Below are 56,433 nucleotides of genomic sequence, written 5' to 3' on the forward strand. Positions count from 1 at the left end.
ATGTATGCAGCGGTGGACCTGGGGTCCAACAGTTTTCGTTTACACGTCGGCAAGCATGATGGCGACACGATCCGCGTGGTCAAGAGCGTGCGCGACCCGATACGCCTGGCTGCCGGCCTGGATGCCAATGGCGACCTGACCGAGGCGGCCATGCAGGGCGCGCTGGCCTGCCTGCAGCGCTTTCGCGCCATTCTCGCCGGCTTCGAACTCGATGCCGTGCGCGTGGTGGCCACGTCGGCCATGCGCGTGGCGCGCAACGGCGCCGTCTTCCTGCCGCTGGCCGAGCAAGCCATCGGCCATCCGATCGAGATCATCTCGGGCGAGGAAGAAGGGCGCTTGATCTACATGGGCGTGGCCAATGCGCTGGCCATTCCCGGCGAACGCCGGCTGGTGATGGATATCGGCGGCGGCTCGACCGAACTGATACTGGGACGCGGCAACGATATCGAGCGCGTCGAGTCCTTCAGCCTGGGCACTGTCAAGCAAAGTCTGTCGTTCTTCATCGGCGGGCGCATCGACGCGCCGTCGTTCGAGGCGGCCATCCTGTCGGCGCGCAGCCATTTCGAGGATGCCGCGCCGCCGTACCGCCCGCAGCACTGGAAGACGGCCTACGGCTCTTCCGGCACCATCCGCACCATCGCCGACATCATCGCCCGCAACAAGCTGGGCGACGGCTTGCTCACGAGCGCCAGCCTCGATGCACTGGCGCGCCGCTTCATCGAGCTCGGTCACACCAGCCGCATCGACATGCCCGGCTTGCGCCCCGACCGCGCCAGCACCATCGTCGGCGGCCTGGCCATCTTGATCGGCCTGTTCCGCGAACTGGCCATTCCCGCCATGACGCCGATCGAGGCGGGTCTGCGCATGGGCGTGATGTGGGATTTGTACCTGCGCTCGACCAAGCGCGACCGCCGCGAACAGTCGGTGCAGGGCTGCATGGAGAAATTCCATATCGACCAGCAGCGCGCCGGCCGGGTGGCCGAGCAGGCGCTGGCCATGTATGCGCAGCTCAAGCCCACGTCCGACGCCCTGGTGAAATCCCTGCGCTGGAGCAGCCTGCTGCACGAGGTGGGCCTGGCCGTGTCGCAGACGGGCTACCACAAGCATGCATCGTATATCGTGGAGAACGCGGATTTGCCCGGTTTTACCACGCGCGAACAGAAGACCATGAGCCGGCTGATCCTGGCGCAGAAGGGCAACTTGCGCAAGATCGGCGAAGTGCTGTCCGACCCCGATTTTGCCAAGGCCGTGCTGGCGCTGCGCCTGTCGATCCTGCTCATGCATGCACGTATCGAAGCCGATTTCAGCGAACTGCGCCTGCGCATGAAGAGCCGCATCGAACTCGATATCAAGCGTGGCTGGGTGGCGCACCATCCCACCGTGTCGTTCTGGATCGAGAAGGAGCAGGAATTCTGGGATGAGGTCGGGGTCGATTTCACCATCCGCGCCAGCGCCTAGGAGGTCATGTCGTGCACATGACTTGATGTGCAGCAAGCAAGATTTCAAAAAACAGTATATATTGTTTATATTAATTACTAGATTGGAAAATCCATGACTAAAACCGTCCCAGCGAAAAAAGCCGACAGCGCGCCCGTATCGATGTTCCCTACCAGCGCTTCGATCAATGCGGCAGCGGCCAAGGCCGCCCCGGCTGCCAAGCCCGCCGCTAAACCAGCTGCGAAACCAGCCGCCAAGCCTGTGGCAAAAGCCGCCGTCAAGCCGGCAGTCGCCAAGCCGGCGGCAGCCAAACCAGCGGCGGCCAAGCCAGCCGCGGCGAAGGCGCCAGCCGCCAAGCCGGTAGCGAAGGCCGCCGTTGCCAAGCCTGCAGCCAAAGCCGTCGTCAAAGCCGCCGTCAAGCCGGCAGCCAAGCCAGCCGTGAAAGCTGTCGCCAAGCCTGCGGTGAAGACCGTCGTCAAGCCGGCCGCGAAAGCCGCCGCCAAACCGGTAGCCAAGGCGGCCGCCAAGCCTGCGCCAGCGAAAAAAGCGCCGGTCGCCAAGGTCGCCGCCGTCAAGGAAAAAGCCCGCAAGCCGAAACTGGTGCGCGACAGCTTCACCATGCCGGAAGCGGAATACGAAGTCCTGGGCCAGGTCAAGAAAGCCTGCTTGAAGGCCGGTTTCGAGATCAAGAAAAGCGAATTGCTGCGCATCGGCGTGGCGCTGATCAGCCAGATCGACCTGGCGACCCTGCAAAACGTGCTGGCTGGCCTGCCGCAGCTGAAAACGGGCCGCCCGAAGAAGGATTGATGGCGCGGGCAGGGGCCGCCCCTGCCTGTCCATTCTGGTTTACCATGGGGCCTGTGATAGTTCCCCCATGGTTGCCATGTCAGAAGATACAGATATCGAACGCGCCGGCTTCGTCGAGCGCGCCATCGTCCGCCACCAGGCGGGCGTCTCTACCCCAGCCATCGACCGCGTCGCCGAGGAAGTCCCCGTCGCGCTGGTCTTCAATGGCATTTCCCACGTCGTCATGATGGCCACCCCGCGCGACCTGGAAGCGTTTGCCTATGGCTTCGCGCTGACGGAAGGCGTGGTCGCTTCCGCCGGCGCCATCTTCGATTGCGAAGTGTTCCTGCGTCCCGACTCCGCCGAAGTGGCTTTGAGCATCGCCCAGGAGGATTTCGTGCGCCTGAAGGACCGGCGCCGCCAGCTGACGGGCCGCACGGGCTGCGGCGTGTGCGGCATCGACAGCATCGAGATGCTGGACTTGCAGCCGCAGGCGCTGCCGCCGGCCCTGATCCATGTCGACCTGCCGGCCGCCCTGGCGCGTGCCTCCAGCGGCTTGCGCGCGCACCAGGCGCTGATGCGCGAAACGGGCGGCGTGCATGCGGCCGCGTGGTGCACGCCCGACGGCGATATCGTGCACGTCTTCGAGGATGTCGGCCGCCACAATGGCCTGGATAAACTGATCGGCCATTTGGCACTGAGCGGGGCGGACATGCGGCGCGGCTTCGTCTTCCTGTCCAGCCGCGGCAGCTACGAGCTGGCGCGCAAGGCGGCGCGCATGCAGATTCCGCTGCTGGCGACGATTTCCGCCCCCAGCTCGCTGGCCATTTCCATCGCCACGCAGGCGGGTATGAAGCTGGTGGGTTTCTGCCGCCAGGATGCGTACGTCGATTACACGCCCGGCATCACCTTGTAGCTTCCACTGCGCTCCAGCAAAACTGGCACGGACTTTGACGTGGGCGTGCCGGCGCCGTCCGCCGTGCTGGCCAGCGGCACCAGCGCATTCGTTTCCGGGTAATACGCGCCCAGGCAGCCGCGCGGGATGTCGTAGGAGACGAGACGGAAGCCGTCGGCGCGGCGCGCCACGCCATCGTCCCAGGCGCCGATCAGGTCCACCAGCTCGCCATCGGCAAATCCCAGCATGGCGATATCTTCCTCGTTGGCGAAGACCACCTTGCGCGTGCCGTACACGCCGCGGTAGCGGTCATCCATGCCGTAGATGGTGGTGTTGTACTGGTCGTGCGAGCGGGTGCTCATCAACACCATCAGGCGCGCGCCATGGCGCTGTTTCGCGCGGTGCAGCGGCGTATCGAGGTCCAGCGGGGCGACGAGGAAGCTGGCCTTGCCGCTGGCCGTCTTCCACACGCGCCCGCGCGACGCCACCGTCAGGTGAAAGCCGCCCGGTTGCGCCACCCTGGCGTTGTAGTCGTGGAAATCGTCGAATACCTTTTCGATGTCGTCGCGGATGCGCGCATAGTCGGCCGCATAGGCGCGCCAGTCCACCAGGGCGCTGCCCACCGTCGCTTCGGCCATGCCGGCCACGATGGCCACTTCCGAGCGCAGCTGCGGCGAAGCGGGCGCATTGCGGCCGTACGAGATATGCACCATGCTCATCGAGTCTTCCACCGTCACGCCCTGCGCCACGCCGCCCTGCAAGTCGATTTCCGTACGTCCCAAGGTGGGCAGCAGCAAGGCTTCCTTGCCGATGACCAGGTGGCTGCGATTGAGCTTGGTGGCCACCTGGACCGTCAGCGCGCACTGGCGCAGGGCGGCAAAGGTCAGCGGCGTGTCCGGCGTGGCGGCGGCGAAATTGCCGCCCAGCGCGATGAATACCTTGACGTCGCCGCGCTGCATGGCTTCGATGGTGGCCACCACGTCGTGGCCATGCGCGCGCGGCGGCTCGAATCCATACACCTGGCCCAGGCGGTCGAGGAAGGCCCTGGTCGGCTTTTCCTCGATGCCCACCGTGCGGTCGCCTTGCACGTTCGAGTGGCCGCGCACGGGGCACAGGCCGGCGCCCGGCTTGCCGATCTGCCCGCGCAACATCATCAGGTTCGACAGCATGCGGATGGCCGCCACGCTGTGCTTGTGCTGCGTCAAGCCCATGCCCCAGGTGGCGATGATGCGCTGGCCCTTGACGAAGATGTCCGTCAATGCCTCGATCTGCGCGCGCGCCACGCCCGACTCCCGCAGCAGCAGTTCCCAGCTTTCCATGCGCAAGTCGTCGCGGAAGGCGTCGAAGCCGCTGCAGTGTTCAGCGATGAAGGCGTGGTCGATGACGGCAGGGAAGCCTGCCGCCAGCGCCGCATCGTCATGTTCGACGACGCGCTTGGCGACGGCCTTGATCAGGGCGAAGTCGCCGCCCAGGGTCGGCTGGACGAACAGGCCGGCCAGGCGCGTGCTGCCCAGGGTCGCCATTTCCAGCGCGCTTTGCGGGTCCATGAAGCGCTGCAAACCCCGCTCGCGCAGGGGATTGATGGAAACGATGCTGCCGCCGCGGCGCGCGCAGTCGCGTAATTCACCCAGCATGCGCGGGTGGTTGGTGGCGGGATTCTGGCCGAAGATGAGGATGGTGTCGGCCAGCTCGAAGTCGGCCAGGGTCACCGTGCCCTTGCCGATGCCCACGGTGGCCGGCAAGCCGCGGCTGGTCGCCTCGTGGCACATGTTGGAGCAGTCGGGGAAGTTGTTGGTGCCGTACAGGCGCGCCATCAGCTGGTACAGGAAGGCCGCCTCGTTGCTGGCGCGGCCCGACGTATAGAACGCGGCCTGGTTCGGGGCGGGCAGGGCGCGCAGGTGGCGCCCCACGAGGGCGCAGGCGTCATCCCAGGAGATCGGCACGTAGCGGTCGCTGGCCGCGTCGTACACCATCGGCTCCGTCAGACGGCCGTACTGTTCGAGCGCGTAGTCCGACTGTGCCAGCAACTGCGTGACGGTATGGCTGGCGAACAGTTCCGGGCCGGCGCGGCGGCTGGTCGCTTCGGCGGCGACGGCCTTGGCGCCGTTTTCGCAAAAGGCAAACGTGGACGCGTGGTCGCGGTCGGGCCAGGCGCAGCCGGGGCAATCGAAGCCGTCCGGCTGGTTTTGCGCCAGCAGCGCCTTCAGGTTGCCGGGCGCGACGCGCTCCTGGCGCAGGCTGATGGCCACGTGTTTCAAGGCGTCCCAGCCGGCGGCCGGCCTGGTGTAGGGCGTGATGTGCGGTGCGTCCTGGTCTTTCATGGGCTCTTTCGGCTGGGCGAGTGTGGTAATTATGCACGATCCCCGGATGACATTGACTTGCGTCATGGAAATGACATTCGGCTGTCATTTTCCTGACATATTAGACAAGTACGCTGGAGTCGTCTTGATCACAGGGGATGAAACCATGCAGAACATAGTCGCATCAAACGAAGCCAAGGCCCGGCCGGTCCAACTGGTGCTGAGCCAGGCCACGACCGCTGCAGAGTTGCGCGAAGTCCAGCGTTTGCGTTACAAGGTGTTTATCGAGACCATGGGTTTGACGTCGCTGGCCAACGCCGATGGTCTCGACAGCGACGAATTCGACGCGCACTGCGATCATTTGATCGTGCGCGACGCCGATACCCTGAAAGTGGTGGGCACCTACCGCGTGCTGAGCGCGGCAAAGGCAGCCAAGATCGGCCGCCTGTATTCGGAAAACGAGTTCGACCTGAGCCGCCTGAAGAACCTGCGCGGACGCATGGTCGAAGCGGGCCGCGCCTGCATTCACCCGAAATACCGGGGCGGCAGCGTGATCATGCTGCTGTGGTCCGGCCTGGCCGAGTACATGCGCCGCGAGCGCTGCGACTACCTGGTCGGCTGCGCCAGCATCAGCCTGGCCGATGGCGGCCATAACGCCGTCGCCGTGTACCAGGCGCTGGCCGAAAAGCACATGGCCCCAAGCGAATACCGCGTCACGCCGCACCTGCCTTTCCCCATCCACCAGGTGGAAGCGGCGCACAAGCCGCAGGTGCCGCCGCTGATCAAGGGCTATCTGCGTTCGGGCGCCTGGATTTGCGGCGAACCGGCCTGGGACCCTGATTTCGAAAGCGCCGACATGTTCATGATGATGCCGCTGGCGAATTTGGACGAGCGCTATGCGCGCCATTATGGCGTGGTGCCTGGCTAAGAGCGGGAAGTGAGGACTGCAGCTGGCTGGCCAGCGCCTGCACGGCGCTGCGCAAGCCGGTTTCCGCGCCGTCGGGCGGCAGCAGTTCGAGCAGGAAGCGCAGCGGCGCCGTGATCGCCTCGGGTTCGCCGATGCTGCCGTGGCGCCGCACGGCGTCGTGGTACAGGGCCAGGAAGGCGGTGCGCGCGGAGGCGTCGAAAGGCTGGCCGTCCGGCGCCTGCCACAGGGCCGCCAGCAGGGCGGCGCGCACGGGGGCGCCGGCGTCGATGGCGCGGTGTTCATCCGCGTGGCGCTGGCGCGCATAGGCGATGGCGTCGTGCAGCAGGTCGCCCAGCTGCGGATCGAGCGCGCGCCAGGCGCCGCTGTCGCCATGGGCTTTCAACAGCAGGGCGCCCGCCAGCACCTGGAAAATCAGGTCGCAGTCGGCCACGCCGCTGCGCCGCCGCGCTTCTTCCAGCGCGGCCAGGCAGGCGTCCGTCATGGCGCGCAGGGCGGGCGCGCCGGAGCTTCCTGCGCGGCAGGCCAGGCGCGCCTGCAAGGCCCAGTAGCGGCCCAGCAGGGCCAGGCGCTGCGCCGTGGGCGCCAGCGCCACCAGCAGGTCGATATGCTGTTTTCCATCCTGCAGCAACTGCCGTCCCTGTGGCATATCCGGCACGGCCGGCACCTCGATGCCGGCGCCCGCATCGAGGCCGCACAGGGCCGCGCCCTGGCGTATTTCCAGTTCCGCCCAGTGCGCCAGCGCGCGCAAGCCCACCTTGCCGTCGGCCGCGCTGTGCGCCGCCCGGTAGTGTTCGATGGCGCGCAGGGTGTTCTCCAGGCCGCCGAGGCCGGCCCGCGTGGCGGCCATGTTTTCGCGGATGTCGGCGCAGCCGAAGAAGCGGGCGCGCACGGCTTCCTCGATGCTGCCCAGCTTTTCCTCGATGGCCGCGCGGCGCGCCGCATCGGTGCCCGCCAGGCGCGCGTGCAGGGTTTCCAGGTCGGCCAGCAGGTGGCCGTGGTAGTGGTAGTCGGGCGCTTGCCAGGGCCGGCTCTGCGTGTTCGGGAAGCGGTAGCGGTCGTCGCCATACGCCTGGTAGGCGCCCCAGGTGTTCGACGCCGGGAACTGCAGGTACGCCGCCTCGCGCGCCAGGCGCACGGCGTCGCCGAAATATTCGCCGCTCAGCATGGCGTGATAAAAGCTGTGCGCGAAGATGCTGGCCGCCTGGTCGTCGATGCGCCAGCCGGCCGCGATCACCGCCTGCGAGCCCATTTCGATGAAGGCCGTGGCCAGGCTGGCGGCCAGTTTCGACCACGGTGCGATGGCGTCCGGGCGCATGTCGCCCAGGTGGCAGCAATTGATGAAGACGAATTGCGGCACGCGCTTCAATTTGCCCACCTGCGCCGCCGTCAGCCGCGTCTTCGGCCCCAGCACCAGGCCCGTATGGGCGATGCCGGGGCCCGCCACTTCGCCATGGCCGGCCAGGTGGATGGCGAAATAGCGCTCGTCGAACAGGTGCACCAGCACGCGCTGCGCCTGCGGGCGCAGCAGCTCGCGCACCTGGTAGCCGTACGCGCCGAACATGCGCGCCACGTCCTGCGCCTCGGCCTGCGCGGCGGGCAGCTCGGGCAGGCCGGAATCGGTGTCGCCGATCACCAGCACGCTGTTGCTGGGCGGGCTGACGGCCGATGGCTGCTCGCGCAGGCTGGCCAGCTGGCGCACCATGCCGATGCGCGTCGACAGCGGGCTTTCCTCGCTGCCCGCCTCGTCGCGCATCAGCTCCCACGGATAGATGGCGGCGCTCTGGTCGACGGCCAGGATTAGGCCGCGCATCTCGGGGATGGCCGCCTTCAGGCCATTGGGCAGCATCAGTTCATACAGCGCGCGCGACAGGCCCGGCTGGTCGGTGGTGTTGTCGGTGGCGTCCATGATCAGGCCATCGACGGCTTGCCGCTGGTTCGGCTCCTCGTCGACGCTGTTGTGGGCGCGGTCCGTCAGCACGGTGAAGCGCAGGGCGCCGGAGAGGTCGGCGGCGACGATCTGCACGCGGCGCCAGCCATTGTCTCCGCTCAGGCTGGGCAGGATGCGCCGGTAGCCGCCGGGGCTGTGGCGGATGCGCTGCTCGAACGTGAAGCTGCCCTGGTAGCGCGCCTCGGCCATGATCTGCTCGATGGCCATGGCTGCGGCGATGGCGCGCGCCTCCGACTGTTCGTAGATGGCGATGTGGCCGATGCGGCAAGCCATGCCCGCGTCTTCCAGGCGCCGGTTGGCACTGCGCGCGCCGTCGAGCAGGGCCCGCGCGCACAGGGCGATACTCAAGCCGCCATAGCCGGAGCCGGACAGCAGGCTGGCCACGCGCAGGCCGTGCTCTCCCATCGGCGGCGCGGCCGCATGGCCGGCGGCGCGCACCTGCAGGCAGACGCACGCGTATTCGAGCAAGCCGCCGGCAAAGGCGCGCGCCAGTTCGCCCGGCGTCAGCTCACCCAGCGCGCCCAGTCCGATGACGATGGCGCCGCCGGGCCGGCGCGCCGCATCGGGCTGCAGCACCACCAGGGCGGAGTCGGGGCGCTGCGGAAAGCGTCCCAGCGCGTGGATTTCCTGCAGCTTGCCCGCCAGCAGCCGGTCGAGAAAACTCATGCTGCCGCGCAGCGATTCGGCGGCGTAGCAGCCGCTCATGACGGGCGCGTCGGCCGAGGCCATGCTGCCGTGGATGATGGATAGGCTCAGCTGCGGCGCGCGGCTCTCCGGCGCGATGGCGGGACCGGCGGCGCCGAGGGCGGCGTCGAGCAATTCCTGCGGCTGCGGGTACAGCGGCGTGGCGTCGGGGGCGTACGGATGGAAGCGGGGCGGGGCGCCGCCAGGCGCGTGCGGCGGGTGCCGCGGCAGGGCTGCGGCCTGGCCGCTGTCGAGCAGTTGCGCGATGGCCGGGTAGTATTCCTTTTGCAGCAGCAGGTCGCCATGCGCCACCGGCAGGTAGCAGGCCGCCACGCCGTCCGGTACCGCGCCTTGCCAGGCCGTGCGGCCATCGCCGTCCGGCGACCAGGCTGTCTCGATGCCGCCGTCGCGCAGGCGTAGCGCCACCGGCGTATCGGCGCAGCCGGCCAGGTAGCTGCAGTGGCGGGCGTCGGGCGGGGCCGCTTCCAGCAGGGCCACGGTGGCGCGCGCCGCGGCCAGCGCCTGGGCCTCGGGCGCCTGCCAGCCGCCGGGCAGGCCCGCCTGCGCGTCGCCGGAGGCCAGCTGCGCCCAGGCGCCGGCGTCGAAATAATCGATGCCGCCCGGCTGCGGCCACGGTAACATGTCCAGCACGCCGGGAAAGGCGCGCACGAAGCCGAGAAACTGGCGCCGCGTGTGCTTCCAGCCTATCCAGCACGCCAGCATCTGCACCAGCCGGTCGCGCCCCAGCAGCACTTGCACCATCGCCTGTGTGCCGCGGTTGGCCGTGCCCACCTGCAGCAGGCGGCTGCCGGGCAGGGCGCCGAAGCGCTGCCAGCGGTCTTTCAGGGCCAGGCGCGCCACCAGCCCGCCCATGCCGTGGGCAACGATGCGCAGCGGCTGGCCGCGCTGTTCGGCGTCGCGCATGGCCTCGTCGAGCACGGGCAGGAAGGCGTTGCCGGAGTGCTGCAGCGACAAGCGCCAGTCATAGGCAAAGGGCCGCACTTCCTGGCTTTGCGCGAGAAAGCGGGCAAACGGTTCATAGCAGGATTCGACCCAGCCGGCGCTGACGATGTGCGGCTGGCCCACGGCCAGGCGTTCGATGCGCCCTTCGACCAGGTTGACGGGGTCGAACCAGATGCGGTTGCTGCCCACTTGCAGGTGGCTGCCCATGATGTCGGGCAGCAGCAGCACGATGGGCGCGTGCGCGCGCCGTTTCGGCACTTCGCCGCCGCGCGCCAGCGGGCCGTGCTCGATGCCGGGCAGCGGCAGGTAGGCTGTCTCGTCGCCGGTGAGCGCCTGCACGGCGGCCAGGCCGGACGGCACGCGCTCGAAATAGTTGAGGTGGTGCGCCTGCGGCCCGCGCAGTAGCAGTTGTCGCACGGGCGTGCTGCGCGTGGCGCCGCCGGCCATCGAGGCGCAATTGACCACCAGGTCGTTCTGTCCGCCATACAGCTGGTCGTCGAGGCAGTCGCCCAGCCAGCCCAGCAGGCTATCGCCGCTGCACGCGCCGGCCAGCACATGCAGCGGGCTGGCCACGCGCACGTCGGGCGCATTGAGCAGCGCCACCAGCGGCGAGTCGGGCATCATCGCTTCCAGGCCCGGCAGGATGCGCGCGTCGCAGCGCTGCTGCACCACGGCCAGCAGGAAGGCCATGGCGCCATCGGGCAGGCCGCCGTGGAGCAGCAGGTTGAACATCGCGCTGGCCCAGCGGTCGAGGCGGCCCGACATCAAGGTGGTGCCGCGCGCCGGGCAAGCCACGCGCACGAAGCGGGCGATGCGGATGGCGCGCGTCTTCAGCTCCATGCTCAAGTCGCGCAGGCGCGCCGCATCCCCGTCGTAGCCGCCGCGTCCGCCCAGCCGCGCTTGCGCCGTGAAGTGGTCGATATCGTGGCTGTTGAACGCTTCGCCGCCCACCGTGTTTTCGCTCAGCCGCTCCAGGCCGTCGCCCGCCAGGTCGACGGCGCCGCGGCTGTCGATGCGCTGCGCCCGCGCCAGCAATTCGCCCACCAGGCCGCCGCGCGAATGGCTCAGCAAGTGCAGCACGGCGCCGTGCGGCAACTGGCGCACGAGGGCCAGCGCGTTCTCGATGGGGCTGTCGCTGAGGCTGCGGTGCTCATAGCCATAGATGCGGTTGCCGTACTGCGCCGCCAGTTGCGGCGCCAGGCCGTTGCGCCACAGGCCGGCAAAGCTGCGCTGGGTCGACGAAGCCGTGCCGTGCAACAGCAGCAGCAGCGGTTCCGGTCCGGCGGGCAGGCTGGCGACGGCCGTCATGCTGCCCGCCTCGATGCCGCAGCGGTACAGGCCCAGGCGTTGTTCCAGCTGTCGGTCCTGGAAGGCGCCCGCCGCCGCCAGCGCCGTCATGGCGGCGCCGCCGCAGCGGTACACGCGCACGGCGCGCAGCATCCAGGCGCCCAGGCCGTCGCGGCTGGCGCCGGGCGGCGGGCGCGCCGCCTGCGGGCGCAAGGCCAGTCCCACTTCGATGCTGGCGGGCGCGCCGTCGCGCGCCAGCGTGGCCGGCCCCAGGTAGCGTGGCAGATCCAGGCTGCCGGCGAGCAGCGAACTGCCGTCGCACAGCAGCAGTTGCACGACGTCGTCCGGGCCGATATCGAGGGCGATGCGGCAACTGCCGATGCCGCGCGCGCCGGACAGCACATGGGTCTGGCTATGCCAGCCGGGCGCGGCGGGGCAGTCGCCGGCGCTGGCGAGGGGATCGCGCGTGAGCGTCAGGCGCAGCACGGGCGGCGCAAGGGGATCGCTGGACATGCGGTTGGGATCGCTGGTTAAAAGCTGACCTTGATGCCTGCGCGGACCATGCGTGTTGTGTCAGATCAAGTTTGAGTGGAAATGCAGGGGAGAAGCTGGGAGGGCGCTGGAAGGCAGAGAAACGGTCAGCATGGTTTGGGCTGGGTCTCTTCGCTATCGTGTCCGGATGCGGTGCGGTGAACGAACTACGCGAATTGTATGGCAAAAGTTCATGGCGCCGGGAACCTGGGTGCCTGGCATGGCATTACAACAGCGGGTAACTCAATGGACTGGCGTGGCGGACAGTTCCTTCAGTTCGCGGATGGTGATGTCCGATTTTTCATGCATGCGCAATAAAATCGTTGCACCGACCGACAGTTTGCCGTGACGAATCTTGCTGATGATGGGAGGCTGCACTTCCAGTACACGGCACAGTTCCGCATCATTTTTCAGGTTCATCTTCTCGATCAGGGTGTCGAGCAGCTTGTTGGGCACAAAACTCGATGGTTCGAGCGCACGCGCCCGGTTCATCGCTTCAATCATTTCCAGCTTCTTTTGCCGAACGTTCATTTACTCCTCCTTCAGGTTATGCAAGGGACGAGACCACTTTGGGTGGTCCCGGCTATAGTTCGTCATCGCAGTACGGCTGTCTGGGTGACGTAGTACAACATTCGCGTTAAAACATTGATAACCAGGCAAGTGTTTTCAATAATACTACGATAACAAAACTTGTGACAGATGGTCAGTTAAATTAACTGATTGTTTGATCAATTTGGTTGACGATTGTTGTATTTTGTAGTCCGCTTTTGGTCAATATCATGGTTCTGTCCGCCATTTCGGCGGCGGCCAGCGAATGCGTGACCATGATCGCGCAACTGCCGTTGGCCTTGATTTCGGCGCGCAGCAATTGCAGGATGCTGTGTGCCGTGTCCGGGTCGAGGTTGCCGGTAGGCTCGTCGGCCAGCACCAGCGCCGGCTTGTGCACGAGCGCGCGGGCAATGGCCACGCGCTGCATTTCACCGCCGGACAATTGCTGCGGAAAGTCGCCGCCGCGTCCGCCCAGGCCGACCGCCTCGAGCATGCTGGCGGCACGCTCCTGGGGCAGTCCGTTGAGCAGCAGCGGCAGGGCCACGTTTTGCAGCAGGGTCAGGTGCGGCAAGACGTGGAAAGCCTGGAAAATAAAGCCCATGCGGGCGCGACGCAGCCGGGTGGCGGCGGCGTCATCGAGGCTGGACATGGCAATGCCGTCCACCAGGATAGGGTGCGCTTCGGCACCCGCGTCGGGCGTATCGAGGCCGGCGATCAGGTTCAGCAAGGTCGACTTGCCCACGCCCGAGTCGCCCATGATGGCGATGAATTCCCCTGCCTTGAAACGGCAGGAAATGTTGGCCAGCACGGGACGGGCATTGGCATAGGACTTCGACAGATGGCGCAATTCGAGCATGGTGTTAACGGCTATCGTAAAGGGAGGCACGCGGGGGAGAGGGGGGCCTGGGAACTGCAAAGGGGCGCGGATTGTTTGGCCGGCAATGTGTAGTATACGACAGGCTTATGCTTTTTGCTTGGCAATACCACTTTTGCGTGCACGCCGCCGATATGGACCCTAAGTTACCTGCCGCACGGCTGGCTTGCGCGGATTCCGTTATGATGGAAAAAAGTCATCGGCAAGGCGCCCGCCAAGCACTACGGCAGGGGCGGCGCGCCCGGTGGCCGACCGTGCAAGCCTTTCGTGAAACTAGTGAACCTAACATTGACGACGCCAGCCCATGACCATGCCACTTGCGCAACAGCAGTCCGATTTCCGCTCCGCCGGCCACGCTGCGGCGGCCAGCGCCACTCCTGCCACGATAGCCGAGATCAGCAGCGGCCTGCTGGCGCGCCAGGCCTGGACCTCGCCCAAGTACCTGTACGACGCGCTCGGTTCGAAACTGTTCGAAGCCATCTGCGCCTTGCCCGAGTACTATCCGACGCGCACGGAAGCGGCCATCTTCGCCCGCCACGGCGCCGAGATAGCGCATGCCGTGGGGCCGGGCAGCACCATGATCGACCTGGGCGCGGGCAATTGCGCCAAGGCCGCCAGCCTGTTCCCGCTGCTGCACCCGGCCCAGTACGTGGCCGTGGATATTTCCTACGATTTCCTCAGTGAATCGCTGAGCCGGCTGCAGCAGCGCTTTCCGCACATCGAGATGACGGGCCTGGGCCTGGATTTTTCCAGCCGCCTGGACTTGCCCGACAGCGTGCGCGAGGCGCGGCGCCTGTTCTTCTATCCCGGCTCGTCGATCGGCAATTTTGCCCCAGAGCAAGCGACCGCCTTCCTGCGCCGCCTGCGCGCGAATGCGGATGGCGATGGCGGCCTGCTGATCGGCGTCGACCTGATCAAGGACGACGCCATCCTCGACGCCGCCTATGACGACGCGCTGGGCGTCACGGCCGCCTTCAACCTGAACATGCTGCGCCACGTGAACGGGCTGATCGGCGCCGATTTCGACGTGCGCGCGTGGCAGCACCACGGCTTTTTCAATGCCGACGAGCGCCGCGTCGAAATGCACCTGGAAGCGCGCAGCGAACAAGTTGTCCATTGGAAAGGTGGCCAGCGGCGCTTCGCGAAAGGCGAGCGCATCCATACGGAAGACAGCTACAAATACACGCGCGCCACCTTCGTCGGCTTGCTGGAGCAGGCAGGATTTTCCACCGTGCAAGTCTGGACGGACCCGCAGCAGTGGTTTGCCGTCATTTACGCACGCGTGATTCGCGACTAAAAGGCGACGATGCTGATCGATCATTACCATCAAGTGCGCCAGCATTCTCTGCGGCTGGCCGAACCCCTGTCCGACGAGGATTGCGGCGCGCAATCGATGCCGGACGCCAGTCCCGTGAAGTGGCACCTCGCGCATACCACCTGGTTTTTCGAAACGTTTATCCTGGAAAGCATGGAAGCGGCGTTCGCGCCTTTCCACCCGGCCTTCCGCGTGCTGTTCAATTCGTATTACAACGGCGTGGGCGAGAAGCACCCGCGCGCCCAGCGGGGCTTGCTGACGCGCCCCGGCATGGATGTCGTGCGCGCCTACCGGGCCAATGTCGATGCGCGCATCGCGCGCCTGCTGGCGGGCGAACTGGCGCGCGACGAGCGCGAACGGCTGACCATGCTGCTGGCGCTGGGGCTCGAGCACGAGCAGCAGCACCAGGAGTTGCTGTTGACGGATGTCAAGCATCTGCTGGCGCAGAGCGCCCTGTTTCCCGCCTACCTGGAGCGCGGGGACAGCGGGCTTGCGCCAGCGCAAGAACACGCGCAGCCCACGGCCTGGCTCGCCTTCGACGGCGGCCTGGCGCAGATCGGGCATGCGGGCGACGGCTTTTGCTTCGACAATGAATTGCCGCGCCATCCGCAATACGTGGCGCCCTTCGAACTGGCCAGCGCGCTGGTGACGAATGGCGACTATCTCGCCTTCATCGAGGCGGGCGGCTACCGCACGGCGCACCTGTGGCTGGCCGAAGGCTGGGACTGGGTGCGCAGCGGGCAGTTGCAATGCCCGCTGTACTGGCAGCGCGATGACGCCGGCCGCTGGCAGGAATTCACCTTGTTCGGCTTGCGGCCGCTCGATCTCCAGGCGCCGGCCACGCACCTGTCCCTGTTCGAGGCGGACGCCTATGCGCACTGGGCCGGCGCGCGCCTGCCGACGGAAGCGGAGTGGGAGGTGGCGGCGCAAGGCGTCGCCGTGGAAACGGGCCAGCTGCACCCGGCCGCCGGTGCGCCGGGCGCAGGCTTGCGGCAAATGTTCGGCCACTGCTGGCAGTGGACCAGCAGCAGCTACGCGCCGTATCCGGGCTACCGCACGGCGCCCGGGGCGCTCGGCGAATACAACGGCAAGTTCATGCTGAATCAATATGTGTTGCGCGGTTCGTCGTGCGCCACGCCGGCCGGGCATGCGCGCGCCAGCTACCGCAATTTCTTCCCGGCCGGTGCGCGCTGGCAATTTTCCGGCATCCGCCTGGCGCGCCAGGTGGAATAAGCGGCTTAGTGCAGGCGCGGAACGGACGGGGCAGGGCGGCTTGGCGCCTGGCCTCCAGGGCTCTGTTCCAGCTTGAACTGGCTGACGAGGGTTTCCAGGTCGCCCGCCTGTTCATGCATGGCAGCCGCAGCCGCGGCCGCTTCCTCGACCAGGGCCGCGTTTTGCTGCGTCGTCTGATCCATCTGCATGATGGCCGCATTGATTTGCTCGATGCCTTCGCTTTGCTCGTGGTTGGCGACGCTGATTTCACCGACGATGGCGCTGACCCGGCCCACGCTGGCCACCACTTCATCCATTGTCGCGCCGGCCTGGCTGACCAGCTGCGCGCCCTGGTCGACCCGGCTGACGGAGTCGGCAATGAGTTCCTTGATTTCCTTGGCGGCCGCCGCCGAGCGCTGCGCCAGGTTGCGCACTTCGGAAGCCACGACGGCGAAGCCCCGTCCCTGTTCGCCGGCCCGTGCCGCCTCGACGGCCGCGTTCAGGGCCAGGATGTTTGTCTGGAAGGCGATGCCGTCGATGACGGCGATGATGTCGACGATCTTGCGCGACGAGGCATTGATGGCGTCCATGGTGCCGATCACTTCCGCCATGGCCGAGCCGCCGCGCTGCGCGATGGCCGATGCCGAGCGGGCCAGGCTGTCGGCCTGGCGCGCATTGTCGCTATTGCTGCGCACGGTACCCGTCATCTCGATCATCGAGGAGGCCGTCTCTTCCAGCGCGCTCGCCTGCGCTTCCGTGCGGGCCGACAGGTCGGCATTGCCGCTGGCAATCTGGCTCGACGCCACGGCGATCGTGCCCGTACCGCCGCGCACCTGGCCCACCAGGGTGGCCAGGTTGGTGTTCATGTCGCGCAGCGCCTGCAGCAGCTGGCCCGCTTCATCCTTGCCGTCGGCCACGATTTTACTGCTCAGGTCGCCTCCGGCCACGGCTTGCGCCACGCGCAAGGCATACGCAATCGGCGTGGTGATCGAGCGCGTGACCCACCAGGCAAAGAGCACGCCCAGCAGCAGGGCGGCCGTGCCCAGGCTGGCCATCAGCACATTGGCGGCGGAAATATTCTGCTTGATTTGCTGGCCGCCATGCACGACCACGCCGCGCTGGATTTCATTCAGGTGGTTGACCGTCTTTTGCAGTTGGTTCAGGGCGGGCAGGGTGTCGTCGCGCACGTGCACGGCCGCTTCCGCGCGCTGTCCCGCCACCAGCAGCTTGTCGGCCTGGCTGAACGACACGACATAGGCCTTGCGCTGCTGCTTCAGGGTGGCCAGCAGTTCCTTGCCTTCAGGCAGCACGATCAGGCGGTCGAGCACGACCAGCGCATCGGTGATGGTGGCCTTGTTGGCGTCGATTTCGCCGTGGATGGCGTTGGCGCGGGCCGGATCTTCATGGATGAACAGTTCCAGCACCAGTGCCGCGTTCGAACGCGTGGTACTGCGGATGGTGGCGATGGCGTCGGCCTTGGCCCAGTCTTTCTCGATGATGGCTTCGCTGAGCGCACCGATCTTGTCCAGGCGCAGCAGGCCCGTGCCCACCAGCACTGCCATCAGCAGCAGCACCATGCCAAAACCGGCACCCAGGCGCACGCCTATCTTCATATCCGTTAATTTCATACTGATTCCCTCGGTAGCTAATGATCTGTCTCCGGTGGTCTTGTTATGAAACAATTATACGGCGGGTGATACCTGATTTGCACTACTAATTGCCCTATAGAAATGAAAAAGCGGCACGGCGATCAAGCCGTACCGCTTTTTCTCCCTCTGGAGCGTGCCGAAATTGCTTAGGCGGCGCTGGCGGCCACGTCGGCCGCTGTTGTTTTTTCGGCTTCCGTTTGCCCGATGCGGCGGTTCACGGCGGACAGCACGGCCTTGAACGAGGCGGTGACGATATTGCTGTCGATGGCGGCGCCGAACAGGGTCGGGCCGTTGTCGAGGCGCAATTCCACGTAGCAAGCCGCTTGCGCATTGGCGCCGGAGCCGATCGAATGCTCATGGTAATCCATCAGCTTGATGTCCAGGCCCAGCGCATTGACGAAGGCATCGATGGGACCGTTGCCGCCGCCTTGCAGGGCCAGCGGCGTCTGGCGGTGCGACAGGCTGATGTCGATCTGCACGGATTCGTCGCTGCTCGTGTCTTCCACCATGCGGTGCGAAGCGTAGGCGTACGGCGCCGTCTGCTCCAGGTATTCGCGCTGGAAGATGTCGTGGATATCCTGCGCGGCGATTTCGCGGCCCGTGGCGTCGGCCACGGCTTGCACGGCGCGCGAGAATTCGATCTGCAGGCGGCGCGGCAAGACCAGACCGTATTCCTGTTCCAGCAAGTACGCCATGCCGCCCTTGCCGGACTGGCTGTTGACGCGGATCACGGCGTCGTAGCTGCGGCCCAGGTCGGCCGGGTCGATCGGCAGGTACGGCACTTCCCAGATGGCGCCGGCTTCTTGCTTGGCGAAACCTTTCTTGATCGCATCCTGGTGCGAACCGGAGAAGGCCGTGAACACGAGGTCGCCCGCATACGGGTGGCGCGGGTGGACAGGCAACTGGTTGCACTCTTCCACGCACTTGCGCACGGTATCGATGTCGGAGAAATCCAGGCCCGGGTGCACGCCTTGCGTGTACAGATTCATCGCCAGGGTGACCAGGTCGACGTTGCCGGTGCGCTCGCCATTGCCGAACAAACAGCCTTCCACGCGGTCGGCGCCCGCCATCACGGCCAGTTCGGCCGACGCGACGGCCGTGCCGCGGTCATTATGCGGGTGCACGCTGATGATGATGGAATCGCGGCGCGCCAGCTTGCGCGACATCCATTCGATCTGGTCCGCATACACGTTGGGCGTGCTGCATTCCACGGTCGATGGCAGGTTGATGATCATCTTGTTGGCCGGCGTCGGCTTCCAGATGGCGCTGACGGCGTCGCAGATATGCTTGGAGAAATCGAGTTCCGTGGTGGAAAACGATTCCGGCGTGTATTCAAAACCCCATTCCGTTTCCGGATGCTGCGCCACCAATTGCTTCACGAGGGTGGTGCCGGTGGTGGCGATATTCGTGATTTCTTCGCGCGACATGCCGAACACGACCTTGCGGAACACGGGCGCCACGGAGTTGTACAGGTGGACGATGGCGCGCTTGGCGCCGACGACGGATTCCACCGTGCGGCGGATCAGCTCTTCGCGCGACTGGGTCAGCACGATGATGGTGACGTCGTCCGGGATGCGGCCTTCATCGACGAGCTTGCGGACGAAATCGAAATCCGTCTGCGATGCCGATGGGAAACCCACTTCGATTTCCTTCAGGCCGATGGCGATCAGCATGTCGAAGAACCGCAGCTTCTTTTCCGCGCTCATCGGCTCGATCAGCGACTGGTTGCCGTCGCGCAAGTCGGTGCTCATCCAGATAGGCGGTTTGCTGATGATCTGGTTCGGCCATTGACGGTCGGTCAATTTGACGGGAGGAAAGGCGCGGTATTTGGAAGCTGGGTTTTGCAACATCATGATCGGGTACTCCTGAAGATAGGGGGAAATCAATGGTTGTGGCGCAAGCTTGCCGGGCGGCCACGCAACACTAGGCCAGGCAAGCGATCGGTAGCGATAGCAGTGCAGCGACGATGCCAGCGGGGGCGGTCGCAGTGGGGATTACGTGTACGAATGGGGATGGTGCAAACATCATCAAACCTTCCAGGGTTTTTGAAACACGCCGGCGTGTGGCCAGGCGAAGCAATGCGGCAAACTTATGCGCGTGCTAGTAGTAGTCGCGATAGCGACAGCAGGGAAGGGGAGGAATGTTTGAAGGAGGACATGCACTTAATGTACGGGAAATCAGGCGGGGCTGTCAAGCGTTTCCGTTCTACACGTAATGCACGTGCGCCGCCCCGTCCGGCGCATCTTGCGCCATGCGCGCCAGGATGCGCTGCAGGATGGCCGCTTCGTCGGGCAGGCGCGCGGCGAAGGCTGGCCAGCCGCGCAGCTCCAGTTGTTGCGGCATGTCCACCAGGCCCGTGATGGCATCGTGGAAAGCATCCCAGTTCATGCCATAGAAGGAAGGAAAACCCAGCGCGGCGGCCAGCGCCGCGTGCAGCTGGCGCGGCGAGTTGATATCGCTCAAGTCGATTGACACAAGGGTTGGTCTCTTCACACTATTCCCTTGAGCAAGTTCTGCAGGTTGGCACGCATGCCGGCGACCACCGTTTCGTGCCGTTCCAGGATAGCGGGCGCATCCTGGAATGGCGCCGGGTCCAGATACAGGCGCGGCAAGTCGGCCACGGCCACGCCGCGCGGGCCGCCGCGCAGGATGTCGTCCGCATGCTGCTGGATCGAGTTGACGGCCGCCTGGATGCGCGGCGTCGCCGACGCGGCCAGGCAGGCGGCCAGCGCGGCGTCGAGGTCGGCGCGCGCGGGCGCCTGCGGCAGCACGGGGGCGGCGATCTGTTCCAGCGGCGACATGTTGACGGCCGGCTTGCGGTAGGCGAGCAAGGTGTCGAGCGCCATCAGCCGGTGCGGGCCGCCGCGCTGCAGCCAGTCCAGGATGCGTGGCCACGGCGTGCCCAGCAGCGCCGCCGCCACGCCCCATTGTCCCGCCACGGGCGAGCCCACATTGGCGTCGATCCAGGCGAGGGCGGCCGGATTGCCCGTGTAGGCCAGCAAGGTGGCGTTCGACGAGCGCAGCGCGGGCGCCTGCGTGGCGAGGATGGTGGTCAGCCAGGCGAGGGCGCCGTCGGGCTGCTGCTGCGATAGCTGTTGCGCAAACGGGTCGCTCAGGGCGCGGCTGTCGGAAAATTGATATGCGTCGGACATGTTCTGTGATTCGGCGAGTGAGAAGAGTTTATAGGTTGACTGCCTGCCAGGCCAGGGGCAGGGTTGAGCAAGCAGGGTTGAGCAATACACCGGACGCTGCGACGCCGGAGGGTTGGCTGCTACTGCGCCGATTTTTGGCAGCGTGCGGAAAAGTGCATGGTGGCGCTGTTTTCAAACGGGGAATTGATCTCGCCCTTTACCTCCTTCAATTTGCCGCTAAAGCGCATGGTCAGCGGGCCGCTGGCCGGTCCCGCGTCATACGTGCACGCCAGGTTGTAGCCGCTTTGCCGGCAGTCGTAGAAGTTGCTCGCCTTGCCGCGCTCGTCAACCATGAGGGTGCCTTGCGCCCCGTGCTGGTCGGGGGCGTCAAAGCTGAGTGCTATCGTGTGCTCCCCCGGATCCATGGGCATCTGCAAGTTCCCCGTACAGGTAAAGCCCGCCATTTTCTCCGCGATGTTATTGGCACCCTGTGTCGCCGCGACGGCGTTGGCGCCGGCCGCACCCAGCAGGGCGGCAGCGAGCAGGCATGGATGGGCGATGAGGCGTAACAGGTCTGTTTTCATAAGCCGATCAATATAGGTTGGCTTGCGGCGCCAGGCTGGTGCGCGCAATAAATTATATTAAAAACAACATTAATGATGCGGTAAGCCAGGCGCCAGTCTAGCAGCCGCAGTGGCGCGCACGATTCGGAATCTTGTTATTTATTAACATTTAAGGCGGCCTTCAGTGCGGGCGGCCCCGCTTGCGCTACAATCGGCTCTCCTTTGTTGCCACTGCCGCGCGCGGTTCTCATTCTCCACCATGTTCCCTAAACGCCTGACCCTGCTTGCCCTGGCCGCCTTTGCGCTGGCCGGCTGCGAAACCACCGCCCCGAAACCTATCCAGGTATTGACGCCACCCGAGCCCATCGTCGTCACGCCGCGCAAGATCAAGATCGGCCTGGCCCTGGGCGGCGGCGCGGCGCGCGGTTTCGCGCACATCGGCGTGATCAAGGCGCTCGAATCGCAGGGCATCAACGCGGACATCGTCACGGGCACCAGCGCCGGCAGCGTGGTGGGCGCCATGTATGCGGCGGGCAATTCCGGCTTTGCCCTGCAAAAGATGGCGTTCGACATGGACGAGGCAGCCATTTCCGACTGGGCCTTGCCCTTGTTCGGCAAGTCGTCCGGCGTGCTGAAAGGCGAAGCGCTGCAAAGCTATGTCAACAAGGCCGTGGGCGGCGTGCCGCTGGAAAAACTGAAAATTCCGTTTGGCGTGGTGGCGACCGACCTCAAAAATGGCCAGCCGATCCTGTTCCAGCGCGGCAACACCGGCATGGCCGTGCGCGCCTCGTCGGCCGTGCCCGGCGTGTTCCAGCCCGTGACGATCGCGGGCCACACCTATGTCGATGGCGGCCTCGTCGCTCCCGTGCCCGTGCGCTTTGCGCGCGACATGGGCGCCGATTTCATCATCGCCGTGAATATTTCGTCGCAAACGGATACGCAAAAGGCCATCAGCTCGATGGAAGTGCTGATGCAGACCTTCGCCATCATGGGCCAGCGCATCAACCAGTTCGAGCTCAAGGATGCGGACGTGGTGATCCAGCCCAGCCTGGGCACCATGAAGGGCAACGATTTCAACAGCCGCAACCAGGCGATCCTGGCGGGCGAGCAGGCGACCTTTGCCGTGATGGCGCAGCTCAAGCAAAAGCTGAAAGCCAAGCGCGAGCAGTAGGGGATAGCGCTGCTGCGCATTTCGTATACAATTTTGATTCAACATAACAAGGATGCACCATGCAATCGAAACCGATTTTGACCCTGGACGACGTAAAGAAAATCGCTGCCGCCGCCGAAGCGGAAGCGGTCAAGAATAACTGGGCGGTCACGATCGCCATCGTCGACGACGGCGGCCACCTGCTGTGGCTGCAGCGCATGGATGGCGTGGCGCCGATCTCGTCGCACATCGCCCCATCGAAAGCCAAGACGGCCGCGCTGGGCCGCCGCGAATCGCGCATCTATGAAGAGATGATCAACGGCGGTCGCGTCTCGTTCCTGAGCGCGCCGGAAATCGACGGCTTGCTGGAAGGCGGCGTGCCCATCGTGTTCGACGGCCACTACGTGGGCGCCGTCGGCGTCTCGGGCGTCAAGTCGGCGGAAGATGCGCAAATCGCGAAAGCGGGCATTGCCGCCCTGACGGCCTAAGTAGTAGCCGCAGTTGCAGAACCAGCCGCCCCGCGCAAGCCGGGCGGCTTTTTTCATGGGGCGGGGGATTTATGCTGCTGCGCAAAAAAATGCCGCCGATTCCGAGTTTTCTTCCTTGTGGAAAAGCTTCCTTTTGGTTATAATTCAAAGGTTTAGCCAATCACACATATACCGTAGCGACTACCCATCCCCTCATTCAAAATGACCGTTGAAACACCCTGAGTGCATCTGGCTCGGGTATCTAGGCGGTCGGTCTGACGTGGCGCAGCTACGGTAACTTTATCAGGAGTTGCCCTTGCCGCCATTTTTTTCTGGCCCTGCCGTTCCAGCCATATTAGCGCTTGCTGATGGAACGATCTTTAAAGGTTTTTCGATCGGTGCCGCCGGTCATACCACGGGCGAGGTTGTTTTCAACACCTCGATGACCGGGTATCAGGAAATCCTTACCGACCCAAGCTATTGCCGCCAGATGGTCACCCTGACCTATCCGCATATCGGCAATACGGGCGTCAATCCGGAAGACGTCGAATCTTCCAAGGTTCACGCCGCTGGCCTCATCATCCGCGATCTGCCGTTGCTGGCATCCAGCTTCCGTTCCACCCTCTCCCTGTCCGATTACCTGAAAGCTGAAAATATCGTCGCCATCGCCGGCATCGATACTCGCAAGCTCACGCGCATCCTGCGTGAAAAAGGTGCGCAGGGCGGCGCCATCCTCGTCGGTACGCAAGGCAACGAGCCATCCGCCGCGCAAGCGCTGGAACTGGCCCGTTCCTTCCCCGGCCTGGCCGGCATGGACCTGGCCAAGGTCGTGTCCAGCAAGGACGCCTACGAGTACCGCGAAACGGAATGGACCTTGGGCGAAGGCTATGGCCAGCTGGCCGACGCGGATGCGAAATACCACGTGGTCGCCTTCGACTACGGCGTCAAGCGCAATATCCTGCGCATGCTGACGGCGCGCGGCTGCAAAGTCACCGTGCTGCCCGCGCAAGCGACGGCTGCCGACGCCCTGGCGCTCAATCCGGACGGCATCTTCCTGTCGAACGGCCCCGGCGACCCGGAGCCGTGCGACTACGCGATTGCGGCGACCAAGGAATTGATTGAGAAGGGCATCCCGACCTTCGGCATCTGCCTCGGCCACCAGATCATGGCTTTGGCTTCCGGCGCGAAAACCCTGAAGATGAAGTTCGGCCACCACGGCGCCAACCACCCGGTGCAAGACCTGGAAACGAAACAGGTCTTGATTACCTCGCAAAACCACGGTTTCGCAGTCGACGCGGCAACCTTGCCCGCGAACTGCCGCGTGACCCATGAATCGCTGTTCGACGGTTCCCTGCAGGGCTTTGCCCGCACGGACAAGCCGGCCTTCTGCTTCCAGGGCCACCCTGAAGCGTCGCCGGGCCCGATGGATGTTGCTTACCTGTTTGACCGCTTCATCAACTTGATGGCTGCGGAGGAGAAAAAGAAAAATGCCTAAACGTTTAGATATTAAAAGTATTCTGATTATTGGCGCTGGCCCGATCGTGATCGGCCAGGCCTGCGAATTCGATTATTCCGGCGCGCAAGCGTGCAAGGCCCTGCGCGAAGAGGGCTACAAAGTCATCCTGGTCAACAGCAATCCTGCGACCATCATGACGGATCCGGAAATGGCCGACGTGACCTATATCGAACCGATCACCTGGTCGGTCGTTGAACGCATCATCGCCAAGGAGCGTCCTGACGCCATCCTGCCGACGATGGGCGGCCAGACGGCGCTGAATTGCGCGCTGGACCTGTTCAACAATGGCGTGCTGGCGAAATACAACGTCGAGCTGATCGGCGCGTCGCCGGAAGCCATCGACAAGGCGGAAGACCGTTCCAAGTTCAAGGACGCGATGACCAAGATCGGCCTCGGTTCGGCCCGTTCCGGCGTGGCGCACTCGATGGAAGAATCGTGGGCCGTGCAGCGCACCCTGGGCTTCCCGACCATCATCCGTCCATCGTTCACCATGGGCGGCTCCGGCGGCGGCATCGCCTACAACGAAGAAGAATTCGAAACCATCTGCAAGCGCGGCCTGGAAGCTTCGCCGACGAAAGAGTTGCTGATCGAAGAATCGTTGCTGGGCTGGAAAGAGTACGAGATGGAAGTGGTGCGCGACAAGGCGGACAACTGCATCATCATTTGCTCGATCGAAAACCTCGACCCGATGGGCGTGCACACGGGCGACTCCATCACGGTTGCGCCAGCGCAAACCCTGACGGACAAGGAATACCAGATCATGCGCAATGCCTCGCTGGCAGTGCTGCGCGAGATCGGCGTCGACACGGGTGGCTCGAACGTGCAATTTTCGATCAACCCCGTCGATGGCCGCATGATCGTCATCGAGATGAACCCGCGCGTATCGCGTTCGTCGGCCCTGGCATCGAAAGCGACGGGTTTCCCTATCGCCAAGATCGCCGCCAAGCTGGCTGTCGGTTTCACCCTGGACGAGCTGCGCAATGAAATCACGGGCGGCGCCACGCCGGCATCGTTCGAACCGTCGATCGATTACGTCGTCACCAAGATTCCCCGTTTCACGTTCGAGAAATTCCCGACCGCCGACCACCACCTGACGACGCAGATGAAATCCGTCGGCGAAGTGATGGCCATCGGCCGTACCTTCCAGGAGTCGTTCCAGAAAGCCTTGCGCGGCCTGGAAGTGGGCGTGGACGGCATGAATGAAAAGACCAAGGACCGCGAAAAGATCGAAGAAGAACTGGGCGAGCCTGGTCCTGAGCGTATCTGGTACGTGGGCGATGCGTTTGCCCAGGGTTTCACTTTGGAAGAAGTGCACAACCTGACGAAGATCGACCCATGGTTCTTGATCCAGATCAAGGAAATCGTCGACCTGGAACTGTGGCTGGACACGCAGAAGCTGGAAAACCTGGACAAGAACACCCTGTACAAGTTGAAACAGAAGGGCTTCTCGGATCGCCGCCTGGGCTTCCTGCTGCAGACGACCGACACGGCCGTGCGCCAGCAGCGCCATGCGCTGAATATCCGTCCTGTTTACAAGCGCGTCGACACGTGCGCGGCCGAATTCTCGACCGACACGGCGTACATGTACTCCACGTACGACGAAGAGTGCGAATCGAATCCGACCGACAAGAAAAAGATCATGGTGCTGGGCGGTGGCCCGAACCGTATCGGCCAGGGTATCGAGTTTGACTATTGCTGCGTCCACGCGGCCCTCGCCATGCGCGAAGACGGCTACGAAACCATCATGGTCAATTGCAACCCAGAAACGGTTTCGACCGACTACGATACCTCGGACCGCCTGTACTTCGAATCGCTGACGCTGGAAGACGTGCTGGAAATCGTCGCCATCGAAAAACCGGTGGGCGTGATCGTGCAGTACGGCGGCCAGACGCCTTTGAAGCTGGCGCTGGACCTGGAAGCGAATGGCGTGCCGATCATCGGCACCTCGCCCGACATGATCGACGCGGCCGAAGACCGCGAGCGTTTCCAGCAAATGCTGCACAAGCTGGAACTGCGCCAGCCGCCTAACCGCACCGCGCGCACGGAAGCCGACGCTTTGGCGCTGGCGCAGGAAATCGGTTATCCGCTGGTCGTGCGTCCATCGTACGTGCTGGGCGGCCGCGCCATGGAAATCGTCCACGAGCAGCGCGACCTCGAGCGCTACATGCGCGAAGCCGTGAAGGTTTCGCACGATTCGCCGGTGCTGCTGGACCGCTTCCTGAACGACGCCATCGAGTGCGACGTCGATTGCATTTCCGACGGCGAAACGACGTTCATCGGCGGCGTGATGGAACACATCGAACAGGCTGGCGTCCACTCGGGCGACTCGGCTTGCTCCTTGCCGCCATACTCGTTGGCACCGGAAACCATTGAAGAACTGAAACGCCAGACGGCGCTGATGGCCAAGGGCTTGAATGTGGTTGGCCTGATGAACGTGCAGTTCGCGATCCAGAAGCAAGAGATCGATGGCCAACTGAAAGACGTCGTCTTCGTGCTGGAAGTCAATCCACGCGCTTCGCGCACCGTGCCTTTCGTCTCGAAAGCCACCGGCTTGCAACTGGCGAAGATCGCCGCGCGCTGCATGGTCGGCCAGTCGCTGGCGTCGCAAGGCATCACGCAGGAAGTCGTGCCGCCATACTTCAGCGTCAAGGAAGCCGTGTTCCCGTTCGTCAAGTTCCCTGGCGTGGACACCATCCTGGGCCCTGAAATGAAATCGACGGGTGAAGTCATGGGCGTGGGCCTGACGTTCGGCGAAGCGTTTGTGAAATCGCAACTGGGCGCCGGCGTGAACCTGCCAAAATCGGGCAAGGTCTTCATCAGCGTGAAAGCGTCGGACAAGCCGCGCGCCGTGCAAGTGGCGCGTGATCTGGTCGAGTCCGGCTTCACCGTGGTCGCCACCAAGGGTACCGCCGCCGTGATCGCTGCTGCCGGCATCGCCGTCACGCCAGTGAACAAGGTGATCGAAGGCCGTCCGCACGTGGTCGACATGATCAAGAACCATGAAATCGTCCTGGTGATCAACACCGTGGAAGAAAAACGCAGCGCCATCGTCGATTCGCGGGCCATCCGCACGTCGGCCCTGGCGTCGCGCGTGACGACCTACACCACCATCGCCGGCGCGGAAGCGGCCGTCGAAGGCATCCGCCACCTGGATGAGCTGCGTGTGTACGATTTGCAAGGTCTGCACAAGACCTTGAACTAAGTGCGTTTGCAGTGGCCGCCGTTAGGCGGTACACTGCATGCTTATCAACCACAGAGTTCCGTGCAGAGCAGCGCGCGGCCTCTGTGGTTTTCACTTGGTAAGTCCGTTAACCGTGGCAAAACACGGACAGCGGCGCCGATAACTAGCAGATAGTAGAGATAACATGACCTCAGTCCCATTGACCAAATACGGCGCAGAACTCTTGAAGGAAGAGCTGCATCATTTGAAGACCAAGGAACGCCGCATCGTCATCGATGCGATCGCCGAAGCGCGTTCGCACGGAGATTTGTCGGAAAACGCCGAGTACGATGCCGCCAAGGAACGCCAGGCCTTCGTCGAAGGCCGCATCGCCGAGCTCGAAGGCAAGCTGGGCGCAGCGCAAATCATCGACCCGACCGCGCTCGACGCGGAAGGCCGCGTGGTGTTTGCCTCGACCGTGAACCTGGAAGACCTGGAATCGGGCCAGAAAGTCACGTACCAGATCGTCGGCCTCGATGAAGCCGACTTGAAAATGAACAAGGTTTCCGTGACGTCCCCGATCGCCCGCGCACTGATCGGCAAGTACGCCGGCGACGTGGTGGAAGTGCAGGCGCCGTCCGGCCCGCGCGAATACGAAATCCTGGAAGTGCTGTACATCTGATGCTGACGCGCGTGCGCCTCCTCGTTGCCACCCTGTGGGCCGGCAGCCTGTGGACCATCGGCTTCATCGTGGCGCCCACCCTGTTCGGCACCCTCAGTGACCGCGTGCTGGCGGGCAATATCGCCGGCAGCATGTTCCGCGCCGAGGCCTGGCTGTCCATCGCCTGTGCGCTGGTGCTGCTGGCCCTGTTGCAATGGGGCGCGCTGGAGCTGAAGCGCCGCCGTTTGCTGGCCGCATTGGTACTGTCGATGCTGGTGTGCGCGCTGCTCAGCCATTTCGGCATTTCGCCCCTGATGGCCGAACTCAAGGCGCAAGCGCCGTCGGGCATCATGGACGAGGCCATGCGCAGCCGCTTCGGCATGCTGCATGGCGTGTCGACCCTGATCTTTGCCGTGCAGAGCCTGCTGGCGGGCGTGCTGATCTGGAAACAGCAGTAGTCTTGAATCAGCAGCAATAAAAAAGCGGAGCAGGGAATATCCCGTGCTCCGCTTCTTGTTTCAAGCCCGGCCGCCTTGCGGTGGCCGGGTGAACAGGCTTACTTGCTGCCCAGTGCGCTTTTCTTGGCGCTTTTCTGACGCGGCTTGGCACGCTTGATGGAACCGCCTTCGGTAACGCGCTCATTGCCCTTGATCATGACTTTCGTCACGCTGGGGCGCTTGGTGCCGCTGGCGCTGGCCTTGACGATGGTCACTTCGCGCATGCCTTTGCCGGCGCTGACCTTCTCCTTAACCACTTCTTTTTTCGGACGGTAGATTACCAGCAGTTTGCCAATATGTTGTACCGGGGCGGCGCCGAGATTGCCGCAAATCGTATCGTACATTCCGACGCGGGCTTCGCGGTCGTCGCCGAACACGCGGACTTTAATCAGACCGTGCGAATCCAGGCCAAGGTCGATCTCTTTGAGGACAGCAGGTGTCAAGCCCGCTTCGCCAATAATGACGATAGGCTTCAGCGCGTGTGCTTCGGCGCGCAGTGCGCTGCGCTCTACGGGTGTAAGTTTTAGCATAATAATATTTAGTAATTCCCTTAAAAGCAGTATTCTACGCGAATGGCAAAGAAGAAATTAAACAAAAACTGGTTGCACGACCACATAAATGATCCATATGTGAAGTTGGCGCAAAAAGAGGGCTACCGCGCCCGGGCAGCATACAAGCTGAAAGAAATCGATGAAGACGAGAAACTGATCAAACCTGGCCAGGTGATCGTCGACCTGGGTTGCACTCCTGGCAGCTGGGCCCAGTACACGCGGCGCAAGCTGGCTGGCAAGGACGGCGGCGGGGTCAATGGTACCCTGATTGGCCTGGACATGCTGGAAATGGAGCCGATTGCCGATTTCCACTTCATCCAGGGCGACTTCCGCGAAGCGCGCGTGCTGCGCCAGCTGGAAGTGGTGTTGCAGGGCCGTAAGGTTGACCTGGTCCTGTCGGACATGGCGCCCAACCTGTCGGGCATCGCCACGGCGGATGCCGCGCGCATGGAACACTTGATCGACCTGGCCATCGAATTCTCGCAATTGCACCTGAAGCCGTCTGGCGTGCTGCTGGTGAAATGCTTCAAGGACATGGGTTTCAGCCAGATCGTGGAGAAATTCCGCGCCGAATTCAAGGTCGTCGTGCAGAAAAAGCCCAAGGCCAGCCGCGATAAATCGTCGGAAATCTTCCTGATGGGCCGTGGAATCAAGAATCCGCTGAAAAATGCCGTGGAAGAAGATGATTCCACCCTTGATATTTAAGAGGGAATCCGCACATGGGAACGAGAAGTGCAGTAGCGTCTGATGGCATAAAAGCCTAAATTGTTTATACTGCATTTTTTTGCGTGAACGCGATTTTTTCGCGCGCACGGATCGGCGGGCTTTGGCACGGCCCGCTTATTGCGAGTAAAATCGTGTTTCTAGCTATAGGTAAAGAGATGCGCACTGCATCCAAGGAGTCTTCGTGAATAACATGTTTTCCAAATCTGCCATCTGGGTAGTCGTATTGCTGCTGTTGTTCATGCTGTTCAAGCAATTCGACAGTCATGGCGCCACAGGCGGCAGCAAGGCCATCGCTTATTCCGATTTGCTGGATGAAGTCAAAGCCAAGCGCGTCAAGGATGTCGTGATCGAAGGTTCGTCGATCACCGCCAAGCTGATGGACGACACCAAGGTGCGTACCACCGCCACCAGCCTCGACAAGGGCTTGATCGGCGACTTGCGCGACAATGGCGTGCATTTCGATGTGCGTCCGCCCGAGGAAGCGTCTTTCCTGCAAACTATTTTTGTTTCCTGGTTCCCCATGCTGCTGTTGATCGGCGTCTGGGTCTTCTTCATGCGTCAGATGCAAGGCGGCGGCAAGGGCGGGGCATTCTCGTTCGGCAAGTCGAAGGCGCGCATGATGGATGAAGCCAGCAACACCGTCACCTTCGCCGATGTCGCCGGTTGCGACGAAGCGAAAGAAGAAGTCAACGAAGTGGTCGACTTCCTCAAGGACCCGAGCAAATTCCAGAAACTGGGCGGCCGCATTCCCCGCGGCGTGCTGATGGTCGGTCCTCCGGGCACGGGTAAAACCCTGCTGGCGCGCGCCATCGCCGGCGAAGCCAAGGTGCCGTTCTTCTCGATTTCCGGTTCCGACTTCGTGGAAATGTTCGTCGGCGTCGGCGCCAGCCGCGTGCGCGACATGTTCGAAAACGCGAAAAAGCATTCGCCATGCATCATCTTCATCGATGAGATCGACGCTGTCGGCCGTCACCGCGGCGCCGGCATGGGCGGCGGCAATGACGAACGCGAACAGACCTTGAACCAGTTGCTGGTCGAGATGGACGGTTTTGAAGCGAACTCCGGCGTGATCGTCGTGGCCGCCACCAACCGCGCCGACGTACTCGACAAAGCGCTGCTGCGTCCGGGCCGTTTCGACCGCCAGGTGTCCGTCGGCTTGCCCGATATCCGCGGCCGCGAGCAGATCTTGAACGTGCACATGCGCAAAGTGCCTATCGGTACCGACGTGAAAGCCGATATCCTGGCCCGCGGCACCCCCGGTTTCTCGGGCGCGGACCTGGCCAACCTGGTCAACGAGGCAGCCCTGTTCGCCGCGCGCCGCAGCAAGCGCCTGGTGGAAATGGCGGACTTCGAAGATGCGAAAGACAAGATCTACATGGGTCCCGAGCGTAAATCGATGATCATCCGCGAGGAAGAGCGTCGCAATACGGCTTACCATGAGTCCGGTCACGCCGTCGTCGCCAAGCTGTTGCCGAAGGCCGATCCCGTGCACAAGGTAACGATCATGCCGCGCGGCTGGGCCCTGGGTCTGACGTGGCAGTTGCCGGAACACGACAACTTGTCCGCCTACAAGGACAAGATGCTGGAAGAAATTTCCATCCTGTTCGGTGGCCGTATCGCCGAAGAAATTTTCGTGGGCCAAATGTCCACGGGCGCGTCGAACGACTTTTCGCGCGCCACCAAGCTGGCCCGTTCCATGGTGACCCGCTTCGGCATGTCCGACAGCATGGGCGTGATGGTCTATGAAGACAGCGAAAACGAAGGTTTCTTCGGTGGCGCCACGAAGACGATCTCGGAAGCGACGCAGCAAAAGGTCGATGCTGAAATCCGCAACATTCTCGACAAGCAATATGCATTGGCGCGCACCTTGCTGGAAGGCAACCGCGACAAGGTCGAAATGATGACCAAAGCCTTGCTGGAATGGGAAACCATTGATGCAGAGCAAATCAATGACATCATGGCCGGCCTGGAGCCGCGTCCACCGAAAGTCATCCCGCCTCGCCGCAATGCGGGCGACAGCGGCACGGGCGGCATCTCGCCCAACGTGACGGCGCCAGCCTGATAGCGACCACTGCCTGATTAGCGGCATGCAAGAGAAGGGTAAGGAGCAATCCTTGCCCTTTTTCGTTGCCGCCGCAGTTTTTTCCTGACGACTACAAAGAATCACATGCGACACTATTTGCAATTCGGCCGTTTCGGCTTCAACCTGCAGGGCACGCAGGCGCTGGTGATGGGCATCTTGAACATCACGCCCGACTCGTTTTCCGATGCGGGCCAGTACCAGCACCTGGAATTTGCCATTTCCCGCGCCGAGCAGATGATCATGGACGGTGTCGACATCATCGACATCGGCGGCGAATCGAGCCGCCCCGGCGCGCCGCCGCTGCCGCTGCAAGACGAGTTGCAGCGCGTCATGCCGGTGCTGTACGCCTTGCGCGACTGCGGCAAGCCTCTGTCCGTCGACACCTACAAGCCTGAAGTGATGCGCGAAGCCATCCTGGCGGGCGCCGACATGATCAACGATATCAACGGTTTCCGCGCGCCGGGCGCCATCGACGCCGTGCGGGACAGCGATTGCGCGCTGTGCATCATGCACATGCAAAATGTACCGGAAACCATGCAAGCCCAGCCGCAGTACGAAGACGTGGTGCGCGAAGTCATCGACTTCCTGCGCGAGCGCATCGACACGATGACGGCGGCCGGCATCGCCCGCGAGCGCCTGTGCGTCGATCCCGGCTTTGGCTTCGGCAAGACGGTGGAGCAGAACTACGCCTTATTGCGCGCCACGCGCCAGTTGCGCAGCGAACTAGGCCTGCCCGTGCTGGCCGGGCTGTCGCGCAAGTCGATGATCGGCGCCGTCACGGGACGTCCCGTCGAGCAGCGCCTGGCCGGCAGTGTCGCCGGTGCACTTGCTGCGGTAGCGCAAGGTGCGGAAATTATCCGTGTGCATGATGTAGCTGAAACCGTCGATGCACTGAAGGTCTGGCGCATGGCACACTGAGCCTGTAAGATTTATCATAAACAACAAAAAGAGAAATACTATGACGCGTAAATATTTTGGCACGGATGGCATCCGCGGCCTGGTGGGCACGGCTCCGATCACCCCCGACTTCGTCATGCGCCTCGGCTATGCTGCCGGCAAGGTGCTGGCCAAGTCGCAAGGCGGCAAGGCGCGACCGACGGTGCTGATCGGCAAGGACACGCGCATTTCCGGCTACATGCTGGAAGCGGCGCTGGAGGCGGGCCTGTCGGCCGCCGGCGTGGATGTGATGCTGGCCGGCCCCATGCCGACCCCGGCAATTGCCTACCTGACGCGGGCGCTGCGCCTGTCGGCCGGCGTGGTCATTTCCGCCTCGCACAACCCGTACCACGACAATGGCATCAAGTTCTTTTCCGGCCAGGGCACCAAGCTGCCCGACAGCGTGGAACTGGAAATCGAAGCGGCACTCGACGAGCCCATGGCTTGCGTGCCCTCGGACAAGCTGGGCCGCGCCAAGCGCCTGGACGATGCCCAGGGCCGTTACATCGAATTTTGCAAGGGTACCTTCCCGAACGAGCTGGACTTGCGCGGCCTGAAGATCGTCGTCGATTGCGCGCATGGCGCCGCCTACCATATCGCGCCGCACGTGTTCCATGAGCTGGGCGCGGAAGTCATCGCCATCGGCAACAAGCCCGACGGTTTCAATATCAATGCGGGCTTCGGCGCCACGGCAACCAAGGCCATGGCCGAAGCCGTCGTCGAGCACGGCGCCGACCTGGGCATCGCCCTCGATGGCGACGCCGACCGCCTGATCATGTGCGATGCCACGGGCCGCTTGTATAACGGCGACGAGTTGTTGTACGTCATGGTCAAGGACCGCCTGGCGACGGGCCCCGTGGCCGGCGCCGTCGGCACCCTGATGACGAATATGGCGCTGGAAGTGCTGTTCAAGCAGCAGGGCATCGGCTTTGCGCGCGCCAAGGTGGGCGACCGCTACGTGCTGGAAGTCATGAAGGAAAAGGGCTGGATACTGGGCGGCGAAGGTTCCGGCCATCTGCTGTGCCTGGACAAGCACACGACGGGCGACGGCATCGTTTCCGCGCTGCAAGTATTGTCCGCCCTCAAGCGCAGCGGCCAGAGCCTGCAGCAATGCCTGGCCGAACTGGTGCTGTTCCCGCAAACCTTGATCAACCTGCGCGTGGCGCCCGGTTTCGACTGGCAAAAAAATGCCGCCATGGTGGCCGAAAAAGAACTGGTCGAGGCCGAGCTGGGGGACACGGGCCGGGTGCTGATCCGCGCTTCCGGCACCGAGCCGCTGATCCGCGTGATGGTCGAGGCGAAAGATAAGGAAAAGGCCGAGTCGATGGCGCGCCGCATTGCGGATAAAGTGGCTGTGTAAAGGCAGGCGCCGATAGTTATTTCCATCTAATTCGTCTATGGCAATTGACGAAATTGGGTGGGGGCGTTATTATCTTGTCTTCGGAGTGTGGCGCAGCCCGGTAGCGCACCTGGTTTGGGACCAGGGGGTCCAAGGTTCGAATCCTTGTACTCCGACCAAAGTCATAAGCGGGCTGTCAGAAATGACAGCCCGTTTTCTATTCCGCGCTGGCATTTCATTGCTGGCGCGCATGGATTAAAATACTGCACCTCTCCGCCCATCGTTCAACGGATAGGACAACGGTCTTCTAAACCGTGAATGGGGGTTCGATTCCCTCTGGGCGGACCAGTTTCATACTGGCCACAATCACGCGGCGGCAAGCTGCCGCAACGCACCCCATCTTTCCCCCGCATCCGGTTTCCGCGCAGCTGTTCAGGGCTGCGCGCCCAGCACTAAGCTCAGCAAATACAGCAGCGGCGCCGCGCACAGCAGCGCGGAACACAGCGACAGTACTTTCTTGCTGGCCAGGCGTGCCAGGCGCAGCCGTTCGCGCACGGGCAAGTGCTGGCGCAGCGCATGGCGCGCGCGCGGCTGGAATGGGGATTCATGCATGTGGACTCCCTCGCAACGATGACTGAAGATGCCGGTCAGCATAGCGGGAGGGGCATAAAGACGGTGTAAAGAGTGGGCGGCGCGGCGCAAGCGCGCTGTAAACAAGGGTGCGCCGGCGCCGTGTTGAGGGTCTTGCCCGATGCTCTTATTTTACCTGGCGGCGGCGCGCCATAACGCCGAGCAGGCCCAGGCCGGCGAGCAGCATGGCATAGGTTTCCGGTTCAGGGATGGCGGAAACGTAGGCGCGGTAATTGCTCAGGTCCTTGGGCAAGCCTTCCACCGTGAAGGTCGTGCCGGCTGCGACGGGCGCTGCCCAGTGGAAGACCAGTTCGCCCTGGCCGAAATGGATGGCCAGGTAATCATAGTCCGCCGCACTCGTGAAGGAATTCACCCCGCCGCTGGCGCCTGCCGTGGTGCCGGCGGTGCAGCCTGAGGTGGCATTGTCGCAAAACGAGACGGCCGCACCCAGGCTGGTGCCGAAAACGCCGTTGATATAGCCCTGGATGTCGGTGGGACTCTGCGGCACGAGATTGTCGTTATAGTATTTCACCATGAGGGCAGGTGACGGCGAGTAAGTGACGGTGCTGCCTTCGATGCTGAAACCGCTGGCCGGTCCCACATCGACCCATGTAGCAGCCTGTGCCACGCCCATGCAGGCCGTCAGGGCGGCCAGCATGGATGCCCGTATGGCAATGCTTGTTATGCTTTTCATGAAAATCCCCTTTTATTTTATTGCAGACATTTCACTGCTTCAGGGTGCGCGCCGTCCGGTCAGGGAGGTCGACTTGTCGCCCGGTCGCCTTTGCGTGAGTACGCATATGCAAGCTTAGTCTTGATGTAAATTAATACAATTTAAATAATGCTATTGGCATGCTTGACAACATCGCATACGGCTATGTATGGCTGTGCTGGCGAAAGCCTGCGCGGCGAGCGGAAATGGCGTGACAAGGCACGCTAGCTTGTGCTAGCAATGCATTGAGTAGGGAGAGGGGCGGCGGGTTTCAGTCGCTGTTATTGCTGACGCCGAACAGGCGATCCTTGGCATTGAGCAGCTTTTGCACCTTGGCGCCCATTTTCATCAGCTGCGCCATCGATTCGGGCGACAGGCGCTGCAAGTCGTCGAACCAGGTGTTGGCCAGGTCGACCAGTTCATACATTTCGCGCATGCGCTCCTGCGCATACTGGTCGACGGGTTCCGTGGCCGGCGCCAGCAGCGATTCGCGCAGCACCGTCAGGGTGGGCGCCACTTCGCGGCGGCGGCGCTCGGCGGCCACCACGCGGAAGATTTGCCACACATCGCCCAGCGAGGAAAAATACTCGCGCCGGTCGCCGGGGATGCGCGACTGGCGGATCAAGCCCCAGCCCTGCAATTCCTTCAAGCCGATGCTCACGTTCGAGCGTGAAAAACTCAGGTGTTCCGCGATTTCATCCGCGTGTAAAGGATGCTCTGCGACAAACAACAAGGCGTACACTTGCCCCACTGTCCGGTTAAAGCCCCAGCGGCTGCCCATCTCGCCGAAATGGCTGACGAAGGTCAGGATCAGCGGCGTCATTTGGATATGTTGAGTTTTCATAATTATCTGAATTTTTTCACGCCACACCCGCAGGGTCAATTGATATATGTCATGTTTCGCAGTATTATACAAAATATCGAATTTACAGAAAATTCTGAAAACTCAAAAAGTATAGATATGCCTACCACGCCGCTGTCCTTGCCCCGCTTTATCCTTCCCCGTGCCGCCAGCCTGGCGCAGGGCGGCGCCGCGTTGCTGTGGCTGCCGCAAGCGGCCCTGCTGGCCTGGGCCGTGCAAGCCATGCTGGCCGGTGCACCCTGGCGCGCGGCCCTGTTGCCGGCCGCCGGCGTGCTGCTGCTGGGCGTGCTGCGCGCCGGTTGCGAAGCGTGGGGCGCGCGGCGCATGTATGCGGCGGCGCGCGACCACCTGTCCACCTTGCGCGCGCAAGTGGCGCAAGCGCTGGCGCAGCGTTCGCCGCTGGACCGCCAGCGCGCCCAGTCGGGGCAGGCGGCCAGCGTCATCGCCGAACAGGCCGAAGCCATCGTGCCCTACCTGGTGCGCTACAAGCCCGCGCGCTGGAAAGTCATGCTCGTGCCGCTCGTGATCCTCGCCGTGGTGACGCCCCTGTCGTGGATCGCCGCGCTGATCCTGCTCATCGCCGCGCCCCTGATTCCCGTCTTCATGGCCCTCGTGGGCATGGGCGCGCAAGCGGCCAGCCGCGCGCAGATGGTGGAAATGGGCGGCATGAACGCGTTTCTGCTGGACCGCCTGCGCGGCCTGGCCACCCTGCGCGCGCTCGACGCCGTCGACGCCACGGCCGCACGCCTGGACGCCTCGTCGCAATCCGTGCGCCGGCGCACGATGGTGGTGCTGCGCATCGCCTTCCTGTCGTCCGCCGTGCTGGAACTGTTTTCCGCGCTCGGTGTCGCCATGGTGGCCGCGTTTATCGGTTTTTCCTTGCTGGGCAGCATCAATTTCGGCACCTGGGGCCGCGAACTGAGCCTGGGGCAGGGCTTGTTCATCCTGCTGCTGGCGCCCGCGTTTTTCGAACCCTTACGCGAACTGGCCGCCGTCTGGCACGACAAGGCGGCCGGCGAAGCGGGCCTGGCCGGCCTGCACGACCTGGCGGCCGAAGGCGTGCCCCTGCCCGGCGCCGGCGTGGCAGCCGCTGCCGTCTCCGCCGCCGCCATGGCCGTGGCGCCGCCGCCCGCTATCGAAATCCATCAACTGCGCTTTGCCCATCCCGGTGAGGCGCGCGTCTTCGACGGCTTCGACCTGACCGTGCGCGCCGGCGAACACGTCGCCCTGCTGGGCGCCAGCGGCGCCGGCAAGACCACCTTGCTGTCCCTGCTGGCCGGCCTGCTGCCCGCCAGCGGGGGCGAGATCCGCATCGGCGGCGTGCGCCTGACCGACGGCACCGTGAATACCTTGCGCCAGCGCATGGCGTGGATGGGCCAGCGTCCCCACGTGTTTGCCGCCTCCGTCAGCCAGAACGTGACCCTGGGCCGCGTGGGCGCGCATGCCGCGCAAGTGACGCAGGCGCTGCACCTGGCCGACCTGGCTGCCGTGGCGCAGGCGCAGCCGGCCGTCATGCTCAGCGATGGCGGGCAGGGCCTGTCCGGCGGTGAAGCCGTGCGCCTGGCCCTGGCCCGCGTGGTCCTGCATCCGCACGCGGACTTGCTGCTGGTCGATGAACCGACGGCCCACCTGGACAGCGAAACGGCGGCGCGCGTGACGGACGCCTTGCTGGAATTGGCGAAAGGCAAGACGATGATCGTCGCCACGCACGACCCCGTGCTGGCCGGGCGCCTGCAGCGCACGGTGCAGGTCGATGCCCTGGCGCAGGCACAGGAGTTGCGCGCATGAACACCACATTGATCTCGAATCCCGTCCTGCGGCAATTACTGCTGGCCCAACCAGGCAAGCTGATCGGGGGCGCCTTGCTGGCGGCCCTGACGGCGGTGTCCGGCATGGCCTTATTGGGCTTGTCCGGCTGGTTCATCACGGCCACGTCGATTGCCGGCCTGCATGCCTCGACGGCCATCCTGTTCGACGTGTTCGGCCCGTCGGCCGGCATCCGCCTGCTGGCCATCGGCCGCACGGGTTCGCGCTATGCGGAACGCCTCGTCACGCACGACGCCACGTTCGCCGCGCTGGCCAGCATCCGCGTGCAACTGTTTCGCGGCTGGTCGCGCCCGGAAGCGGCCAGCCGCCTGCTGCGCCAGCCCGCCAAGCTGCTGTTCCGCCTGACGGCCGATATCGATGCGCTCGAATCGCTGTATCTGCGCCTGCTGGTCCCTGCCTTCACGGCCCTATGCGCGGCCTTGCTGGCTGGCGTGGCGCTGGGCGTGATGCAGTGGCAGCTGGGCCTGGGACTGGCCGCGTGGCTGCTGGCCGCCGGCGGCGGCATCAGCTGGAGCGTGGCGCGCCGCGCCCGCCGCCCGGCCATCCTGCGCTCGCGCGCCATCGAAAAACTGCGTTCCGGCGCCATCGACCTGGTGGCCGGCCAGACGGACCTGGTGATGGCGGGCCGCATCGACGCCCAGTGCGCGGCGCTGGCGCGGATCGACCGCTCGCTGGCGCAAGCCGATTTCACCCTGCTGCGCCTGGAAACGGCGGCGGGCGCCGCGTATGGCGTGGCCGGCAGCGCGACCCTGGCCGGGGTGCTGCTGGCCGTCGCCGCGCTGGTGCAGCAGCAGGCGCTGAGCGTGCCGGCCGCGGCGCTGGCCCTGCTGATCGCCCTGACGGCCGTGGAACCGTTTGCGGGACTGCGCCGCGGCGCGCTGGAAGCGGGGCGCATGCTGCTGGCCATGCGCCGCCTGGCGCCGCGCCTGGAGCAGCAGGATGTCGCCACGCTGCCCCTGGATGCCGCACCGGGCTTGCGCCTGGAACGCGTCAGCGCCGCGCATGCGGGCAGCCATGTGGCCATCCTGTATGACGTATCGCTGCACATCGCCGCCGGCGAGCGCGTGGCCTTGATCGGCCCCAGCGGCGCGGGCAAGTCCACCTTGCTGGCCCTGGCCGCGCGCGAGCTGGCGCCATTGTCGGGCAAGGTGAGCGCGCCGCGTGCCTGTCTGTTCACGCAGAAGACGGAATTGTTCCAGGACAGCTTGCGCGACAACCTGCGCCTGGCCGATCCCGCCGCCAGCGATGCGCAGCTGTGGGCGGCGCTGCAGGCGGCCGGCCTGGACGACGAGGTGCGCGCCCTGGCGGGCGGCCTCGACACCATGCTGGGCGAGGGCGGCCTGGGCTTGTCGGGCGGGCAAGCGCGGCGTTTGGCGCTGGCGCGGCTGTTCCTGCACGAATCGACCTTGTGGCTGCTCGACGAAGCGACGGAAGCACTGAATGCGGGGACGGCAAGCGACGTCCTGCAGCGTTTGCGCGCCCGCTGCGAAGGGCGCAGCTTGCTGATCGCAACCCACTTGCGGCGCGAAGCGGCGCTGGCGGACCGGCTGCTGCGCATCCGCGACGGCCGCATCGTCGAAGAGCTGCGGCGCGGCACGGATGGCTTCGAAGCGGCCCTGGCGGGCTTGCGGGGGGATTGACAAGAACGGAGACAGGCGGTGCCGCACGCCAGCCCGAGGGCGGCGGAACCAACCGAACAGCATCAGATAGATACCAAGTTTACAATTACAGTAGGGAAACACCAAGGAAATCATATGGACTTCGATATTGTCGCTTTATCCAGACTGCAGTTTGCGCTGACAGCCCTGTACCACTTTATATTCGTTCCGCTGACGATAGGCCTGTCAGTGATCCTCGCCATCATGGAGACGGTTTACGTGATGACGAACCGCCCCATCTGGCGCGACATGACCAAGTTCTGGGGTGTCTTGTTCGGCATCAACTTCGCCATGGGCGTGGCGACGGGCATCGTCATGGAATTCCAGTTCGGCATGAACTGGAGCTACTACAGCCATTATGTGGGCGACATTTTCGGCGCGCCGCTGGCCATCGAGGGCTTGATGGCCTTCTTCCTGGAAGCGACCTTCGTCGGCCTGTTCTTCTTCGGCTGGGACAAGCTGTCGAAGCGGGGCCACCTGGTCACGACCTGGCTGGTGGCCATCGGTTCGAACTTCTCGGCCCTGTGGATCCTGATCGCCAACGGCTGGATGCAAAATCCCGTCGGCGCGGCCTTCAATCCGCAAACCATGCGCATGGAAGTGACGGATTTCGGCGCCGTGCTGACGAATCCTGTTGCTCAGGCGAAATTCGTGCACACGGTGTCGGCCGGCTATACGGCCGCAGCCGTGTTCGTGCTGGGTATTTCCGCCTGGTATCTGCTGAAGGGCCGCCACGTGCAGCTGGCCAAGCGCTCGATGACGGTGGCCGCCTCGTTCGGCCTGGCCGCCTCGCTGTCGGTGGTGGTACTGGGTGATGAAAGCGGCTACCTGTCGTCGGAACACCAAAAGATGAAGCTGGCCGCGATCGAGGCCATGTGGACCACGGAGCCGGCCCCGGCCGCCTTCACGGCCTTCGGCTTCCCCGACGCGAAAGCGCGCGAGACGCATTACGCCGTGCACATCCCGATGGTGATGGGCTTGATCGGCACGCGTTCGCTGACGACGGAAATCCCCGGCATCGAACAATTGGTCGACCGCGGCGAACTGCTGATCAAGGATGGCATCAAGGCGTATGACGCGCTGCAAACCATCCGCAGCGTGGCGCCGGGCAGCCCCGTGCCGCAGGATGCGAAGGACATGTTCGAGTCGAAAGGCCAGTCCATGGGCTATGCCTTGCTGCTGAAACGCTACGTCGACGACCCGCGCCAGGCCACGCCCGAGCAAATTCGCAAGGCCGCGCTCGATACCGTGCCGCCCGTGGCGCCCCTGTTCTGGTCCTTCCGCGTGATGGTGGGCCTGGGCATGTTCTTTATCTTGCTGACCGGCACCTTCTTCCTGCTGTCGACGCGCCGCACCCTGGACAAGCACCGCTGGCTGCTGAAGCTGGCCGTGTTCGCCATCCCGCTGCCGTGGGTGGCCATTGAAGCGGGCTGGATCGTGGCCGAAGTGGGCCGCCAGCCGTGGGTGATCGAAGGCGTGCTGCCGACGGCCGTGGCCGTCTCGAACCTCGGTGCTTCGACCCTCCTGATCACGATTGCCGGCTTTGCCGCCATCTACACGGTGCTGTTGATTATTGAAATGAAGCTCATGCTCAAGGCCATCCGCAAGGGGCCGGAAGAGAAGGCGCCGGCCCCCGTGCCAGCCCCCGCAGCCATTCATACTCAACGCGCCTAAGGAGGGCCAGACCATGATTTTGCATGAAATGATTTCTTACGAAACACTGCGCCTGATCTGGTGGCTGCTGATCGGCATCTTGCTGGTGGGCTTCGCCATCACGGACGGCTTCGACCTGGGCACGGGCATCCTGCTGCCTTTCGTCGGCAAGACGGACCTCGAGCGCAGGGTCGTCATCAACAGTATCGGTCCCGTGTGGGAAGGCAACCAGGTGTGGCTGATCCTCGGCGGCGGCGCCATCTTTGCCGCCTGGCCGCAGCTGTACGCCGTGTCGTTTTCGGGCTTTTACCTGGCCATGTTCGTCATCCTCGTGGCGCTGATCGTGCGCCCCGTGGCCTTCAAGTTCCGCAGCAAGCGCGAAGACCCGCGCTGGCGCGCCCGCTGGGATGCGGCCCTGTTCGTGGGCGGCTTCGTGCCGGCCCTGATCTGCGGCGTGGCCATCGGCAACGTGCTGCAAGGCGTGCCGTTCCGTTTCTCGCCAGACATGCATATCTTCTATGACGGCAGCTTCTTTGCGCTGCTCAACCCGTTCGCGCTGCTGTGCGGCCTCGTCTCGGTGGCCATGCTGGTGATGCACGGCGCCACCTGGCTGCAGCTGAAAACGGACGGCCCGGTTGCCGAACGGGCGCGCCGCTACGGCAGCGTGGCGGCGCTTGCCACCGTCGTGCTGTATGCGCTGGCCGGCGTGGCCCTGTGGCTGTGGGTCGATGGCTACCGCATCAGCAGCACGGTGGTGGTCGACGGTCCGTCGAACCCGATGCTGAAAACGGCGGAAGTGCACGTGGGCGCCTGGTTCCTCAACTTTGCCGCCCATCCCTGGACCTGGATCGCCCCTGCGCTGGGCCTGCTTTGCCCGCTGCTGGCCTTCGCCTTCCAGCGCGCGCGCCGCGAAGTGCCCGCCTTGCTGGCCAGCGCGGCTGGCATCGCCGGCATCATCCTCGGCGTGGGCGCGGCCATGTTCCCGTTCATCCTGCCATCGTCGATCGACCCGCGCGCCAGCCTGACGGTGTGGGATTCCTCGTCCAGCCACATGACCCTGTTCATCATGCTGGTCGTCACGGCCGTCTTCATTCCCCTCATCGTGGCGTACACGACGTGGGTGTATAAAGTGCTGTGGGGCAAGGTTGATGCAAAAGCAATCAAGGACGACAGCGGTCACGCCTACTAAGAATCAACGAAAGGATATAACTATGTGGTATTTCGCCTGGATACTGGGTCTTCCGCTGGCGGCGACCTTCGCCGTGCTCAATGCGATGTGGTATGAAGTCGCCGATGGCGACACGACGCCCGAGCAGTACCGCGACACGTCCGATTAAGTCCGTGCCGGTTTGACTGGCCCCGCCCCGTGCGCATGCACCGGGCGGGGCTTTTGTTTTGGATCAAAGCAGGATGAATTCGCCGCGGATGCGCAGCTTCATGCCGCGCGGCGCGTCGGCGCCCGCCGCCACGGCCCAGGCCGTGATCCATTGCGCGCAGCGTTCGCGCTCGGCCGCATCGTGCAAGCGTTGCAGGCGCGCATCGGCCCGGTCGATGCGCTGGGCCAGGTACAGGCGCTGGTCCAGGGGATCCGTCTTTTTGCTGTAATGCTGCATGGCGTTTCCTTTCCGCGTAGTAACTTCGTTCGGTCGTGGCATAGCCATCTACGCGGGGGCGGGGCGTCCGGATTCAGTTCAGGCAAAAAAAAGCCACCGCAACGGTGGCTGGCAAGGCGTGCCTTCAGGGCGGCGTCTTGCCGGCTGGTTTTGGCGTGGCAATGGCGATCGGGTCGCTGGCCGGAAAGCTTTCCTTCAGCGCTTCATCGAGCGCTTCCTCGGCATGACTTTCGCTGGCCGGCGTGGGCGAATCGCGTTCCGGTGGCGGGGCAGGTGCGGTGGCGGCGTTGGTGCTCGAATGCATGGTGATCCCCTCGCGGTAGTGCGCCAGGCGGCCGGAATGGGCATGGCGCGTGCTGATGCTTCTAGCCTAGCACATCGCGCAGCGTCCCGCTGCGCCTGCCGAAGGGGATGAGGACGAGGTCTGCTACACTGCGCTCCACTTTTATCGATGGAACCGCCATGACTGCCATATCCCTGCCATACCGCGCCACCGCCCTTGACGCCTGTGCCTGGCTGGCTGAACAGACGGGCACGCCGTGGACCCTGGCGCGCTTGCTGGAGCAGGGCGGCTTGCCCTACGTCTGGCTCGATTACAGCGACGCATGGGCCGAGCTGTTCCATGACGGCGTGACGCGCTATGCGGCGCCCGTCGTGTTTATCGGGGACAAGCAGCACCTGGCCTCGGGCGCGGACGACGTATGGCTGCGCTTTACGCGCGACTCGGGTAATATCGCCATCGAACTGAAGGCGCCGGGCTTGCGCGCGCCGCTGGACGGCTTGCACTTCCAGGAGCGCGATTTGTTGCGTTTGCTCAAGGAGTTGCAGCATCCGCAGCCGGATGTCGCAGAGGCGGACAAGGGCCCGGTGGTCTTGCCCAGCGCCTTGAAGGGCCTGGCCCGCGAGCAGATTTTGATCGCCTTTGCCGGCGTGGGCAAGGTCGACCTGGACAAGGGGCTGGCCAGCGGCGTGGGCATCTTCGGCGACGATGGCGCGCGCGTGCGCAAGAATTCGCGCGGCGGCAAGAACAGCCATCTGTGGCATCCGGTGACGTTGGCGTTCGGCTTGCACGACGTGCACCGCGTGCCGATGGCGCATCTGAAGAAGGCGTTCGCCACGCAACCATTGCTGCGCGAATGGAAGGCGGACTGGCTGGAATCGCTGCGCCTGCTGGGCGAGTAAGCAGATGCCTGCCGCGCGTCGTTCATCGCGCCTTGCGCTCGGCACGCGGCATCCTGTACGACGGCATCAGGCTGTCCGCGTTTATTCGCTTTCCTCGATCCTGCCGCCGCATTGCGTATAGCAGCTTCGGTAATCCGCCTCGCATTGCCACGTTGCAGAGTTGTTTGAGGAACAATATTGGCGTTTCTTCGAGCACAGTTCCCGGTCCGCATCTGTTTTCGCCACGGCCAGGCAGAGGGAAACGGTACTGACGTTGCGCATCTCGCAAGCTTGTGCCTGGGCCGCGGCAACTTGTTCCTTGCCGGCTATGCATATTTGCCGATTGGTCCCGCAACTCGTCACGCATTGACGCCCCGCATCGGAGTCCGGGGGAATAAAGCGATAGCTTGTGCAGCCCGCCAAGGTGATAGCGAAACAAATCGCGGCGGCAAGGCGGAACAGGAAGGAATTGTGGAATTGCAAGGTACGCATGGTCGAAAAGGGCTTTCCCGTGTAAATGAATTGGCTTGAATATCGTGAATATTGATATTCTGACAGGCGATCATTTCAAGAACAACGGGCTGCAATAATTGTTACATCTTGGTAGGAGGCGGTTTTACAGTTCGATGGGCGCCACGTCGGTGCCGATATCGGGCGCCGCGTAATGCATGCTGAAATACACGAAGGCGCCGATATTGAGGGCGACCGTGATCCAGAACAGGATGCGGAACGAGCGCTTGCTGGACTTGTGGCGCAGCCATTGCTGGGCCAGCACGGCGCCCGGCCAGCCGCACAGCAGCCCCAGCAGCAGCAAGGTGCGTTCCGATGTGCGCCAGCGGCCCCCTTTGGCGGCCGATTTGTCGATCGCATAGGCAACGAAACAGCTCAGGCTCAGCACGCCATACACGAGGGCGACCAGGGCGGGGATGTGGAAAAAGAACGTGGCCAGCAAATACAGGACGACAAAGAACAGGATGACAAGGTAGGGCATAGGGTGTGTTTGCTTGAACGGAGGGCGTGAGTATCCCACAAGGGGAGCGATGCCGCGCCTAAAACAAGCAGCCTTGCGCCGTATCGATGGGCACGGCGCGGCGGCGGGCGTGGCCCGTTTTCAGCGCTTCGCGGTCGCTGGACAGGGCGATGCCTTCCAGCGCCAGCAGGGTTTCCTTGGCATGCAGGCCGCCCGCAAAGCCCGTCAACTCGCCCGTGGCGCCGATGACCCTGTGGCAGGGGGCGATGATGGAAATGGGATTCTTGCCGTTGGCGGCGCCCACGGCGCGCACGGCGGCGGGACGGCCGATCTGGCGCGCGATCTCGCCATAGCTGCGCGTCTGGCCATACGGTATCGTCAGCAGTGCGCGCCACACTTCTTGCTGGAAAGGCGTGCCGGCGAAATCGAGCGGCACGTCAAAACGCTGGCGCGTGCCGGCGAAATATTCCGCCAGCTGGCGCGCCGTTTCCTGCAGCACGGCGCAACCGTCATCGACGCGCATCGCGCCCAGGCGCACGCGGTTGGGCTTGTCGTTTTCCCACAGGATGGCGGCCAGGGCCGTCCCGCGCGCCACCAGCGTCAGCTCGCCCACGGGCGAGGGCACCACGATGCAATCGTATTCCATGTTGGTTCCTTGATCAGAGAGCGCCAGTGTAGCAGGATGGCGGCAGGCCGCGTATCGCGTGTAGGATAGTGCTTTTCGGCAAGGAGCACTGGCTGTGACAGACATTTCCACCTATGACGCTATCCGCGCGATCGCCGTGCGGCTGGTGCGTGAACGCTATCCCACGGCCGTGGCGGCCATCATCGGCGGCTCGTTCGCCACGGGCCGGCAGACGCCCACTTCCGACATCGACTTGCTGCTGCTGTTCGACCACGTCGATTGCGCCTGGCGCGACACCCTCGTGGCCGAAGGGCGCACGGTGGAACTGTTCGCGCACGACATGGCCACGTTCACGTATTTTTGCAAGGAAATCGATGCGCCGGGCGGCAAGGTGCCGCTGGTGATGATGGTGGTGGAAGGGGAAAACATCCTTGCGCCCGGAGCGCAGCACGCGCAGCTGCTGGCGCTGGCGCAAGCCATCGTCGCAGCCGGGCCGCCCTTGCTCGACGTGGAAAACCTGCAGCGGCGCCGCTACGCCATCACCACGGCGCTGGAAGACCTGGTCGACAGCGCGCACCCGGGCGAGGCGCTAGCCGTGGCTTGCCAGCTATACGAAGCGCTGGCCGACCTGCATTTGCGCGCGGCGGGCGTATGGAGCGGCGGCGGCAAGCATCTGTTCCGCCGCCTGCAGGCGTTCGACGCCGCCGTCGCCGGGCAGCTGGACGGCGCGCTGCGCCTGGTCGCCAGCGACTTGCCGGCCGGCCAGCATGCGTTCGGGCAGGTGGCCGCCGCCGTGCTGGCGCCCGTGGGCGGTCCTTTGCTCGAAGGCTTCACTTTGCCCGCGCCCGCGCACTGGCGCAGCGCGCCGGCAGCCTGATGCACTGCGTCCCGCTTAAAATGCCGTGCGCACGGCCAGGCTGATGTTGCGCGGTTCGCCCCAGAACACGCCGTCGAAGAAGCCCACGTTGCGGTAGTACTTTTTGTCGAGCAAGTTATTCACGTTCAGCTGCACGCTGGCATGGCGGTTGATGGCATAGCTGGCCATGGCGTTGACCAGCGCATAACCGGCTTGCGGGATGTTCGTCATCTCGCTTGACGGCGGACGGCCGTACCACGATTCGCTGTAGGTGGCGCTTTGCGCCGTCATGCTGGCGCCCGCTTTCAGCCCTGCCAGGCGGCCGTCGAAACGGTAGCTGGTGGCCAGGCGCAGCAAATGGCGCGGCTGCGTGGTGGCGGCGCGGCGGCCATCGGCCTCGGCCGCGTGCAGATAGGTATAGCCGCCGCTCGCTTCCCAGGCGGGCGTTAACTGGCCGGAAACGTCGAATTCGACGCCCTTGGCCGTCACGCCGGCGCCGTTGGCCACCATGGCCTGGCCGCCGTCGGGCAGCAAAAAGCCGGGCGGCACGGAACGGTCGAGTTCCGCCAGGTTCTTTTTCTTCGTGTGGAACAGGGCGGCCGACGCATTCAGCTTGCCTTCATAGAATTCCCCCTTGACGCCCAGCTCGGCATTGTCGCCCGTTTCCGGCGCCAGGAACTGGTTGTTGCGGTCCTTGCTCGTTTGCGGGTTGAACAGCTGCGTGAAGCTGGCGTAGGCCGAATATTGCTTGTTGATATCGAACACGGCGCCCACGTACGGCGTGACTTCATTGCGCGTTTCCACAAAGTCGCTGCTGCCCGTGTACACGCCTTGCGTGTTGTAGCTGCGCGTGTCCGTGCGATAGGTGCTGCTGCGCGCGCCGATGATCACGTGCAGCGGGTCGGCCAGGCTCAAACGCGTGGCCACATAGCCGCCCGCCAGGCGCGTCACGCTTTCCGTGTGCGAGCCATCCGGGGTGAACACGGGGCGGGGGATGTTGCCCGTCCAGCTGCGGTAATCGGGGACCACAGGTTCATAGTCGATTTTCGCCTTGCCGCCGGGGGAGCGATCCTGGCCGTTATTGCCATTCCAGCCGATGATGGCCGTGTGCTTGCGTCCCAGCAAGGTAAATGGTCCGCTGGCGTAGACGTCGAAATTGTCGCTGTTCCTTTCTCCCGCACCCCGGGCGCCCGTCCACAGTTCCATGCCTTTACCCGTGGCGGGATCGGGATAACCTTTGCCCGCATACAGAACGGTGGTGCGGTTCGTGCTTTCCGTGCGCGCATAGCCGAGGTGCAGATTCCAGTTGCCCGGCAGGCGCTGGTCCACCGAGGTGAACACCGTGTGCTGCTTTTCGGCCCAGGTGCTCCATGGCGCCGTCCAGCTGGTGTTGCGCGGCAAATTCGCCAGGCTGCCGTCCGCGTTCCAGTAGGGCACGGCGCCCCAGGTGGCGCCCGTGGGCTGGTTGTCCTGGAAGTCGACGCCCGCCGTCAGCAGGGTGCCGGGACGCAGGTCCGCCTCGACGATGAGCATGCCGACCGTCTTGCGTTCGTGATACATGTCCAGGTAGGAGTCGCGTTTTTGCCAGGCCAGGGCCGTGCGCGCGCGCACGCTGCCCTGCGCGTTCAGCGGCGTGGACAGGTCGGCCTCGACGCGCTGATCATCCCAGCGGCCCATGATGAGGCCGGCGCTGGCCTGGAATTCCTTCGTCGGCCGCTTGCGTATCATGTTGATGGTGGCCGACGGGTCGCCCTTGCCGCCCATCAGACCGGTGGCGCCGCGCACGACCTCGATGCGGTCGTACAAAATCGTGTCTTGCAGCGGCGCATTGCCGCCGCGCGCCATGCCGTCGATCTGGATATTGTTGATGCCGAAGCCGCGCGCATAAAAGGTCGTGCGCTCCGTGTCATTCTGGCCAACCTGGATGCCCGTCGTCTGCGCCAGCGCCTGGTCCAGGCGCACGGCGCCCAGGTCGTCGAGCAACTGGCGCGTGATGACGCTGACCGATTGCGGCGTTTCGCGCAGGGACAGGTCCATGCGCGTGGCGCTGCGCGCTTCGCCTGTCGTGTACGACTGCGTGCCTTCCGTGCCGGCCATCGACTGGCCCAGCACGGTGACGGCCGGCATGGTGACGTCGGCCGCGGCGGCGTCGGCGGCCTGGGCCGGCAAGACTGTGCCGGCGGCTAGGCTCAGCAGGGCGACGTGTAACAGGCGGGGGAGGGGGCGCAAGGCGGGCTGGCGCGAAGGAGGGAAGACTGTCGTTGATTGCATCATTTTCCTGGCATATTGTAGTTGTGTGTTTTCCTATCTCGTCTGGCGAGGTGCGCAGTAGCTGGGGGATGGCGTGACGCTGGCCCGTGGTCTGGCTTGGATAGCAGTTCCACCGCAAGGCCCGGCGCGTGCGGGCAGTGGAAAAGAAGGGCGCGCGATTCCCTCCACTTATGTGAATAAGAATCATTATCAATATAAGTTGTATTTGTTAAATAATCAAGCGTGCGCACCAAAAGAGTGCGACCAGGCCAAGGGCGGCGCATGGGCTGGCCTTCTGCGATAATGCAGGCGCTGATAAAATATTTTCCTCATTGAAAGAAATGCATGCGTACATGGATCGCTTGTGCCGGATGGTTGTGTGTCGTGTCGCTGGGCCAGGCCCAGGAGCACGCGCCGCCGGCTATCCCCGCGCCGCTGCAGAGCGCCAGCGTGCCGCCCGCCGCCGTCGCGCCACCGCCGCTCGTGCCGCCACCGCTCGTGCAGCCACCCCCTGCGCCAGCCACGCCCGTGGCGCCAGCGGCGCCGGCGGGCGCGGAGGAAACCTTGCCATCGCAAACGGTGACGGTCACCGCCAGCAGCGACGCCAAGGCGCCGCGCGTGCGCTTCACGGCTTACCGCGACAGTTATCTGACGGCCCGGAAAGTGTGGCAAGTGTCGAGCGGCAGCGTGGTCATGGCCCTGCGCCTGATTCCGGCCAAGCTGAGCGCCACCATCGACGACGTGCGCGTGGCCTTGCAAGGCAATGGCGCGCCCATGCCGATCAAGGTGTCCGACGGCGGCGTGTTCGTCGTGCCGCTCAACGAAGACATCGCCGCGCAGGACGGTACTTTCCTGGTGAATAAGAGCAGGGGCGAGTTGACGGCGAATATCGTGCTCCAGCCGTCCGTGGCGCGCGATGCCTGGAACGTCAAGCGCGTGGGGCAGGTCTTGCAGGACGCCCGGCGCGCCGTGCGGGCCATCACGCCGTGGTACAAGCGGCCGTTCGCCAGCGACGTGCAATCGCTGGCGTTTTGCGCTGCCGAGCGGGGCAGCGCGCTGCAACTGGTCGAAGGCGAGCAGCTGATCGCCACCCTGCCCATGAACGAGGCAGCCGTCAACGACATCAACCAGCCCGTGTTTTGCAAGATTTTCGATGGCGAAGACAAATACCCGGGACACTACCGCGTCGTCTTGCCCGAGCAAGCCACGGTGCTGCTGCTGTAGAAGCTAGCTAGGCTGGCGCTGCACCAGCTCCAGCGCCGCCGCCAGGGCCAGGTCCATCGTGGCCTGGTGAAAGATCAGCCATTGCGGCAACAGCGACAGCGCATGGCGCCCCTGTTCCAGGTCGCCTTCATCGACGGCGGCCCAGGCATGGTGCAGACCGCTGAGCACGCGCGCATGCTGTTCGCGGTGGTTGGCCAGCGAGGGAAAGGCGATTTGCTCCATCAAATCCTCTTCCTCGCGGAAATCGCGTTCGACGGCCGCGATCAGCTCGCGAAACGCCATGCTGAAATGCTGGTCGCCCAACTGCTGCAGCCGCGCCAGTTCCTGAAACAGCGCCTCATGCGCCTCGTCGATGACGGGAACGCCCAGCGCCATCTCATCCTTCCAATCCGATTTACCCATGCTGATGCTCCAGGTTAAGTCCGTCACGGTGCGAAGCGGACTGTTCCAGTTTGGGCGCAGCAAAGGTGGAAATCCATGATCTGGATCAAAAGTGTGGTGAAGAGGGAAGGAAGGCAATACGAAAAAAGCAAAGAACATAAGGGAACAAATCCCCACCCGCAACAAAGCGGTTTTCATCGATGCGACGTGATACCGAGCGCCGCTGAAAAACGCCGCTGGCAAGGCGTCTTTGACGAAGACAGTACGCGAGTACGGCAAGTCAAAGCAACGCAGTCAGCGGTGTTTTCTCAGCCGCGCGTCTTATTGTTTGGGCCAGTGGGCCCACATGCCTTGCGCATCAACATTCGGCACCTGCAACTGCTGCCCGGCGGACGTTTGCATCGCGTCGCGCAGCACGAGGGGTACGAGCAGCAAGGCCGACAGGGCAAGGCAAGCCAGCACTTTGAGCGTCAACATGGTCGTCTCCCGGTGTCCCGGCGGCGGCGCGGGGATGCGGCGCCTGCCGGTCACTTCCTTATGTACTACCATGCTTGCAGTTTAGTTCATCTGATTGAAACTTCAATTTATTGCTGTGATGCACCGCACCAGTTCGCCCATTGCCAGGAGCTTATTTCGCCTTGCGGCTGCGCCGCGGCTTGCCTGTTGGCGGCAGGAAGGAATCGAACCACACTTGCGTCAATTGCCGCGTATTTTTCGCCGCTTCGCGCTTGACGGCGGCCGTCGCATGGCCGCGCGCCGTGTTGGCGATGCGGTTGGCGGCGCTCAGGTACATGCTCATCCAGGGGTTTTTCATGGGAAGCCTCGCAGACAGTGGGTGGGGCGGCGCGGGTTTATCGCCCTGCCGCCATGCCCTCACTGTAATCCGATGGCAGGCGCCGACCGTGCGCCGGCCCACATAGCCGGGCGGCGCCGGCGATGGCTTGAGCCAGGTCAATACACGTCGCGGCGGTAGCGTCCGGCCGCCAGCAGGGCGTCGAGACCTTCTTGGCCCAGCATTTCTTGCAGTACAGCATCGATTCCTGCCGCCATGCCTTGCAGGCTGCCGCACACGTAGACGATGGCCCCTTGCGCCAGCCAGTCGCGCAGCGTCCCGGCGTTGGCGCGCAGGCGGTCTTGCACGTATTCACGCTTGCCGGCATCGGCGCCATCGCGCGAAAAGACGCGGTCCAGGCGTGCCAGGTGGCCAGCGTCCAGCCAGCCTTGCAACTCTGCACCGCAGACGCTGTCAAAAGCTTGCTGGCGTTCGCCGAACAGCAGCCAGTTGCGGGCCAGTCCCGCCCGCTGGCGCGCGCGCAAGTGCGAGCGCAGGCCGGCCAGGCCGGAACCGTTGCCGATATAAATGCAGGGCACGTCGACCAGGGCGGGGGCGAAGGCCGGATTGGCTTGCAGGCGCAGGCGGATGATGGCGTCCAGCGGGGCGAAGCGGGTCAGCCAGCCGGAGCCGAGGCCATGGCCTTGATTTTCCTCGCCCGCATGGCGTTCCTGGCGTACCAGCAACTGCAGTTCGCCATCGGACGGCAGCGAGGCGATCGAGTAGCTGCGCGGCGCGTGATGGGCATTGCTGGCATCACCATCGCTGCCGTCTGCATTGCAGGGAATGATTTCCGCCAGCGCGCCCGCTTCCCAGCTGGCGCCGGCCGGGCCCGTCAAGGTGATTTCATGCAGTTCGCCGCTCTGGCTGCCCGGGTTGAGCAGCACGCGGCGCGCCAGGCGCCACTCGGCATATGACGCTTCTTCCTGCACGCCGATGGCGTCGATGGCGCTGCCGCTGCAGCGGGCCAGCGCTGTGGACCAGTCGGCCAGGGCGGCGGGGTCGTGCTTGTCCACTTCGATCAGGGGGAACAGGGGCGTGGCGCCCAGCGTTTGCAATTGTTGCGCCAGCGCATGGCCAAAGCCGCAGAAGGCGCTGTAATGGCGGTCGCCCAGGGCCAGCATGCCGAATTCCAGGCCCGCCAGCGGCGTGCCGGAGGTGGCTTGCAGCAGGCGCGCGAAGCGGCGCGTGCCATCCGGCGCCTCGCCTTCGCCAAAGGTGCTGGCGACGATCAGGGCCCGTTCGTACTGGCGCAATTGCGCGGGATCGAACTGGTCCAGCGATTGCACGTCGACGGCCACGCCCGCCTGCTGCAGGGCGCGCGCGCTTTCCAGGGCCAGGCGCTCGGCCTGCCCTGACTGGCTGGCGTAGGCCACCAGGGTGGGCAAGCCCGTGTCCGTCTTACCCGGCGCGCCGGCGCCCAGCATGGCGCGCTGCGCCTGCACGGCGCGTTTCGCCTTGCGGCGGCCCAGGTACAGCATCCAGCCCGTGATGGCGAACAGGGGCAGGCCCAGGCTGGCCAGGGTGACGATGATGCGGCCCGGCAAGCCAAAATACGTGCCCATGTGCAGCGGATAAATGATGTTGACGAGTCGCGCACCCAGCGCTTGCTGGCTGTACGGTTCGTTTTCCGTCACTGCGCCGTCGGCCGCTGCAATGCTCATGCGGCTGCGCGCCCGCTCGTGCGGCGCGTCGCTGGCCAGCCACGTGAATTGCACGGCTTCGCCGGCGCGTGTCGGCAGGCGCACGCTGGCCAGGGTCCAGCCGGCCGCGTGCTGCTGGAAGCTGCTCCAGGCCGGACCGAGGTCGACGGCCGGCGCTTCTTTCTTTTCCCTGGGCTGGCCTTGCTTGCCCGGCGCTTGCGCCACGCGGGGCGGCTTGCCGGCCCAGGCGTCGATATTGTCGCGCACCACGTCATAGCTCCAGTAAATGCCCGTCAGGGTCAGCGCTACGTAGACCACCAGGCACCACGTGCCGGCCACGGCGTGCAGGTTCCACAGGAAGGAGCGGCCTTTTAATGCAGGGTCGAAGGTCAGCCAGGTGCGCCAGTCCAGCGGACGGCGGGGCCAGCGCAGATACAGGCCGGACAGGGCCAGTCCCAGCAGGCACAGGGCCAGCGCGCCCGCCACTTGCCGGCCCGGATCGCGCGGCAGCAGCAGCCAGCGGTGCAGCGATTCCGTCCACTCGAAAAAGCCCGCGCCCGTCAGCGCCGGCTGGGTCGCGCCCGTGTAGGGGTGGACATAAATGGACTCGCCGCGCCGCTGGCCGTTCTTCGGCGCAAAGAATAAACGAGGCGCCGCGCCCGCCTCGGCATACATGGTGATGGAAGCGACGCGCTGGCCGTGTTCGGCAGCGGCAATGTTGCTCAGCTGGCCAGGCGTCAACGGCGCGCGCGCTTCCAAGGCGACATGGCGCACACCGGGATTCATGACATCGAGCAATTCATCCTTGAACGCCAGGGTGGCGCCGCTCAGGCCGATGATCACCAGCACCGTGCCGGCCGTGATGCCGATAAACCAGTGCAATTGAAACCACACCTGTTTCCAGCTCCAGTGCCAGCGCCGTTGCGGCGGGTTGGCGGCAGGCTGGCGTTGCTGTTGGTGGGTCTCCGGCGCCTCGTCGGCGCTGGCGCGCAACTGGGGTTGTGGAAGGGAGGAGGTCGTCATGGCGGCTTTCGATGGCGCCGCCATGCGGGGGTGTCAGGCATGGCGGGGAAGAAGGAAGGCTGACATTTTAACGCAAACGAGAATCATTCGCAAATGATGGCGCGGTGGCACTGTTGCGCAAAATGCCCGCGCCAGGCTGGGATGATGCTTTTGATAATTTACATCGTCGTGAAATTGTGTGAAAATGAAAATCATTCTCATTCGTGATGCAGTGCTGACCCACTTGACCGGCAAGTATGGCAGCCCCTTTGTTTGTTTGCCCGTGTCCACCATTTCTCCCTCCCTCGATACCTTTAGCGACCTGTACGCCAGCCACCATGGCTGGCTGTATAACTGGCTGTGGCGCAAGCTCGGTTGCCGCGACGGTGCGGCCGACCTGGCGCAGGACACCTTCGTGCGCATGCTGGCGACGCAATCGGCGGACAGCCTGCGCGAGCCGCGCGCCTACCTGAGCACGGTGGCCAATGGCTTGCTGGTCAACCACTGGCGCCGCCTGACCCTGGAACGTACGTTCCTGGCGGCCCTGGCTAGCCATCCCGAAATGACGGCGCCGTCGCCGGAAGAGCGGGTCCTCGTGGTCGAAGCCCTGTGCCGCATCGATGCCATGCTCGATACCCTGTCGCCGCGCGCGCGCCAGGCCTTCCTGCTGGCGCAGCTCGACGGCCTGACGTATGCGCAGATCGCCGGCCAGCTGGACGTATCCGAACGCATGGTGAAAAAATACATGGCGCAAGCCATGCTGCAATGCATGCTGTGCATGGATGATGCCGCCTAAACTAGGCGCCGCCATGCCGCCGGCCGACTACGCCATCCTGCAGGAAGCGGCCGAATGGTTCGCCGTGCTGCGCGGGGACGATGCCGGTCCTGCCGACCAGCAAGCCTGGGAGCGCTGGCATGCCAGCTCGCCCGCCCACCGCGCCGCCTGGCGCAGGGTGGAAGCCGTCAGCGCCGAATTTCGCCAGGTGCCGGCGGAACCGGCGCGCCAGGCGCTCGACGCCGCAGGCCCGCGCCAGAGCGACGCCGCGCGCCGCAGCCTGGTCAAGGGCTTGCTGGCGCTGTGCCTGACGGCCGGCACGGGTGGCGCCGCGCTGCTGCGGCGCGATACGCGCAGCTGGGTTGCCAGCCTGCATGCGGGTGAAAAAACGCCGGTCGGCACCATCCGCCAGCTGGCGCTGGCCGACGGCTCGCAACTGTGGCTGAACACGGCAACGTCCCTCGACATCGATTACAGCGACGCGCTGCGCCGCATCGCCCTGCATGGCGGCGAAATCTATCTTTCCTCCGCGCGCGACAGCCGCCAGCCGGCGCGCCCGCTCGTGGTCGACACCGTGCACGGCCGCCTGCGCGCGCTGGGCACGCGTTTCAGCGTGCAGCCGCAGGGCGATGCCACCTTGCTGGCCGTCTACGAGGGCAGCGTCGAGGTGGCGCCCCGCGATGGCGGCGTGCCGCGCATCGTGCCGGCCGGCCGGCAAGTGCGCTTTGGCGACGGTTTCATCGGCGAGCCATACGCCGCCGACCCGAACGGGGCCGCCTGGATCGAGTACCGCCTGCAGCCGGAGCAGATGCGGCTCGATGATTTCCTCGCGCAACTGTCGCGCTACCGGCGCGGCCATCTGGGCTGCGTGCCCGAAGTGGCCCACCTGCGCCTGGTGGGCAGCTACCCGCTGGCCGATACGGACCGCATCCTGGCGGCGCTGGAAGCGACCTTGCCCGTGAGAATACATCGCCTGCATGACTGGTGGGTGACGGTGGAAGCCCAGCTGCCGCAGTTAAAATAGTAAATGAGAATATTTCTCAAAAAGTAGTTCCCTTTTTGAAAAGTTGTTTGGCAAGGTAGAAGTAAGCTGCTCAACATCAATAAGGAATGCCGTGCCGCCGTACCCTGTCTCCCTGCCGTTTGCCCGCCGTCTGCTGCCGCTGTCCCTGGCTGCGGCGTTGCTGGCCGTGCCTGTCATGCATGCGATGGCAGCGGCGGCGGAAGAGACCGTGCACAGCTTCCGCATCGCCGCCGCGCCCCTGGGCCAGGCCCTGCGCCAGTTCGCGGGCCAGGCGGGCATCTTGCTGTCGGCCGAGGGTGGCTTGACGCAGGGCAAACGCAGCGCCGGCTTGAACGCCACCGTGGCCACGGGCCTGGGCTTGCAGCAATTGCTGGCAGGAACGGGCCTCGTGGCCGTGCAGTTGCCGGACGGAAGTTACATCGTGCGCCTGGCCCCCACGCCCCTGCGCGCGGACCTGGACGGGGAGGGCGCCGGCTTGCAAGTGCTGGCGCCCGTCACCGTGCAGGGCAGCGGCGACGATGGCTACCGCCGTACCAGTTCTTCCTCCGCCAGCCGCAACGACACGGCCCTGCATGACACGCCGCAGGCCGTCAGCGT

Annotated in this window: 50 protein-coding genes and 2 tRNA genes (1 of these 52 cut by a window edge); 29 read left to right on the plus strand and 23 right to left on the minus strand. The window is 64.4% G+C overall.

Annotation, left to right across the window (positions count from 1 at the left end; translation table 11 throughout):
• The 3 genes from O3301_RS19215 to fdhD all read left to right on the plus strand — a co-directional run bounded on the left by O3301_RS19215 (position 1) and on the right by fdhD (position 3,139).
• Entirely contained in the window at positions 1-1,458 is a 1,458-nt protein-coding gene (locus tag O3301_RS19215; protein ID WP_305057184.1) for a Ppx/GppA phosphatase family protein, read from the plus strand.
• A 93-nt stretch (positions 1,459-1,551) separates the two neighbouring features.
• Positions 1,552-2,244 (plus strand): hypothetical protein, encoded by a 693-nt coding sequence (locus O3301_RS19220; protein ID WP_369812210.1) that lies wholly within the window; start codon positions 1,552-1,554, stop codon positions 2,242-2,244.
• Positions 2,245-2,311: 67 nt separating this feature from the next.
• Entirely contained in the window at positions 2,312-3,139 is an 828-nt protein-coding gene (gene fdhD / locus O3301_RS19225) for a formate dehydrogenase accessory sulfurtransferase FdhD (protein ID WP_305057185.1), read from the plus strand.
• Here the strand turns inward: fdhD and O3301_RS19230 are convergent.
• Positions 3,115-5,439 (minus strand): FdhF/YdeP family oxidoreductase, encoded by a 2,325-nt coding sequence (locus O3301_RS19230; protein WP_305057186.1) that lies wholly within the window; start codon positions 5,437-5,439, stop codon positions 3,115-3,117. The two genes, fdhD and O3301_RS19230, sit on opposite strands and share 25 nt — an antisense overlap.
• A gap of 145 nt (positions 5,440-5,584) precedes the next feature.
• Here O3301_RS19230 and O3301_RS19235 point away from each other — a divergent pair, with 145 nt between their 5' ends.
• The gene (locus O3301_RS19235; protein WP_099664512.1) at positions 5,585-6,346 is read left to right on the plus strand and encodes a GNAT family N-acetyltransferase; all 762 of its coding nucleotides are present in this window, start codon (positions 5,585-5,587) and stop codon (positions 6,344-6,346) included.
• On the opposite strand, the gene O3301_RS19240 is transcribed toward O3301_RS19235, so the two are convergent.
• The 3 genes from O3301_RS19240 to O3301_RS19250 all read right to left on the minus strand — a co-directional run bounded on the left by O3301_RS19240 (position 6,279) and on the right by O3301_RS19250 (position 13,164).
• Entirely contained in the window at positions 6,279-11,741 is a 5,463-nt protein-coding gene (locus O3301_RS19240) for a CHAT domain-containing protein (RefSeq protein WP_305057187.1), read from the minus strand. The genes O3301_RS19235 and O3301_RS19240 overlap by 68 nt on opposite strands.
• A gap of 261 nt (positions 11,742-12,002) precedes the next feature.
• Positions 12,003-12,290: a hypothetical protein gene (locus O3301_RS19245; protein ID WP_034786045.1), complete on the minus strand. Its 288-nt coding sequence runs from the start codon at positions 12,288-12,290 to the stop codon at positions 12,003-12,005.
• Between the two features lie 181 nt (positions 12,291-12,471).
• Positions 12,472-13,164 carry an ABC transporter ATP-binding protein gene (locus tag O3301_RS19250; RefSeq protein WP_034757401.1) on the minus strand — a complete coding sequence of 231 codons (693 nt, stop codon included), beginning with the start codon at positions 13,162-13,164 and terminating at the stop codon, positions 12,472-12,474.
• Between the two features lie 322 nt (positions 13,165-13,486).
• Here O3301_RS19250 and egtD point away from each other — a divergent pair, with 322 nt between their 5' ends.
• Positions 13,487-14,479, plus strand: a complete 993-nt coding sequence (egtD, locus tag O3301_RS19255) for an L-histidine N(alpha)-methyltransferase (protein ID WP_305057188.1) — start codon at positions 13,487-13,489, stop codon at positions 14,477-14,479.
• Positions 14,480-14,488: 9 nt separating this feature from the next.
• The gene (gene egtB, locus O3301_RS19260) at positions 14,489-15,730 is read left to right on the plus strand and encodes an ergothioneine biosynthesis protein EgtB (RefSeq protein ID WP_305057189.1); all 1,242 of its coding nucleotides are present in this window, start codon (positions 14,489-14,491) and stop codon (positions 15,728-15,730) included.
• 5 nt (positions 15,731-15,735) lie between these two features.
• Here egtB and O3301_RS19265 read toward each other — a convergent pair whose 3' ends face one another.
• From O3301_RS19265 to O3301_RS19285, 5 genes are all read right to left on the minus strand, one after another.
• Positions 15,736-17,337, minus strand: coding sequence for a methyl-accepting chemotaxis protein (locus O3301_RS19265; protein ID WP_305057190.1), 1,602 nt, complete (start codon positions 17,335-17,337; stop codon positions 15,736-15,738).
• A gap of 167 nt (positions 17,338-17,504) precedes the next feature.
• Positions 17,505-19,211: a 2-isopropylmalate synthase gene (gene leuA / locus O3301_RS19270; RefSeq protein WP_099664506.1), complete on the minus strand. Its 1,707-nt coding sequence runs from the start codon at positions 19,209-19,211 to the stop codon at positions 17,505-17,507.
• A 352-nt stretch (positions 19,212-19,563) separates the two neighbouring features.
• Positions 19,564-19,833, minus strand: coding sequence for a barstar family protein (locus O3301_RS19275; RefSeq protein WP_251351220.1), 270 nt, complete (start codon positions 19,831-19,833; stop codon positions 19,564-19,566).
• A 14-nt stretch (positions 19,834-19,847) separates the two neighbouring features.
• Positions 19,848-20,510 carry a hypothetical protein gene (locus tag O3301_RS19280; RefSeq protein WP_305057191.1) on the minus strand — a complete coding sequence of 221 codons (663 nt, stop codon included), beginning with the start codon at positions 20,508-20,510 and terminating at the stop codon, positions 19,848-19,850.
• 119 nt (positions 20,511-20,629) lie between these two features.
• Positions 20,630-21,073, minus strand: a complete 444-nt coding sequence (locus tag O3301_RS19285; protein ID WP_305057192.1) for a hypothetical protein — start codon at positions 21,071-21,073, stop codon at positions 20,630-20,632.
• Positions 21,074-21,311: 238 nt separating this feature from the next.
• Here O3301_RS19285 and O3301_RS19290 point away from each other — a divergent pair, with 238 nt between their 5' ends.
• The 6 genes from O3301_RS19290 (at position 21,312) to O3301_RS19315 (ending at position 28,464) form a co-directional block, all read left to right on the plus strand.
• A complete protein-coding gene (locus O3301_RS19290) occupies positions 21,312-22,223 on the plus strand; it encodes a patatin-like phospholipase family protein (protein ID WP_289911558.1) in 912 nt (303 codons plus the stop codon).
• A 59-nt stretch (positions 22,224-22,282) separates the two neighbouring features.
• Entirely contained in the window at positions 22,283-22,690 is a 408-nt protein-coding gene (locus tag O3301_RS19295) for a heme-binding protein (RefSeq protein WP_034786036.1), read from the plus strand.
• A 295-nt stretch (positions 22,691-22,985) separates the two neighbouring features.
• Positions 22,986-24,164, plus strand: a complete 1,179-nt coding sequence (gene carA / locus O3301_RS19300; protein ID WP_099664495.1) for a glutamine-hydrolyzing carbamoyl-phosphate synthase small subunit — start codon at positions 22,986-22,988, stop codon at positions 24,162-24,164.
• Entirely contained in the window at positions 24,157-27,387 is a 3,231-nt protein-coding gene (gene carB / locus O3301_RS19305) for a carbamoyl-phosphate synthase large subunit (RefSeq protein WP_099664494.1), read from the plus strand. Before carA ends, carB begins: the two co-directional genes overlap by 8 nt.
• A gap of 163 nt (positions 27,388-27,550) precedes the next feature.
• Complete coding sequence (greA, locus tag O3301_RS19310) at positions 27,551-28,027, plus strand: transcription elongation factor GreA (protein ID WP_034757428.1); 477 nt, start codon at positions 27,551-27,553, stop codon at positions 28,025-28,027.
• Positions 28,027-28,464, plus strand: a complete 438-nt coding sequence (locus O3301_RS19315; protein ID WP_305057193.1) for a DUF4149 domain-containing protein — start codon at positions 28,027-28,029, stop codon at positions 28,462-28,464. The genes greA and O3301_RS19315 overlap by 1 nt, the downstream gene beginning before the upstream one ends.
• A 98-nt stretch (positions 28,465-28,562) precedes the next feature.
• Here the strand turns inward: O3301_RS19315 and O3301_RS19320 are convergent, their stop codons facing one another.
• The gene (locus O3301_RS19320; protein WP_010397237.1) at positions 28,563-29,033 is read right to left on the minus strand and encodes a YhbY family RNA-binding protein; all 471 of its coding nucleotides are present in this window, start codon (positions 29,031-29,033) and stop codon (positions 28,563-28,565) included.
• A 42-nt stretch (positions 29,034-29,075) separates the two neighbouring features.
• Between O3301_RS19320 and O3301_RS19325 the strand changes: the two genes are divergently transcribed.
• From O3301_RS19325 to O3301_RS19350, 6 genes are all read left to right on the plus strand, one after another.
• Positions 29,076-29,759 (plus strand): RlmE family RNA methyltransferase, encoded by a 684-nt coding sequence (locus tag O3301_RS19325; RefSeq protein ID WP_058050784.1) that lies wholly within the window; start codon positions 29,076-29,078, stop codon positions 29,757-29,759.
• 202 nt (positions 29,760-29,961) lie between these two features.
• Positions 29,962-31,842 (plus strand): ATP-dependent zinc metalloprotease FtsH, encoded by a 1,881-nt coding sequence (gene ftsH / locus O3301_RS19330; protein ID WP_035817778.1) that lies wholly within the window; start codon positions 29,962-29,964, stop codon positions 31,840-31,842.
• A 105-nt stretch (positions 31,843-31,947) separates the two neighbouring features.
• Positions 31,948-32,781, plus strand: a complete 834-nt coding sequence (gene folP, locus O3301_RS19335; protein ID WP_251351226.1) for a dihydropteroate synthase — start codon at positions 31,948-31,950, stop codon at positions 32,779-32,781.
• A gap of 40 nt (positions 32,782-32,821) precedes the next feature.
• Complete coding sequence (gene glmM / locus O3301_RS19340; protein WP_305057194.1) at positions 32,822-34,159, plus strand: phosphoglucosamine mutase; 1,338 nt, start codon at positions 32,822-32,824, stop codon at positions 34,157-34,159.
• An 81-nt stretch (positions 34,160-34,240) separates the two neighbouring features.
• Positions 34,241-34,317: transfer RNA gene (locus tag O3301_RS19345), tRNA-Pro, on the plus strand.
• A gap of 94 nt (positions 34,318-34,411) precedes the next feature.
• A tRNA-Arg gene (locus O3301_RS19350) sits at positions 34,412-34,486 on the plus strand.
• 84 nt (positions 34,487-34,570) lie between these two features.
• On the opposite strand, the gene O3301_RS19355 is transcribed toward O3301_RS19350, so the two are convergent.
• The 3 genes from O3301_RS19355 to O3301_RS19365 form a co-directional block, all read right to left on the minus strand.
• Positions 34,571-34,750 carry a hypothetical protein gene (locus tag O3301_RS19355; RefSeq protein ID WP_251351227.1) on the minus strand — a complete coding sequence of 60 codons (180 nt, stop codon included), beginning with the start codon at positions 34,748-34,750 and terminating at the stop codon, positions 34,571-34,573.
• Positions 34,751-34,895: 145 nt separating this feature from the next.
• Entirely contained in the window at positions 34,896-35,462 is a 567-nt protein-coding gene (locus O3301_RS19360) for a PEP-CTERM sorting domain-containing protein (protein ID WP_305057195.1), read from the minus strand.
• Positions 35,463-35,751: 289 nt separating this feature from the next.
• Complete coding sequence (locus O3301_RS19365) at positions 35,752-36,303, minus strand: GbsR/MarR family transcriptional regulator (RefSeq protein ID WP_170909696.1); 552 nt, start codon at positions 36,301-36,303, stop codon at positions 35,752-35,754.
• 138 nt (positions 36,304-36,441) lie between these two features.
• Here O3301_RS19365 and cydD point away from each other — a divergent pair, with 138 nt between their 5' ends.
• The 5 genes from cydD (at position 36,442) to cydX (ending at position 42,817) form a co-directional block, all read left to right on the plus strand.
• Positions 36,442-38,130 carry a thiol reductant ABC exporter subunit CydD gene (cydD, locus tag O3301_RS19370; protein WP_305057196.1) on the plus strand — a complete coding sequence of 563 codons (1,689 nt, stop codon included), beginning with the start codon at positions 36,442-36,444 and terminating at the stop codon, positions 38,128-38,130.
• Positions 38,127-39,809 (plus strand): amino acid ABC transporter ATP-binding/permease protein, encoded by a 1,683-nt coding sequence (locus O3301_RS19375; RefSeq protein WP_305057197.1) that lies wholly within the window; start codon positions 38,127-38,129, stop codon positions 39,807-39,809. The genes cydD and O3301_RS19375 overlap by 4 nt, the downstream gene beginning before the upstream one ends.
• A gap of 114 nt (positions 39,810-39,923) precedes the next feature.
• The gene (locus O3301_RS19380) at positions 39,924-41,501 is read left to right on the plus strand and encodes a cytochrome ubiquinol oxidase subunit I (RefSeq protein ID WP_289905483.1); all 1,578 of its coding nucleotides are present in this window, start codon (positions 39,924-39,926) and stop codon (positions 41,499-41,501) included.
• A 13-nt stretch (positions 41,502-41,514) separates the two neighbouring features.
• Positions 41,515-42,669, plus strand: a complete 1,155-nt coding sequence (gene cydB / locus O3301_RS19385; RefSeq protein WP_099664485.1) for a cytochrome d ubiquinol oxidase subunit II — start codon at positions 41,515-41,517, stop codon at positions 42,667-42,669.
• A 22-nt stretch (positions 42,670-42,691) separates the two neighbouring features.
• Entirely contained in the window at positions 42,692-42,817 is a 126-nt protein-coding gene (gene cydX / locus O3301_RS19390; RefSeq protein WP_077402854.1) for a cytochrome bd-I oxidase subunit CydX, read from the plus strand.
• Positions 42,818-42,880: 63 nt separating this feature from the next.
• Here the strand turns inward: cydX and O3301_RS19395 are convergent, their stop codons facing one another.
• Together O3301_RS19395 and O3301_RS19400 are read right to left on the minus strand one after the other, a co-directional pair.
• The gene (locus tag O3301_RS19395; RefSeq protein WP_099664484.1) at positions 42,881-43,093 is read right to left on the minus strand and encodes a hypothetical protein; all 213 of its coding nucleotides are present in this window, start codon (positions 43,091-43,093) and stop codon (positions 42,881-42,883) included.
• Between the two features lie 124 nt (positions 43,094-43,217).
• Complete coding sequence (locus O3301_RS19400) at positions 43,218-43,397, minus strand: hypothetical protein (protein WP_099664483.1); 180 nt, start codon at positions 43,395-43,397, stop codon at positions 43,218-43,220.
• Positions 43,398-43,555: 158 nt separating this feature from the next.
• On the opposite strand from O3301_RS19400, the gene O3301_RS19405 reads away from it, so the two are divergent.
• Positions 43,556-44,275, plus strand: a complete 720-nt coding sequence (locus O3301_RS19405; RefSeq protein ID WP_305053195.1) for a hypothetical protein — start codon at positions 43,556-43,558, stop codon at positions 44,273-44,275.
• An 81-nt stretch (positions 44,276-44,356) separates the two neighbouring features.
• On the opposite strand, the gene O3301_RS19410 is transcribed toward O3301_RS19405, so the two are convergent.
• From O3301_RS19410 to O3301_RS19420, 3 genes are all read right to left on the minus strand, one after another.
• The gene (locus O3301_RS19410; RefSeq protein ID WP_289905478.1) at positions 44,357-44,746 is read right to left on the minus strand and encodes a hypothetical protein; all 390 of its coding nucleotides are present in this window, start codon (positions 44,744-44,746) and stop codon (positions 44,357-44,359) included.
• A gap of 124 nt (positions 44,747-44,870) precedes the next feature.
• Positions 44,871-45,245, minus strand: coding sequence for a DUF1294 domain-containing protein (locus O3301_RS19415; RefSeq protein WP_305057198.1), 375 nt, complete (start codon positions 45,243-45,245; stop codon positions 44,871-44,873).
• A gap of 58 nt (positions 45,246-45,303) precedes the next feature.
• On the minus strand, positions 45,304-45,870 hold the full coding sequence (locus O3301_RS19420; protein WP_305057199.1) for a methylated-DNA--[protein]-cysteine S-methyltransferase: 567 nt from the start codon (positions 45,868-45,870) through the stop codon (positions 45,304-45,306).
• Between the two features lie 94 nt (positions 45,871-45,964).
• Here O3301_RS19420 and O3301_RS19425 point away from each other — a divergent pair, with 94 nt between their 5' ends.
• Positions 45,965-46,726, plus strand: coding sequence for a nucleotidyltransferase domain-containing protein (locus O3301_RS19425; RefSeq protein WP_289905475.1), 762 nt, complete (start codon positions 45,965-45,967; stop codon positions 46,724-46,726).
• A gap of 15 nt (positions 46,727-46,741) precedes the next feature.
• On the opposite strand, the gene O3301_RS19430 is transcribed toward O3301_RS19425, so the two are convergent.
• A complete protein-coding gene (locus tag O3301_RS19430) occupies positions 46,742-48,976 on the minus strand; it encodes a TonB-dependent siderophore receptor (RefSeq protein ID WP_305057200.1) in 2,235 nt (744 codons plus the stop codon).
• A gap of 324 nt (positions 48,977-49,300) precedes the next feature.
• Here O3301_RS19430 and O3301_RS19435 point away from each other — a divergent pair, with 324 nt between their 5' ends.
• Positions 49,301-50,179, plus strand: coding sequence for a hypothetical protein (locus O3301_RS19435; protein ID WP_305057201.1), 879 nt, complete (start codon positions 49,301-49,303; stop codon positions 50,177-50,179).
• Positions 50,180-50,182: 3 nt separating this feature from the next.
• Here O3301_RS19435 and O3301_RS19440 read toward each other — a convergent pair whose 3' ends face one another.
• From O3301_RS19440 to O3301_RS19455, 4 genes are all read right to left on the minus strand, one after another.
• Positions 50,183-50,581: a bacteriohemerythrin gene (locus O3301_RS19440; RefSeq protein WP_099664476.1), complete on the minus strand. Its 399-nt coding sequence runs from the start codon at positions 50,579-50,581 to the stop codon at positions 50,183-50,185.
• 300 nt (positions 50,582-50,881) lie between these two features.
• A complete protein-coding gene (locus O3301_RS19445; RefSeq protein ID WP_180278567.1) occupies positions 50,882-51,037 on the minus strand; it encodes a hypothetical protein in 156 nt (51 codons plus the stop codon).
• Between the two features lie 151 nt (positions 51,038-51,188).
• A complete protein-coding gene (locus O3301_RS19450; RefSeq protein ID WP_099402374.1) occupies positions 51,189-51,374 on the minus strand; it encodes a hypothetical protein in 186 nt (61 codons plus the stop codon).
• A 137-nt stretch (positions 51,375-51,511) separates the two neighbouring features.
• Entirely contained in the window at positions 51,512-54,058 is a 2,547-nt protein-coding gene (locus tag O3301_RS19455) for a sulfite reductase flavoprotein subunit alpha (RefSeq protein WP_305057202.1), read from the minus strand.
• Between the two features lie 262 nt (positions 54,059-54,320).
• On the opposite strand from O3301_RS19455, the gene O3301_RS19460 reads away from it, so the two are divergent.
• The 3 genes from O3301_RS19460 to O3301_RS19470 all read left to right on the plus strand — a co-directional run.
• On the plus strand, positions 54,321-54,833 hold the full coding sequence (locus O3301_RS19460) for a sigma-70 family RNA polymerase sigma factor (protein WP_369812212.1): 513 nt from the start codon (positions 54,321-54,323) through the stop codon (positions 54,831-54,833).
• Entirely contained in the window at positions 54,823-55,836 is a 1,014-nt protein-coding gene (locus tag O3301_RS19465; RefSeq protein ID WP_305057204.1) for a FecR domain-containing protein, read from the plus strand. Before O3301_RS19460 ends, O3301_RS19465 begins: the two co-directional genes overlap by 11 nt.
• 91 nt (positions 55,837-55,927) lie before the next feature.
• Positions 55,928-56,433, plus strand: partial view of a TonB-dependent siderophore receptor gene (locus O3301_RS19470; RefSeq protein ID WP_305057205.1) — the 5' portion only. Its footprint extends 1,900 nt past the window's final position; only the first 506 of its 2,406 coding nucleotides appear in the window; the start codon lies at positions 55,928-55,930; the stop codon falls past the right edge of the window.

The organism is Janthinobacterium sp. SUN211 (genome assembly GCF_030587315.1).
Classification (GTDB): Bacteria; Pseudomonadota; Gammaproteobacteria; order Burkholderiales; family Burkholderiaceae_D; genus Janthinobacterium; species Janthinobacterium kumbetense.

Coding starts and splice junctions, on each gene's coding strand:
- O3301_RS19220 (WP_369812210.1), top strand. CDS start 1,552: ATGACTAAAACCGTCCCAGCGAAAAAAGCCGACAGCGCGCCCGTATCG.
- O3301_RS19285 (WP_305057192.1), bottom strand. CDS start 21,073: ATGAAAACAGACCTGTTACGCCTCATCGCCCATCCATGCCTGCTCGCT.
- greA (WP_034757428.1), top strand. CDS start 27,551: ATGACCTCAGTCCCATTGACCAAATACGGCGCAGAACTCTTGAAGGAA.
- O3301_RS19290 (WP_289911558.1), top strand. CDS start 21,312: ATGTTCCCTAAACGCCTGACCCTGCTTGCCCTGGCCGCCTTTGCGCTG.
- O3301_RS19215 (WP_305057184.1), top strand. CDS start 1: ATGTATGCAGCGGTGGACCTGGGGTCCAACAGTTTTCGTTTACACGTC.
- O3301_RS19440 (WP_099664476.1), bottom strand. CDS start 50,581: ATGGGTAAATCGGATTGGAAGGATGAGATGGCGCTGGGCGTTCCCGTC.
- O3301_RS19380 (WP_289905483.1), top strand. CDS start 39,924: ATGGACTTCGATATTGTCGCTTTATCCAGACTGCAGTTTGCGCTGACA.
- O3301_RS19430 (WP_305057200.1), bottom strand. CDS start 48,976: ATGCAATCAACGACAGTCTTCCCTCCTTCGCGCCAGCCCGCCTTGCGC.
- O3301_RS19245 (WP_034786045.1), bottom strand. CDS start 12,290: ATGAACGTTCGGCAAAAGAAGCTGGAAATGATTGAAGCGATGAACCGG.
- O3301_RS19465 (WP_305057204.1), top strand. CDS start 54,823: ATGCCGCCTAAACTAGGCGCCGCCATGCCGCCGGCCGACTACGCCATC.
- O3301_RS19365 (WP_170909696.1), bottom strand. CDS start 36,303: ATGACGCCGCTGATCCTGACCTTCGTCAGCCATTTCGGCGAGATGGGC.
- O3301_RS19405 (WP_305053195.1), top strand. CDS start 43,556: ATGACTGCCATATCCCTGCCATACCGCGCCACCGCCCTTGACGCCTGT.
- O3301_RS19280 (WP_305057191.1), bottom strand. CDS start 20,510: ATGTCCGACGCATATCAATTTTCCGACAGCCGCGCCCTGAGCGACCCG.
- egtB (WP_305057189.1), top strand. CDS start 14,489: ATGCTGATCGATCATTACCATCAAGTGCGCCAGCATTCTCTGCGGCTG.
- O3301_RS19320 (WP_010397237.1), bottom strand. CDS start 29,033: ATGCTAAAACTTACACCCGTAGAGCGCAGCGCACTGCGCGCCGAAGCA.
- cydB (WP_099664485.1), top strand. CDS start 41,515: ATGATTTTGCATGAAATGATTTCTTACGAAACACTGCGCCTGATCTGG.
- glmM (WP_305057194.1), top strand. CDS start 32,822: ATGACGCGTAAATATTTTGGCACGGATGGCATCCGCGGCCTGGTGGGC.
- leuA (WP_099664506.1), bottom strand. CDS start 19,211: ATGATGTTGCAAAACCCAGCTTCCAAATACCGCGCCTTTCCTCCCGTC.
- O3301_RS19415 (WP_305057198.1), bottom strand. CDS start 45,245: ATGCCCTACCTTGTCATCCTGTTCTTTGTCGTCCTGTATTTGCTGGCC.
- O3301_RS19400 (WP_099664483.1), bottom strand. CDS start 43,397: ATGCATTCGAGCACCAACGCCGCCACCGCACCTGCCCCGCCACCGGAA.
- O3301_RS19230 (WP_305057186.1), bottom strand. CDS start 5,439: ATGAAAGACCAGGACGCACCGCACATCACGCCCTACACCAGGCCGGCC.
- O3301_RS19395 (WP_099664484.1), bottom strand. CDS start 43,093: ATGCAGCATTACAGCAAAAAGACGGATCCCCTGGACCAGCGCCTGTAC.
- O3301_RS19325 (WP_058050784.1), top strand. CDS start 29,076: ATGGCAAAGAAGAAATTAAACAAAAACTGGTTGCACGACCACATAAAT.
- cydX (WP_077402854.1), top strand. CDS start 42,692: ATGTGGTATTTCGCCTGGATACTGGGTCTTCCGCTGGCGGCGACCTTC.
- O3301_RS19435 (WP_305057201.1), top strand. CDS start 49,301: ATGCGTACATGGATCGCTTGTGCCGGATGGTTGTGTGTCGTGTCGCTG.
- egtD (WP_305057188.1), top strand. CDS start 13,487: ATGACCATGCCACTTGCGCAACAGCAGTCCGATTTCCGCTCCGCCGGC.
- O3301_RS19355 (WP_251351227.1), bottom strand. CDS start 34,750: ATGCATGAATCCCCATTCCAGCCGCGCGCGCGCCATGCGCTGCGCCAG.
- O3301_RS19455 (WP_305057202.1), bottom strand. CDS start 54,058: ATGACGACCTCCTCCCTTCCACAACCCCAGTTGCGCGCCAGCGCCGAC.
- O3301_RS19235 (WP_099664512.1), top strand. CDS start 5,585: ATGCAGAACATAGTCGCATCAAACGAAGCCAAGGCCCGGCCGGTCCAA.
- O3301_RS19360 (WP_305057195.1), bottom strand. CDS start 35,462: ATGAAAAGCATAACAAGCATTGCCATACGGGCATCCATGCTGGCCGCC.
- O3301_RS19240 (WP_305057187.1), bottom strand. CDS start 11,741: ATGTCCAGCGATCCCCTTGCGCCGCCCGTGCTGCGCCTGACGCTCACG.
- O3301_RS19315 (WP_305057193.1), top strand. CDS start 28,027: ATGCTGACGCGCGTGCGCCTCCTCGTTGCCACCCTGTGGGCCGGCAGC.
- O3301_RS19250 (WP_034757401.1), bottom strand. CDS start 13,164: ATGCTCGAATTGCGCCATCTGTCGAAGTCCTATGCCAATGCCCGTCCC.
- folP (WP_251351226.1), top strand. CDS start 31,948: ATGCGACACTATTTGCAATTCGGCCGTTTCGGCTTCAACCTGCAGGGC.
- cydD (WP_305057196.1), top strand. CDS start 36,442: ATGCCTACCACGCCGCTGTCCTTGCCCCGCTTTATCCTTCCCCGTGCC.
- O3301_RS19375 (WP_305057197.1), top strand. CDS start 38,127: ATGAACACCACATTGATCTCGAATCCCGTCCTGCGGCAATTACTGCTG.
- O3301_RS19450 (WP_099402374.1), bottom strand. CDS start 51,374: ATGAAAAACCCCTGGATGAGCATGTACCTGAGCGCCGCCAACCGCATC.
- O3301_RS19295 (WP_034786036.1), top strand. CDS start 22,283: ATGCAATCGAAACCGATTTTGACCCTGGACGACGTAAAGAAAATCGCT.
- O3301_RS19265 (WP_305057190.1), bottom strand. CDS start 17,337: ATGAAATTAACGGATATGAAGATAGGCGTGCGCCTGGGTGCCGGTTTT.
- carB (WP_099664494.1), top strand. CDS start 24,157: ATGCCTAAACGTTTAGATATTAAAAGTATTCTGATTATTGGCGCTGGC.
- O3301_RS19410 (WP_289905478.1), bottom strand. CDS start 44,746: ATGCGTACCTTGCAATTCCACAATTCCTTCCTGTTCCGCCTTGCCGCC.
- fdhD (WP_305057185.1), top strand. CDS start 2,312: ATGGTTGCCATGTCAGAAGATACAGATATCGAACGCGCCGGCTTCGTC.
- O3301_RS19445 (WP_180278567.1), bottom strand. CDS start 51,037: ATGTTGACGCTCAAAGTGCTGGCTTGCCTTGCCCTGTCGGCCTTGCTG.
- O3301_RS19420 (WP_305057199.1), bottom strand. CDS start 45,870: ATGGAATACGATTGCATCGTGGTGCCCTCGCCCGTGGGCGAGCTGACG.